Annotated in this window: 47 protein-coding genes and 1 riboswitch (2 of these 48 running past the window's edge); of the genes, 29 read left to right on the forward strand and 18 right to left on the reverse strand. The window is 47.7% G+C overall.

Going from position 1 to position 57,671, the window contains the following annotated elements; translation table 11 throughout:
* Positions 1-2,550, reverse strand: partial view of a TonB-dependent receptor gene (locus ACXAGC_RS07380; RefSeq protein WP_474843709.1) — the 5' portion only. 54 nt of this gene lie to the left of the window's left edge; the window shows 2,550 of its 2,604 coding nt (coding positions 1-2,550); it begins with the start codon at positions 2,548-2,550; its stop codon lies beyond the left edge, outside the window.
* Between the two features lie 221 nt (positions 2,551-2,771).
* Between ACXAGC_RS07380 and ACXAGC_RS07385 the strand changes: the two genes are divergently transcribed.
* Positions 2,772-3,314, forward strand: coding sequence for an RNA polymerase sigma factor (locus ACXAGC_RS07385; protein ID WP_119499754.1), 543 nt, complete (start codon positions 2,772-2,774; stop codon positions 3,312-3,314).
* Positions 3,311-4,450 (forward strand): FecR family protein, encoded by a 1,140-nt coding sequence (locus ACXAGC_RS07390; RefSeq protein ID WP_474843712.1) that lies wholly within the window; start codon positions 3,311-3,313, stop codon positions 4,448-4,450. Before ACXAGC_RS07385 ends, ACXAGC_RS07390 begins: the two co-directional genes overlap by 4 nt.
* A 77-nt stretch (positions 4,451-4,527) precedes the next feature.
* Here ACXAGC_RS07390 and feoB read toward each other — a convergent pair whose 3' ends face one another.
* Positions 4,528-6,342, reverse strand: coding sequence for a ferrous iron transporter B (gene feoB / locus ACXAGC_RS07395; RefSeq protein WP_474843714.1), 1,815 nt, complete (start codon positions 6,340-6,342; stop codon positions 4,528-4,530).
* 44 nt (positions 6,343-6,386) lie between these two features.
* On the reverse strand, positions 6,387-6,620 hold the full coding sequence (locus ACXAGC_RS07400; RefSeq protein ID WP_474843716.1) for a FeoA family protein: 234 nt from the start codon (positions 6,618-6,620) through the stop codon (positions 6,387-6,389).
* A 201-nt stretch (positions 6,621-6,821) separates the two neighbouring features.
* A riboswitch (TPP riboswitch) is annotated at positions 6,822-6,935 on the forward strand.
* A 95-nt stretch (positions 6,936-7,030) separates the two neighbouring features.
* Between ACXAGC_RS07400 and thiC the strand changes: the two genes are divergently transcribed.
* Genes thiC through thiH form a run of 6 tightly spaced genes read left to right on the forward strand, consistent with a single transcriptional unit; the run spans position 7,031 to position 13,279 of the window.
* Positions 7,031-8,914, forward strand: a complete 1,884-nt coding sequence (gene thiC / locus ACXAGC_RS07405) for a phosphomethylpyrimidine synthase ThiC (RefSeq protein ID WP_474843718.1) — start codon at positions 7,031-7,033, stop codon at positions 8,912-8,914.
* Entirely contained in the window at positions 8,914-10,452 is a 1,539-nt protein-coding gene (gene thiE, locus ACXAGC_RS07410; protein WP_474843720.1) for a thiamine phosphate synthase, read from the forward strand. The genes thiC and thiE overlap by 1 nt, the downstream gene beginning before the upstream one ends.
* A complete protein-coding gene (locus ACXAGC_RS07415) occupies positions 10,439-11,197 on the forward strand; it encodes a HesA/MoeB/ThiF family protein (RefSeq protein ID WP_474843722.1) in 759 nt (252 codons plus the stop codon). The genes thiE and ACXAGC_RS07415 overlap by 14 nt, the downstream gene beginning before the upstream one ends.
* Positions 11,194-11,394 carry a sulfur carrier protein ThiS gene (gene thiS / locus ACXAGC_RS07420; protein WP_474843724.1) on the forward strand — a complete coding sequence of 67 codons (201 nt, stop codon included), beginning with the start codon at positions 11,194-11,196 and terminating at the stop codon, positions 11,392-11,394. Before ACXAGC_RS07415 ends, thiS begins: the two co-directional genes overlap by 4 nt.
* Before the next feature lie 2 nt (positions 11,395-11,396).
* A complete protein-coding gene (locus tag ACXAGC_RS07425) occupies positions 11,397-12,167 on the forward strand; it encodes a thiazole synthase (protein ID WP_474844148.1) in 771 nt (256 codons plus the stop codon).
* Positions 12,164-13,279: a 2-iminoacetate synthase ThiH gene (gene thiH, locus ACXAGC_RS07430; protein WP_474843726.1), complete on the forward strand. Its 1,116-nt coding sequence runs from the start codon at positions 12,164-12,166 to the stop codon at positions 13,277-13,279. Before ACXAGC_RS07425 ends, thiH begins: the two co-directional genes overlap by 4 nt.
* Positions 13,280-13,428: 149 nt before the next feature.
* On the opposite strand, the gene ACXAGC_RS07435 is transcribed toward thiH, so the two are convergent.
* Positions 13,429-14,673 carry a DUF4861 family protein gene (locus ACXAGC_RS07435; protein ID WP_474843728.1) on the reverse strand — a complete coding sequence of 415 codons (1,245 nt, stop codon included), beginning with the start codon at positions 14,671-14,673 and terminating at the stop codon, positions 13,429-13,431.
* Between the two features lie 210 nt (positions 14,674-14,883).
* Between ACXAGC_RS07435 and ACXAGC_RS07440 the strand changes: the two genes are divergently transcribed.
* From ACXAGC_RS07440 to ACXAGC_RS07490, 11 genes are all read left to right on the forward strand, one after another.
* Positions 14,884-15,645: an SDR family oxidoreductase gene (locus tag ACXAGC_RS07440; protein WP_474843730.1), complete on the forward strand. Its 762-nt coding sequence runs from the start codon at positions 14,884-14,886 to the stop codon at positions 15,643-15,645.
* Between the two features lie 30 nt (positions 15,646-15,675).
* Positions 15,676-16,521 carry a 5-dehydro-4-deoxy-D-glucuronate isomerase gene (kduI, locus tag ACXAGC_RS07445; protein ID WP_303573511.1) on the forward strand — a complete coding sequence of 282 codons (846 nt, stop codon included), beginning with the start codon at positions 15,676-15,678 and terminating at the stop codon, positions 16,519-16,521.
* Between the two features lie 14 nt (positions 16,522-16,535).
* Positions 16,536-17,522, forward strand: coding sequence for a TRAP transporter substrate-binding protein (locus ACXAGC_RS07450; RefSeq protein ID WP_119499743.1), 987 nt, complete (start codon positions 16,536-16,538; stop codon positions 17,520-17,522).
* Positions 17,523-17,524: 2 nt separating this feature from the next.
* A complete protein-coding gene (locus tag ACXAGC_RS07455; RefSeq protein ID WP_474843733.1) occupies positions 17,525-18,013 on the forward strand; it encodes a TRAP transporter small permease in 489 nt (162 codons plus the stop codon).
* Positions 18,013-19,308, forward strand: a complete 1,296-nt coding sequence (locus ACXAGC_RS07460) for a TRAP transporter large permease (protein ID WP_474843735.1) — start codon at positions 18,013-18,015, stop codon at positions 19,306-19,308. The genes ACXAGC_RS07455 and ACXAGC_RS07460 overlap by 1 nt, the downstream gene beginning before the upstream one ends.
* A 201-nt stretch (positions 19,309-19,509) precedes the next feature.
* On the forward strand, positions 19,510-20,532 hold the full coding sequence (locus ACXAGC_RS07465; protein WP_474843737.1) for a LacI family DNA-binding transcriptional regulator: 1,023 nt from the start codon (positions 19,510-19,512) through the stop codon (positions 20,530-20,532).
* Positions 20,533-20,664: 132 nt separating this feature from the next.
* Positions 20,665-22,152 (forward strand): UxaA family hydrolase, encoded by a 1,488-nt coding sequence (locus tag ACXAGC_RS07470; protein ID WP_474843739.1) that lies wholly within the window; start codon positions 20,665-20,667, stop codon positions 22,150-22,152.
* Between the two features lie 13 nt (positions 22,153-22,165).
* On the forward strand, positions 22,166-23,581 hold the full coding sequence (uxaC, locus tag ACXAGC_RS07475) for a glucuronate isomerase (protein WP_474843741.1): 1,416 nt from the start codon (positions 22,166-22,168) through the stop codon (positions 23,579-23,581).
* A 4-nt stretch (positions 23,582-23,585) separates the two neighbouring features.
* Positions 23,586-25,046, forward strand: coding sequence for a mannitol dehydrogenase family protein (locus ACXAGC_RS07480; RefSeq protein ID WP_474843743.1), 1,461 nt, complete (start codon positions 23,586-23,588; stop codon positions 25,044-25,046).
* Entirely contained in the window at positions 25,046-25,684 is a 639-nt protein-coding gene (eda, locus tag ACXAGC_RS07485; protein WP_474843745.1) for a bifunctional 4-hydroxy-2-oxoglutarate aldolase/2-dehydro-3-deoxy-phosphogluconate aldolase, read from the forward strand. Before ACXAGC_RS07480 ends, eda begins: the two co-directional genes overlap by 1 nt.
* Complete coding sequence (locus tag ACXAGC_RS07490) at positions 25,681-26,598, forward strand: sugar kinase (RefSeq protein WP_474843747.1); 918 nt, start codon at positions 25,681-25,683, stop codon at positions 26,596-26,598. Before eda ends, ACXAGC_RS07490 begins: the two co-directional genes overlap by 4 nt.
* A gap of 30 nt (positions 26,599-26,628) precedes the next feature.
* Here the strand turns inward: ACXAGC_RS07490 and ACXAGC_RS07495 are convergent, their stop codons facing one another.
* The 8 genes from ACXAGC_RS07495 to ACXAGC_RS07530 all read right to left on the reverse strand — a co-directional run bounded on the left by ACXAGC_RS07495 (position 26,629) and on the right by ACXAGC_RS07530 (position 39,250).
* On the reverse strand, positions 26,629-29,571 hold the full coding sequence (locus tag ACXAGC_RS07495; protein ID WP_474843749.1) for a TonB-dependent receptor: 2,943 nt from the start codon (positions 29,569-29,571) through the stop codon (positions 26,629-26,631).
* Positions 29,572-29,613: 42 nt separating this feature from the next.
* A complete protein-coding gene (locus tag ACXAGC_RS07500) occupies positions 29,614-30,552 on the reverse strand; it encodes a FecR family protein (protein ID WP_474843751.1) in 939 nt (312 codons plus the stop codon).
* Complete coding sequence (locus ACXAGC_RS07505) at positions 30,552-31,082, reverse strand: RNA polymerase sigma factor (protein ID WP_474843753.1); 531 nt, start codon at positions 31,080-31,082, stop codon at positions 30,552-30,554. Before ACXAGC_RS07505 ends, ACXAGC_RS07500 begins: the two co-directional genes overlap by 1 nt.
* Positions 31,072-32,583, reverse strand: coding sequence for a CehA/McbA family metallohydrolase domain-containing protein (locus tag ACXAGC_RS07510; protein ID WP_474843755.1), 1,512 nt, complete (start codon positions 32,581-32,583; stop codon positions 31,072-31,074). The genes ACXAGC_RS07505 and ACXAGC_RS07510 overlap by 11 nt, the downstream gene beginning before the upstream one ends.
* 54 nt (positions 32,584-32,637) lie before the next feature.
* Positions 32,638-35,319, reverse strand: a complete 2,682-nt coding sequence (locus ACXAGC_RS07515) for a TonB-dependent receptor (RefSeq protein ID WP_474843757.1) — start codon at positions 35,317-35,319, stop codon at positions 32,638-32,640.
* Between the two features lie 201 nt (positions 35,320-35,520).
* Complete coding sequence (locus ACXAGC_RS07520) at positions 35,521-35,670, reverse strand: hypothetical protein (RefSeq protein WP_474843759.1); 150 nt, start codon at positions 35,668-35,670, stop codon at positions 35,521-35,523.
* A gap of 13 nt (positions 35,671-35,683) precedes the next feature.
* Complete coding sequence (locus tag ACXAGC_RS07525; RefSeq protein WP_474843761.1) at positions 35,684-36,439, reverse strand: rhamnogalacturonan acetylesterase; 756 nt, start codon at positions 36,437-36,439, stop codon at positions 35,684-35,686.
* Between the two features lie 69 nt (positions 36,440-36,508).
* On the reverse strand, positions 36,509-39,250 hold the full coding sequence (locus ACXAGC_RS07530) for a TonB-dependent receptor (RefSeq protein WP_119499728.1): 2,742 nt from the start codon (positions 39,248-39,250) through the stop codon (positions 36,509-36,511).
* A 459-nt stretch (positions 39,251-39,709) separates the two neighbouring features.
* Here ACXAGC_RS07530 and ACXAGC_RS07535 point away from each other — a divergent pair, with 459 nt between their 5' ends.
* From ACXAGC_RS07535 to ACXAGC_RS07565, 7 genes are all read left to right on the forward strand, one after another.
* Positions 39,710-40,909, forward strand: coding sequence for a glycoside hydrolase family 88/105 protein (locus ACXAGC_RS07535; protein ID WP_474843763.1), 1,200 nt, complete (start codon positions 39,710-39,712; stop codon positions 40,907-40,909).
* Positions 40,910-40,911: 2 nt separating this feature from the next.
* Positions 40,912-42,744 carry a glycoside hydrolase family 43 protein gene (locus ACXAGC_RS07540; protein WP_474843765.1) on the forward strand — a complete coding sequence of 611 codons (1,833 nt, stop codon included), beginning with the start codon at positions 40,912-40,914 and terminating at the stop codon, positions 42,742-42,744.
* A 2-nt stretch (positions 42,745-42,746) separates the two neighbouring features.
* A complete protein-coding gene (locus tag ACXAGC_RS07545; RefSeq protein WP_474843767.1) occupies positions 42,747-43,766 on the forward strand; it encodes an alpha/beta hydrolase fold domain-containing protein in 1,020 nt (339 codons plus the stop codon).
* Positions 43,766-45,235: a glycoside hydrolase family 28 protein gene (locus tag ACXAGC_RS07550; RefSeq protein ID WP_474843769.1), complete on the forward strand. Its 1,470-nt coding sequence runs from the start codon at positions 43,766-43,768 to the stop codon at positions 45,233-45,235. Before ACXAGC_RS07545 ends, ACXAGC_RS07550 begins: the two co-directional genes overlap by 1 nt.
* The gene (locus ACXAGC_RS07555; RefSeq protein ID WP_474843771.1) at positions 45,228-46,352 is read left to right on the forward strand and encodes a pectinesterase family protein; all 1,125 of its coding nucleotides are present in this window, start codon (positions 45,228-45,230) and stop codon (positions 46,350-46,352) included. Before ACXAGC_RS07550 ends, ACXAGC_RS07555 begins: the two co-directional genes overlap by 8 nt.
* 147 nt (positions 46,353-46,499) lie before the next feature.
* Entirely contained in the window at positions 46,500-46,784 is a 285-nt protein-coding gene (gene ppnP, locus ACXAGC_RS07560; protein ID WP_303573489.1) for a pyrimidine/purine nucleoside phosphorylase, read from the forward strand.
* A 141-nt stretch (positions 46,785-46,925) separates the two neighbouring features.
* The gene (locus ACXAGC_RS07565; protein WP_474843773.1) at positions 46,926-47,615 is read left to right on the forward strand and encodes a metallophosphoesterase; all 690 of its coding nucleotides are present in this window, start codon (positions 46,926-46,928) and stop codon (positions 47,613-47,615) included.
* Positions 47,616-47,622: 7 nt separating this feature from the next.
* On the opposite strand, the gene ACXAGC_RS07570 is transcribed toward ACXAGC_RS07565, so the two are convergent.
* Positions 47,623-49,359: a hypothetical protein gene (locus tag ACXAGC_RS07570; RefSeq protein ID WP_474843775.1), complete on the reverse strand. Its 1,737-nt coding sequence runs from the start codon at positions 49,357-49,359 to the stop codon at positions 47,623-47,625.
* Positions 49,360-49,471: 112 nt separating this feature from the next.
* Between ACXAGC_RS07570 and ACXAGC_RS07575 the strand changes: the two genes are divergently transcribed.
* The 3 genes from ACXAGC_RS07575 to ACXAGC_RS07585 are packed head-to-tail and all read left to right on the forward strand — an operon-like array spanning position 49,472 to position 52,392.
* Positions 49,472-49,951, forward strand: a complete 480-nt coding sequence (locus ACXAGC_RS07575) for a hypothetical protein (protein ID WP_474843777.1) — start codon at positions 49,472-49,474, stop codon at positions 49,949-49,951.
* Position 49,952: 1 nt separating this feature from the next.
* Positions 49,953-51,239: an O-antigen ligase family protein gene (locus ACXAGC_RS07580; protein ID WP_474843779.1), complete on the forward strand. Its 1,287-nt coding sequence runs from the start codon at positions 49,953-49,955 to the stop codon at positions 51,237-51,239.
* On the forward strand, positions 51,232-52,392 hold the full coding sequence (locus ACXAGC_RS07585; protein ID WP_474843781.1) for an outer membrane beta-barrel protein: 1,161 nt from the start codon (positions 51,232-51,234) through the stop codon (positions 52,390-52,392). The genes ACXAGC_RS07580 and ACXAGC_RS07585 overlap by 8 nt, the downstream gene beginning before the upstream one ends.
* On the opposite strand, the gene ACXAGC_RS07590 is transcribed toward ACXAGC_RS07585, so the two are convergent.
* The 5 genes in view from ACXAGC_RS07590 to ACXAGC_RS07610 are tightly spaced (at most 9 nt apart) and all read right to left on the reverse strand, a layout consistent with a single transcriptional unit that may run on beyond the window.
* Positions 52,366-53,424 (reverse strand): nucleotidyltransferase family protein, encoded by a 1,059-nt coding sequence (locus tag ACXAGC_RS07590; protein WP_474843783.1) that lies wholly within the window; start codon positions 53,422-53,424, stop codon positions 52,366-52,368. The two genes, ACXAGC_RS07585 and ACXAGC_RS07590, sit on opposite strands and share 27 nt — an antisense overlap.
* Positions 53,384-55,522, reverse strand: a complete 2,139-nt coding sequence (locus tag ACXAGC_RS07595) for a GumC family protein (RefSeq protein ID WP_474843785.1) — start codon at positions 55,520-55,522, stop codon at positions 53,384-53,386. The genes ACXAGC_RS07590 and ACXAGC_RS07595 overlap by 41 nt, the downstream gene beginning before the upstream one ends.
* Positions 55,523-55,531: 9 nt before the next feature.
* A complete protein-coding gene (locus ACXAGC_RS07600; RefSeq protein ID WP_474843787.1) occupies positions 55,532-56,083 on the reverse strand; it encodes a polysaccharide biosynthesis/export family protein in 552 nt (183 codons plus the stop codon).
* A 4-nt stretch (positions 56,084-56,087) separates the two neighbouring features.
* A complete protein-coding gene (locus ACXAGC_RS07605) occupies positions 56,088-57,110 on the reverse strand; it encodes a glycosyltransferase (protein ID WP_474843789.1) in 1,023 nt (340 codons plus the stop codon).
* Positions 57,103-57,671, reverse strand: the final stretch of a protein-coding gene (locus tag ACXAGC_RS07610) for a lipopolysaccharide biosynthesis protein (RefSeq protein WP_474843791.1). 679 nt of this gene lie beyond the right edge of the window; 569 of the gene's 1,248 nt are visible here — the last part of the coding sequence; its start codon lies beyond the right edge, outside the window; it ends in the stop codon at positions 57,103-57,105. Before ACXAGC_RS07610 ends, ACXAGC_RS07605 begins: the two co-directional genes overlap by 8 nt.

Genomic DNA, 57,671 nt, shown 5'->3' on the forward strand with positions numbered 1-57,671 from the left:
GGCAAGGTTATTTATCGTCACGCCACCAATTAACGCTGTTTCATCTGTGATGTTACGGCCGTAACCTGCAACTTCCACATCATAATTGTCGACCATGAACAGGTAGCCAACCCGCACGCCGCCTTCAAGGTAAGGGTCCTGTCTCATTTCCAGTGCATCAATAAGTGAGAACCGCACTTCACTGGCATAGGACCAGTCGGTGTAGAGGTATAACTCACCATCGCCAAGTTCGGTGCTGTAGCGCATAGTGAAATTACCAATCCACTCAGGTGCCCGCGGAAGAGAAAGACCGTCAACGCTAATCAGCCCATTTTCATCCACCGGGTTCAACACTGTACAGAAACTACAGGTTGAGATAGCTACGTTCTCATCCTTAATTTCAGTGTTGTTGTAGCTGACCCCTAACGTTGTAAGCAGGTCAGAAGTGATAGCGTATTCGCCCTCAAATTCAAACCCGTAGCCTACTGTCTTATCAACATTAACTAACTCTTTGGCAGCCCCTTCATCAAAAGATGATTGAGCCGTTAACTGTTGATCGTTCATCTGGAAGTAAAACAGATTGAAGTTTACCCGTGCTGCATTGTCCAGCAGGTCTGATTTAGCACCCACTTCTACCGAGTGAATAACTTCTGAGTCTGCAACACTGAGTTTAGGGTCGCTGCCACTGACAACACGGCCCTGAATACTTGGTGCTCTGAACCCCTTTGCCAGCCTGGTATACAGATTAGTGTCATCCGAATACTGATACATTGCGCTCAAGTCCCAGCTGATAGCAGAATCTTTCGTGTCAGCATACATAGGGTCAAAAAACTCACCGTCGCTGGCGGTCGAGATGATTCGCTGAGAGAAATAGTCTTTCTTATCTTTAGAATACCGGATACCCGCAGTCACACTGGTTTTGTCATTGACTTCGTAATCACCGGAGGCGAACACAGCCCATGCATCAGTTTTCTGGTTCTGGGTCAGATACCGCTTTAAGCTGCCGTCTTCGTTGTAGTGGAAGGTGTCGATATCCAGATCTTCTGTGAAGAAGAACACACCAGCCTGATAATCAAACGCACCCAACTCGTTTGAAGCCATTCTCAACTCCTGAGTGAACTGGCTGTGGTCAGGAATACCGTCGGCACTTTCAACTGAGAAAGAAGGAACAGTGCCCAATTCGCCGGTGTAGCCGGAAGGATCAGCAAAACTACTTACCCGGTAACCACCATCGACATCGGCCTGTGAGTACATTTCCACAGTTTCATAGCCCGTTACAGAGGTAAACGTGTAATCAGTCGTGAAATATTCCAATTTCATACTTCCGCCCTCGGTTTTCACCGTTTGCGTAGCACGTTGCGCGGCATCGTGATAAACCACATTGCGGTCGAAACCATCAACGAAGTCGTTGGTTCCGGGCTTTATTGCACTGGCTCTGAACACCGTGGGCGTACCATCCAAATCACGGGTGTGGTAGTTAAATAACGCCGAGAACTGACTGTTTGGCTCGTAGAGCACCTGCACTTTGGCAGCTCGATCGTCATAACCGCCCAGAATATCGTTTTGTTCAAAACCCGGCGCACGGGTATCAATATAGTCTGAACGCGTCTGGTTAAGTAAAGACACACGCACAGACACAGTGTCTGTCAGGCCACCGCTAATAGCACCATGGGTAGACAATGTGTCCAGAGACGAATAAGACGCGCTGATATAACCTTCGAAATTCTGCGTAGGACGGTTCGAAGTGAACTTTACCAGTCCTGCAGGTGTGTTACGGCCAAACAACGTACCCTGAGGACCCCGTAACACTTCAACACTCTCCACATCAAAGACGGGGAAACCTTTTAAAAGCGGGTTCTCCTGAACCACATCATCAGTGATCAATGATACCGGCTGAGAGGCATTTACATCATAATCCTGATTGCCCAGACCGCGAATATAAAAGCGGGGGAAAGAACGGCCAAACGAAGATTCAATTTTCAGACTTGGAATGCGGGCTGACATGAAACGGATATCGTCACCGGCGGTCGACGCACTTTCAATCAGGTCACGCTTCATGACAGAAACGGAAACCGGTACTTCCTGTAAATTTTGAGTACGGCGTTGTGCGGTAACGGTAATGTTCTCAACCTTTCCCTTACTTGTTTTGCTAACGGCCCCGCTATTCGCTTCGGCTGACTGCGCAGAGGCGTCAGTAGACGCTGCGGGCTTTTTTCCCTCAACGGTTTCATCCACATTTTTCTTTTCAATAGCGATGGTTTTCTTATTGATATAGCGATAACTAAGCGCAGTCCCTTCCAGGAGCTTATTAAAAGCAGCTTCTTCGCTATACGTTCCGGAAAACGCTTCAGTTGTCAGGCCGTCTGCAACATTGGAGAAGAAAACAATCTGCTTTCCATATTGTTTTGCGATGCTCTGCAAAGCCCGGTCCAGCGGAACCTGCCCCACCGTAACCTGTAACTGCTCCTGATTTTCAATATTCTCTGCAGCAACGCCAAAGCTGCCGGCCAGTGACAGCATCACTGACAAGACGACTGGCTTCTTCTTAAATTTGGGGACACGAGTTCTCATGCTTGTATTTCCTATATCCGTACTACATATAATTATCATTGGCTTCGTTGCGAAGCCTTTATTTATGCGGGCAGAAAACCCACTAATAAATAAAGAGTGTGAAAGTGCTGGATTTAGGTACTTATTTTTTTTATCTTGAAACTTCCGCGAAGTTTTAATCTGATTTTGATAAGTATTAATTCATCTTCCCCTCTGAATTCCGGCACAAGACATCTTTCTCTATGGGCAACCACACTGCGACGAATAAAAAGAGTAAATGCAGCAGCTTTGTAAAAGGGCTCTACGACAGTTCTTATAAGGAACTGTTTGCCTTCTTCATGCGTCGTTCGAATAACAATCAGCAGGCTCAGGATTTTTCGCAGGAGACTTACCTGCGGCTGATGAATGTAGAAAGAAAAGATCTCATAGAACAACCCAAAGCCTACTTGTTTCGTATTGCCGCAAATCTTGTGCATGAAATGCGTTCAAAGAATGAGCGGATTGCTCAAAATGAAACACCTCTTACTGATGGTCTGGAAAATTTTCCCGGCAATGAAGACCCTCACCTGCAACTTGAGCGGCAGAAAGCTATACAAGAACTGGAGAAAATACTAGTTACACTTCCACCTGTTTATCAGTCAGTATTACTGCTGAGGAAGCGCGATGGCCTTAATCATGCGGAAATTGCAGAAAAACTGGGAATTTCTATTCACACCGTCAGAAAATACTTAACCCGTGCTATGACAGAATGTCGCAAAGCGCAAATTGCGAGTGATGCATCATGAATATGGTTAAACAATCTAATTCTCTGATCATTGAACAAGCTAGCTACTGGGCGGTATTGCTGGACGATGGAGAACTGAGCGAAAAAGATCGCCGTGAACTGACGCACTGGTTGCTGATGGGACCTGCTCACGTGGAGGAATTTATCCACGCATGCGTGTTGCTGGATCTGATGTCAGATGTTGATCAGGGTAAAAAGTTATCCGTCGACAAATTACTCGCTCAGGTAGAATCAGCAGCGGGCAGTAAGGTGACTCCTATCACTCAACATCAGAACCTGACCAGTAATAATTCGGATCACGAAACGTCCGGACGCCCCCGGAAAACCCGCTGGCTTCCGGTTGCTGCCTGTCTGCTGGCTGGTGCTATTTTCGCTTATCAGATGCTGCCGGTTGAAAGCGCCGGCGAAACGCCTGTCGCGCAAAATCAGCCTGTACAATACAAAACATCACTGGGCGAGCAAAGAAGCATCACGCTGGAAGATGGCTCGATTATCTACCTGAACACGCTGACTGCTGTAGATATTAACTATACGCAGAAATACAGAAACATCGTCCTGCATCAGGGAGAAGCAATTTTCAAAGTTGCACATAATCCTCAAAAGCCCTTCAGGGTCTGGGTTAACGACACAATGTTTCAGGCGCTGGGCACCGAATTTAACGTCCGCAGTGAACCCGGAAGTGTTGCATTGACAGTGCTTACCGGAGAAGTCGCACTGGCAAGAGAAGCGAAAAAAGAACAACTGATTCCGTTTCGCTCCACCGGCATCAAGCTGACTGACTTTACTGCACCGGACTTAACTAAAGACAGGCCTCTGCTGGTGACTGTGGGACAAAAAGCTGTGCTTCAGGACAATGGTAATATTCATACAGAAGCATCGGTGGATGTAGCCAGAGAGACGTCCTGGAAATCCAGAGAAATGATTTTCCGGAACGACCGTTTAGATAACGTAGTTCGCGAATTTAATCGCTATAATGCATTGCAGGTCACCATCGCCTCTGCGGACTTATCAGGTATGTCTGTAACCGGTGTATTTGAAACCAATGACCCGATGTCTCTGCTGAATTTTTTAGAAAGTTCAGGCAAAGCAAGAATCGAAAAAACAGATATAAACAAAGTTACGGTGTATGACCGTTAACGGTTGGTGTAAACAGCACCTCATCAAGTTCCCCGCTCTTTGGTTAGCACACTTAATAACGTGCTGTTTACCCGTTATCAGTACAACATATTCACCAGTACGGCGATAACATAGGCCAGGATACCGTATCCGACGTACAGGCCCCATGCGAGCTTATTACTGCCGGTTTCACCTTTCAGCATGGCAACGGTTGCCACACATTGCAGCGCCACAACGTAGAACAGCACCAGGCCAAGGCCGGCGCCGGTTGTCAGTCCGTCAGCCTGAATACGTTCGGCCAGACCATTCACATTGTCTTCAGCGTCATCCATACCGAACAATGTACCCAGCGCACCGACGAATACTTCACGGGCGAGAAACGACATCAGTATTGCCACGCCGTAACGCCAGTCCAGACCCATCGGCTCGAATACAGGCTGGATAACATGGCCGATTTGCCCGAGCCAGCTGTTTTCAAGAGTAGAACCCATTGGGAAATAACCCAGGATCCAGATCCCCACCGACACCACGAAAATAATCGGTGCAGCGCGGCGGACAAACTGCAACCCGCTGTCGATAACACGGAAGGTTAATGGCTTCCAGTGTGGTAAACGGTAAGTGGGTAATTCAAGAATGAACGGCATGTCTGACTCTTCCAGATCTCCCGGTAAGAAGCGCGACAGAAACTGGCTGACAATCAGGGCCGTAATAATACCGAAGAAATACAGGCCGAAGAAGGCAGCCCCCTGAAGACCAAAAATGCCCAGGAAAGTACCGTCTTCCGGCACCAGTACCGCAACCAGCAAGGCATAAACCGGCAAACGGGCTGAACAGGACATCAGCGGGATGGTCAGCATGGTGATAAGGCGCTTGTGCGGCGACTCGATAGTACGGGCCGCCATGATGGCAGGAATGGCGCAGGCATGACCCGAAAGATAAGGAATAAAACTTCTGCCTGATAAACCCACTGCGCTCAACGGGCGGTGACACATCAGCGCCGCGCGGGCAAGATAACCGCTGTCTTCCAGCAAGCCGATAATGAAGGTCAGTACCATAATTTGCGGTACGAACACCAGGAAAGAGCCTAAGCCGCCGAATATGGCGTCGTTAAAAAAGTCGGTAACAATACCTTCTGGCGTAATGGCACTGACACCTTCAGCAACGCTGCCGATCAGCGTTTCCACGCCGTCCATCAGGGGGGCTGCGAGGGTAAAAATACTCTGGAAGAGTACGAACATGACGCCGAGGAATACCAGAGAGCCGGTCCAGCTGTTTAACAGGAAGCGGTCGAAGCTGTTCTGATTTTTCAGCACAACATCCAGTTGCAGGCCGTACTTTGAAGCCAGTGCCTGACTCTGGTTTACCGCGGACTCCCCTTCTGCCAGGGATGTCGTCGGGACATGACCTGACGGCGCTCTGGCAACAGACAGCATGGTCTGCTTAAATTCGTGTAACCCGTCCAGGGTTCTTGCCGACAGTGCCATTACCGGACTACCCAATTCTTTACTCAGCGTCTCTGTGTCGATATCTTCGCCGATCCTGCGGACTTCGTCGATGAAGTTGAGGGCAAAGAGTACAGCTTTATTGTTGGCTTTTGCCAGTTTCTGCACCTGCAGCCCCAGCACTAAACTGCGCTCTAAACGGGTGGCATCAAGTACACAAACCACAAGAGAGGTATCGTCACGTTCTACCGATGCGGTGATTTCTTTAATTGCGATTTCTTCATCACGGCTCAGGCCACGAAGCGTATAAGTGCCGGGCAAGTCCACCACTTCAAAATCCTGACATTGACCCCGTTTAACTTCCACGGTAACACCGGGATAATTAGCGACTTTTTGTCGCAGACCGGTTAATTGATTGAATAAAAGACTCTTACCGGAATTGGGCTTTCCGACCATTAAAATGCGTTGCATGAAAAAGAGGTATCCTGTTACTGGCGACAGCGGAAAAGTGAGCGTTAGTTACGCACTTCAACTTCGATTTGTGCGGCGAGATTTTCTTCGATAGCAAACACACTGCCACCCAGTTGCATCACGATTGGCCCACCCAGCGGGCCTTTTCTGACACACTGAATATCTCTGCCAACTTGAATGCCCATTTCAGAAAGCCGCTCTTTCACATTCTCAGCCAGGTCTGAATTAACCGAGCTGATTAACGCCTGCTGTTTGGTAGTAAGTTCCCACAACGTCATAGGATGTCTCTGTAGTAAGTGCTGTTTGCCTATTCTTTACCGAACAGCAAAATCCGGTGCTCCGGACCTGAAAATCTGTTGGAAGAGTACAAGAAAGTGGAGATATGAACCAGATACTTTCTGCGTTGCAACGTTGAAAGCCCCAACTCTGTCGTTAAGACAAAGCTTGTTTTCTTTTCTAATCCATGATTATAGTAAAAACAGAACTTGTCGGAGTGCTTCGTCTTTCACATGAAAGCAAGCTGAGACCGCATTGCGGGATCCGTAGAACCTGATCAGGCTAATACCTGCGAAGGGAACAAGCAGCAACACCGTTCCACCATCACAACAGACGACCGTCTGTTTGCCGGTGTTGCCCCTTGTGTACTCACTCCTGACAAGCATTTATCACCCGAAAAGGAACAAATGCTATGTCAACACGACGCGAGAAACGCCAGCAGGCACAAACATTTATACAATCACTGAAAGGTGAAGCTTTTCCTAATTCTTTCCGCCAGTACGAGGAAGGATCTGTCCCGTCCATTCGTGTGCCCATGCGGATGATTGCCCAGTCTCCTACCCGCATCAGCGAACAGGAAGAAGAAATCAATCCGGATATTCCCGTATACGACGCCTCCGGTGTATTTGGCGACCCGGCCTGTGAAGTCGATGTGACCAGAGGCATTCCGCATTGCCGCGCTGAGTGGATTAACGCACGAAGCGATACGCAAGCCATTGCCGCATCTGAATCATCCTATACGCAGGCGCGGGATGCAGACATCACCTCAGAATCTATTCGTTTTCAGGCGAAAAATACCATCCGTAAAGCCGCTGCCGGCAAGGTAGTAACGCAATTGCACTATGCCCGCCTGGGCATAGTGACGCCGGAGATGGAATACATCGCGATCCGCGAAAATATGGGTCGCGCTGCGATCAAAAATGAACTGTTGAACCAGCAGCACAAAGGAGAAGCCTTCGGCGCAAACATACCACCGGAAATCACCGGCGAGTTCGTGCGCCGTGAAGTCGCAGAAGGCCGGGCGATTATTCCGGCCAACATCAACCACCCTGAAGCTGAGCCGATGATTATCGGACGAAACTTCCTGGTCAAAGTGAATGCCAACATCGGTAATTCCGCGGTGACCTCGTCCATTGAAGAGGAAGTGGAAAAGCTGGTCTGGGCCACACGCTGGGGCGCAGACACCATCATGGACTTATCCACCGGCCGCAATATTCACGAAACCCGTGAATGGCTGCTGCGTAACAGCCCGGTGCCCATTGGCACAGTGCCCATTTATCAGGCGCTGGAAAAGGTCAATGGCGTCGCTGAAGATCTCGACTGGCCGGTTTTTCGTGACACCCTGATTGAACAGGCAGAGCAAGGGGTGGATTATTTTACTATCCATGCCGGCGTGCGCTTACCCTTTGTACCGTTAACCGCTAAGCGCGTTACGGGTATCGTGTCCCGTGGTGGTGCCATTATGGCGAAATGGTGTTTGTATCATCATCAGGAAAGTTTTCTGTATGAACATTTCCGCGAAATCTGTGAAATCTGCGCTCAATATGACGTAAGCCTGTCACTGGGTGACGGTCTGCGCCCCGGTTCCGTTGCAGACGCCAACGATGAAGCACAATTTGCCGAGCTGCGCACCTTAGGCGAACTCACAGCTATCGCGTGGGAATATGACGTTCAGGTGATGATAGAAGGTCCGGGCCACGTGCCTATGCACCTGATCAAAGAGAACATGGATGAGCAGTTATCTCATTGTCATGGCGCACCGTTTTACACCCTTGGTCCGCTGACAACGGATATCGCCCCGGGGTATGACCATTTCACGTCCGGGATCGGCGCAGCACTGATTGGCTGGTATGGCTGTGCCATGCTTTGCTACGTCACCCCCAAAGAGCATCTTGGCCTGCCGGATAAAGAAGATGTGAAGCAGGGCCTGATTACTTACAAAATTGCCGCCCACGCAGCAGACCTGGCAAAAGGTCACCCCGGCGCACAAATACGCGACAATGCCATGTCGAAAGCCCGCTTTGAGTTTCGCTGGGAAGACCAGTTTAATCTGGCACTGGATCCGTTTACCGCCCGCGCCTATCACGACGAAACCCTGCCGCAAGCTTCAAGCAAGGTGGCGCACTTCTGCTCCATGTGCGGTCCGAAATTCTGCTCCATGAAGATTTCTCAGGAAGTCCGTGACCATGCACAGGCGGAAGAAGCGAAGCAACAGGGCATGGCCGATATGGCGAAGAAGTTTTCTGCCTCCGGCCGCGCTCTCTACGTTGATGCTGCCGTTGCTGAGGGCGAATAATGTTACCCCGTGTTTTAACCATTGGCGGCACCGACAGCTCCGGCGCCGCCGGTTTACAGCAGGACCAGCGTGCGCTGCAATGTTTTGCTGTCCACCAGCTCAATGTGGTGTCGCTGGTCAGCGCGCAAACTCATGACAGCGTGCTGCACGTTTCTCCGGTATCGCCGGCGTCATTTTCGGCACAACTGCAAGTCGCTTTTCAGCCGCAGATCCCTGCGGTGATAAAGGTGGGTGCGCTGGCGAATGATGAACAGATCCGTGTGCTTATTAAGAAACTGTCTGAATATCCGCAAATTCCCGTAATTTGGGACCCTGTATTACAGACATCATCAAAGAGTAAGCTCGGTGAATTATCGTTTGATGCTATCGCCGGACTATTGCCCTACGTCACGCTCATCACGCCGAACTATGGTGAACTGGCCTGGCTGACAGGCTTTACGTTACGGCAAGCCAAAGATGAGCTGGCAGCAGCCCATCAGCTTATCGCTTCCGGCTGCGATCAGGTACTGGTAAAAGGCGGTCACAGACCAGAGTCATCGCTCCGGCCCGACTCCGGGAACGCGGCGGAAATCTGTGATGTGCTGTACAGCAAAGAAAACGTCCGGCGTTTTGTGCACAAAGCACGGCAGCCTTTTGATTTAAGGGGTTCCGGTTGCCTGCTTGCATCGGCTATCGCCGGTGCATTGGCTGAGCAATACTTTACCGAAGATGCGGTTTCGCTGGCCGCAGCTGTGGTTGCCGCAGCCTGGCAACAGGCTGAGCTTGTTCTGACTGAAACGGCTGTCCTTCATCGCCCACCGTCTGAACGTGGGATGCTCGTTGAACAACAGGCCCCGTCGCTTCCCGCCTCACTGCTTCCCTACTTCCCGGCAGTTTTTGAAGGCTTGATACCGGCAAAGAATAACTATTCTTTCCCTAACTTGCTGGATTCTGCGCCCGGGCTTTACCCGGTGGTCGACAGCCTTGAATGGCTGCAGCGCCTTCTCCCTTTAAATCTTAAGATTATCCAGTTGCGGATAAAATCCGCCGGTACAGCGCTGAGTGAAACCATCCGCGAAGCAGTAACTATGGCTGCCGGTTACAACACCCAGCTTTTCATCAACGACCACTGGCAACTGGCTATTGAACACGGGGCATATGGTGTGCATCTCGGGCAGGAAGATCTCGCCACTGCCGATTTGAGTGCCATTGCCCGTGCCGGGTTGCGGCTGGGCATTTCGACTCACGGATATGCAGAGCTGTGCCGCGCCATTCAAATCCGGCCTTCTTACATAGCGCTGGGTCATATTTTTCCTACCAGAACGAAAGATATGCCCTCTGCACCACAAGGGCCGGCGCGGTTGGCTGACTACGTGTCACTTTGCAAATATCACGGCATTCCTACTGTGGCCATCGGCGGTATTAAGTTGAGTAATATCGACACCGTGGCTGCCACAGGCACAGATGCCATTGCCGTCGTAACGGCTATTACAGAAAGCGATAACCCGGAAGACGCCGTCAACGCATTGCGCGGGAGGTGCCGCCGTGCTGACCACTGAACTGTATTCCCGCTACAGCCGTCATTTACTGCTGGATAATTTTGATGAGGAAGCCCAGCTGCAACTCATGCAATCAAAAGTCATGCTGTTCGGCTGCGGAGGACTGGGTTGTCAGGTAGCCATGGCACTGGTGTCTGCCGGTGTGGGCGAAATTGTGCTGATCGACCATGACATGGTGGAAATCAGTAATTTACCCCGCCAGTGGCTGTTTACCGAAGCCGATGCGGGACAAAAGAAAGTCTATGCTGCACGGTCGCGACTGACAGCCATGCATGGCAGGTGTCAGATAAGATGTATCTACGACCCTGCCGATCCCGTCAGACTTGCCACTCACCTGCCGTACTGTTCGTTACTGCTGGATTGCACAGACAGCGTGTCCAGCAGAAAATTTGTCAATAGACTGTCCCTTGAACATAAGCTGCCGCTCATTTCCGCCAGTGCCGCAGGCTTTTCCGCCACGGCGCTGGCGCAGAATCCGGTATCCGGTTCGGCCTGTTATGAATGCATGGAACAGATTAGTGAGCACCCACAAACGTGCATAGAGCAGGGAATATTTAGTCCTGTAGTTGCCATTGCCGGTCAGTTCCAGGCCAGCCTTGCACTCAGTTACCTGTGCGGCATTCAGCCTGTGGATTTCGGACAACTTCACGTCTACGACGGCCGCGCCCTCACCCTGCGGCATTTCAGAATCAATAAAAATCCGGCGTGTCCGGCATGCTCAAATCATATCGGGGGAAAACCATGAACATATTGTGTAACGGTGACAAGCTTACTCTGCCAGAAGGCAGCCTGCTCGCCGATGCGATCAGTGACTATCTGCAGCAAACCCCGTCAGTGGCTGTAGCGGTAAACCAGACAATCATTCCGGCCAGCCAGTGGCAACATCATAAGCTGCAACCTGACGATGCCGTAGAACTCTTTACTCTGGTAGCGGGAGGTTAATGATGCTGACAATTGCCGGCACTACTTTTACATCCAGATTATTCACCGGTACAGGGAAATTCAGTCACCCTGACATCATGAAAGATGCCCTGGTCGCCAGCCAGACCCGGCTTGTTACGCTGGCACTTAAACGGCTTTCAAAAGGCGACGTGCCCGACCCTACCCTCAGCGTTCTACGTTCGCTGCCGGTTACATTACTGCCGAACACTTCCGGTGCGGCGACAGCGGAAGAAGCGGTTTATGCGGCCCGTCTGGCCAGAGAGCTGTTAGGTACCAGCTGGCTGAAACTGGAAATTCATCCCGATCAGCGTTTTTTGCTGCCAGACCCGGTGGAAACACTCAAAGCCGCTGAAGTGTTGTGTAAAGAAGGCTTTAACGTGCTGCCTTATTGTCATGCGGATCCTATTTTGTGCAAGCGCTTAGAAGAAGCCGGATGCGCAGCAGTGATGCCACTTGGCGCACCTATCGGTTCCAATAAAGGCCTGCAAACCCGCGAGTTCCTGCATATCATCATTGAACAGGCCGGAATCCCGGTGGTGGTTGATGCAGGGATCGGCGCTCCCTCTCATGCCTGCGAAGCCATGGAAATGGGCGCTGATGCAGTACTGGTAAATACCGCCATTTCTGCCTCTACCCAACCGGTTGCCATGGCCAGTGCGTTTGCAAAAGCCGTGGATGCCGGCCGCGAGGCCTGGCTGGCCGGTGCCGCACCGGTTAACTCCCGAGCTTCTGCCACCAGCCCGTTCACACAGTTTCTGGCAGGGTTATCATGACAGTGGCAGAAGAGCTGTCCCGCACAGACTGGGACGATGTGAGGCTTGCGCTTTACAGCAAAAGCGCGGCAGATGTGATGTCAGCACTACAACGCCCCGTCCGGCACTGGCAGGATTTTCTTGCGCTGATATCCCCTGCCGCAGAAGCATTTCTGCCGGATATGGCTGTTAAGGCACAGGCCCTCACGCGCCAGCGTTTCGGGCATACCGTGTCTTTGTTCGTGCCCTTGTATCTGTCAAACCTGTGCGCCAACGAATGCACCTATTGCGGCTTTACTATGAGCAATAAAATTAAACGCACGAAACTGACCATGGCTGAAATATCAGAGGAAGTTTATGCCATCAAGAAAATGGGCTTTGATTCTGTTTTGCTGGTTACCGGCGAGCACGAAACGAAAGCGGGTATGGATTACTTTCTTCAAGCAGTGGAGTTAGTAAAGGCTCACTTCAGCCATGTTGCCATGGAGGTGCAACCGCTTTCTACAGATGAATACCGTGCCCTTGCTGCAGCCGGAACTGACAGTGTGCTGGTTTATCAGGAAACTTATCATCGCACCCATTATGCGGAGTATCACCTGCGGGGCAAAAAGCAGGATTTCGACTGGCGGTTAGCAACACCGGACAGGCTTGGCGAAGCTGGTATGAACAAAGTCGGTCTCGGCGCATTACTCGGGTTATCCGAATGGCGGACAGACAGCGCATTTACCGCGTTACATCTAACTCTGTTACAACAGCGCTACTGGAAAAGCCGCTACTCTGTTGCGTTCCCCCGCATCAAGCCCTGCGCCGGTGACCAGGCAACGCAGAAAAGTCAGGTATCAGATAAACAGCTCATACAACTGATTTGTGCTTACCGGCTGTGTTTTCCGGAAGTGGAACTAAGCCTTTCCACAAGGGAATCCCCGGCATTTCGCGACAACGTAGTACCACTGGCCATTAATCAATTGTCTGCCGCATCGCAAACTCAACCTGGTGGATACAGCGCTCCCACAACAGCACTGGAGCAATTCTCAACCGAAGACACCCGCTCAGCCAGTGCAGTGGCAAACAGCCTCACCGCCCGAGGACTCGACCCCGTATGGACAGACTGGCTGAATGCATTCGGCCGTTAAGCAGCCCGGGCAAAAGGGAAGCTTTGAATGCGTTTCAAACCCTCAGCCGCAGGGATGCGGCTGTGGAGCTCCCATGGATGGGTTCACAGCGTGTTTGAAACGCATCAAGGTTTCCCAGCTCATGCGTCCGGCTTGCTTCCCGGATCAACCTACCCCGCTGTTACAGGGCTGGCTAATGCTTTGAGTTTGGTTTTCAGTAGTTCTGTAAAACCGCTTTCGTCGTCAGGGCTGTCAGGGTGAGAAGGCCATACTGCCATGAACTGATATTCCATGGTTGTTGCAGGTTTGAACTGAATCAAATAGTCATATTCCGCTTCAAACTTGCGGGAGATATCGTCCACTTTGTAGAACAGTGCCATGCCCAGCTCGTCATCTGCGCCCAGCAAGCTTTGCTTACCGTAGGTGGCAATGACGCCCCAGCCATTCATTTCCAGTTCGATGTATTGGGTGTTGTCATGCTTAACAATCCCAGTTACCAGGTCATCTGCTGTCCCGCTTAACGACACAGTTACCGTGGTTGACGGGTCACCGGCGTGAATTTCGTAATCTGCACTGGCATCGAGCTTCTTACCATTCACATCCCAGCCATTGTAATTAACAGTGAACCCGGCAGACAGCCTGTCGTCATGGCCCAGTGCCCAGGACATCTCGTCCACGTTCTGCATATGCATTACCGTGTCGCCTTCTATACGGCCAAAAGAGCCAAGACCCAGCGCTTTACCCACTTTCAGCACATCGCCGCCCCAGTCAGACAAATCATGATAGCTGTCGTAGCCATCCTGCCCAACCTGATGCAGCACGGGTTCGTTACCGGTTTTCACGAAGATATCCGTGCCGTTACGCCAGTCCAGATATAAGCGGTACCCCACCAGGTCATTTTCCCAGCCCGGTCCTTCATAACGTAAATAGTATGAATGATCAGTCAGTTGCGGAGGCGCAGTAAAAGAATCCACATTCTCAAAGCTGAAACCGTCTGCTTTGTACTCTTTACCATCCCATTCACCGCCCTGACGAACCGACAATTCAGTGTAAGCAACATCCGGTGCATCCGGGGCTGAATCTGACAGAGCAATTGTGGCTTTTTCACCGGCATCCAATGTGACTAAAACGTTAAGAACATCATTTCCCTGCTGATCTTTTGTCCACTCAGAAGGAAAGTTTGTCACTTTTTTTGTCACTGCATTGTCGTCATCAAAAGCGCTTGCCGGAAAACGCAGAAGTTGCGGAAGCGCTGCGCCGCTGGCCGGATTACTCACGCTGACCTTACTCACAACAGATTCTGCAGATGATTGTTTTTCCTGACTTTCCTGACTAGAAGACGGGTTTTTATCAGGGCTGCATGCGGCAGCGGATAACGCCAGAATGATACTCAGTGGCAGGGTTGATTTCTTCATATTGCGCTCCGTGATTTCGTCGTTTAGAGGTCGTTATTCGGGGAAATACTTTGCACTAATATATTGACAATTGCCACCGGTGGCAATTATTTTAAATGTTGTTAACATTGTAAACTGTGTGTGGTGTTTCATCGCTTATCCGGAAAATGCGTTTCCGGTTCATTTACAACACCCGCAAAATTCATCGTTTTTACGCAAAAAGGAAATGTCATGCCTAACTTCAGTTTGACGGGAAAACGTGCGCTGGTCACCGGTGCCAGCCGCGGTATCGGACAAGCCATGGCCGTCGCTCTGGCCGAATCCGGCGCCAGTGTTATTTGCGCCAGTTCCCGTGAAGGCGGATGTGAAGAAACCCTCGCCAAAATCCGCGCCGTCAGCAACGTGGAAGTTACCTCCCTGCATGCCGATCTGTCAGACATGGCAGCGGTTCAGAAGCTGGCTGATGACGCACAGGCTGTTTGGGGAGGTATCGATATTCTGGTGAATAACGGCGGTACAATTTTCCGCAGCCCGGCCGTGGATTTCCCACTGGAGGAATGGCAGAACGTGTTGCGCGTAAATACAGACTCAGCGTTTCTGCTCAGCCAGAAAATCGGCTGCAACATGATTGAGCAGGGTTACGGCAAAATCATTAATACCGCCTCTATGCTCAGTTACAGCGGCGGCATCACAGTGCCTGCCTACACTGCCAGCAAGCACGCTATAGCCGGCTTAACCAAAGCACTGGCTAATGAATGGGGCAAGCACAACGTTCAGGTGAACGCTATTGCGCCCGGCTATATCCGTACCGACAACACGCAGGCTCTGCAGGACGATGCAGGCCGCAGCAAGGAAATTATTTCAAGGATCCCGGCCGGACGCTGGGGCGAAACGGAAGACTTAAAAGGCGCACTGGTGTTTCTGGCCAGTGATGCAAGCAATTACGTGAACGGCCATGTGTTAGCCGTCGACGGCGGCTTCCTTGCCCGCTGATCCTCACAAACCCTACAAGAGACAGGCACCATGACTACTGAACACGAAATCCGTTACGCCGTAGGACAACGGGAAGTTAAGTCTTACGACACCAATGAACTGCGTGAAGCCTTTCTGGCTGACAAACTCATGCAGCACGGCAAAATCTACTGGGTCTACAGCCACTATGAGCGTTTCATGGTGGGCAGCGCAGTACCAACTTCTGCGCCACTGAAACTGGAGACGCTGGATGACCAGCTGAAAATGAGTTACTTCACCGCCCGTCGTGAAGTGGGTGTTATTAACATCGGCGGCACCGGGACAGTCACTGTAGGCGACACTGTCTACACGCTGGAAAAAGAAGAAGCTCTGTATATCGGTAAAGATAACGAATCCGTTGTGTTTGCTTCAGACGATGCGGCTAATCCGGCGAAGTTTTACCTGAATTCAGCACCGGCGCACCATGTTTACCCATGCAAAAAAGTGGGTAAAGGCGACGCCAATGTGCTGCATCTTGGCAGTCAGGAAACCAGTAACGAACGTGATATTAATCAGTTGCTTATCAACACCGTGGTTGATACCTGTCAATTACAAATGGGGTTAACCCGTCTGGCACCGGGCAGTGTGTGGAATACCATGCCGGCCCACCAGCACGACCGTCGTAACGAAGTGTACTTCTACTTCGACTTAGCCGACGGACAGGCAGTCTGCCACTTTATGGGTGAGCCACAGGAAACCCGTCATATTTTTGTTTCCAATGAGCAGGCCGTGCTGTCACCGCCCTGGTCAATTCACTGCGGTGTGGGTACTGCGAACTATGCGTTCATCTGGGGCATGGCCGGGGAAAACCTCGACTATGACGATATGGACAAGTTCCCGCCAGACCAGCTCAGATAAGTATTGAGGTAAGTATGTTGCGCCTTAAAGTTGTACCGGTACTGCTGCTTGTATTCATCACAAGCCTGATTGCCGGCTGTGGCAGTAAGCAGGACAGTGACGTGGTGGTACTCAGATTGGGGCATTCTCTGGATCCCCAGCATTCTGTGCACAAAGCCATGGTCTTTTTAGGTGAACGCCTGGACGAATATTCCGGCGGCACCATGCAGGTAGCGATTTATCCCGGCAGCCAGTTAGGCACCGAACGGGAAATGATTGAGCTGCTGCAAATCGGTTCGCTGGACATGACCAAAGTGTCTGCCAGTCCGCTGGAAGGCTTTGCGCCGGAAATGCAGATTTTTAGTATTCCCTATGTGTTCCGTGACAATGAGCACTACTGGAACGTGCTTAACAGTAACGTGGGCAAAGATTTGCTCTCTGGTGTGGAAGCGTTCAAGCTGAAGGGCCTGGGTTACTACGACGCCGGCAGCCGCAGCTTCTATACTACTGACCGCCCTATCCGCACGCCGGAAGATCTAAAAGGATTAAAGATCCGTGTACTGAACAGCCCTACAGCGGTGAAAACCGTACGTGCGCTGGGCGGAGCAGCCACACCGGTCTCCTGGGGCGAACTGTACACAGCTTTGCAGCAGGGTGTTGTTGACGGTGCGGAAAACAATCCGCCCAGCTATTACCTGTCCCGCCACTACGAAATCGCCCGTTACTATTCGCTGGATGAGCACACCTCTGTACCTGACGTCATGCTGATGTCGCTGCGTACCTGGAACAATCTTACACCTCAGCAGCAGGGCTGGCTCAATCAGGCCATGGCCGACTCCGTGGTGTATCAGCGTAAATTGTGGCAGGCGTCTACAGAAGAGTCTCTGGAAAAAGTGATTGCTGATGGTGTGGAAGTGATTTATCCCGACAAGCAACCCTTTGTGGATGCAGTAAAACCTTTCCACGACAGCTATGCCGGCTCTGAAGTGGGTAATCTGCTAGATAAAATTAAGGCGATGTAATCATGCGACAGTTAGTAAAGTTAATTGATAAGAGTCTTGCAGCGTCGCTGATTGCTGCCATGGCCGCTATCCTTCTGGTGGTGGTGTGGCAGGTTATTTCCCGCTACCTGCTGAAAGATCCCGCTTCGGTAACTGAAGAGTTATCCCGCTTCCTGCTTATCTGGATTGGCATTTTAGGTTCTGCTTACGCATACCGTCAGAAAGTCCATCTGGGCTTTAATCTCATCGTAAACCGTCAGTCAGAAACTGTGCGCAGACTTATTATGACCTTCGTTGAAGTGCTGGTTGTTACCTTTTGTGTGCTGGTACTCATTGTCGGCGGTAACGCACTGGTCAGCCTGACCCTGGATCTTAATCAGATTTCTGCAGCACTTGGCGTAAAAATGGGCTGGATTTACACCGTTCTTCCGATTTCCGGCGTCATTATGGTGTTCTACAGCATCATCAATATTTATAACCTCTGGATAGACGAGTCACAGGAGCCGCTGTAATGGAAATGACTGCAATAATCCTCATCGTTGGCTTCTTTTTCTTTTTACTGATTAATGTGCCTGTTTCTATCAGCATTGGTCTCGCAACCATGGTAGCCATGCTGATAAATATCGAGTTTGAACCGGCAGTGACTACGATGGCTCAGCGTATGGCCGGCGGACTGGACAGCTTTGCGCTGCTTGCAATACCTTTTTTCGTAATGTCAGGTCTGATCATGGGGCGCGGTGGTATTGCCAAGCGATTGATTGAATGTGCCATGGCACTTATCGGTGCGCTGCCGGGTGGTCTCGCCCTAGTGAACGTGGTGTCCTGCATGCTGTTTGGTGCCATCTCGGGCTCTGCGGTAGCGGCCTGTTCAGCTATCGGCAGTTTCATGCTGCCGGAAATGAAGAAAAAAGGCTATGACCCTAATTTTTCAGCGGCGGTTACCGCGGCGGCGGCAACGACCGGCATGCTTATCCCGCCAAGTAATATCCTGATTGTTTATGCTATTGCCAGTGGCGGTGTATCTATTGCAGCACTGTTCATGGCGGGCTACATTCCGGGCATCATGGTGGGTCTGGCACTCATGGTGGTGTGCTACATCTGGGCAAAAATAAAAGGCTACCCGCTGTCAGACCGCTTACCCATGAAAGTGGTCGCCGAAAAACTACTGGCCGCTATTCCCAGTCTGTTTCTTATCGTGCTGGTGATCGGCGGTATCGTCGGCGGCGTATTTACCGCAACAGAAGCCGGCGCCATTGCTGTGGTGTATTCACTCATTCTGTCTGTGGGTGTTTACGGCGAGGTAAAAACCAGAGAACTGCCCGGCATTCTGCTTAAGTCTGCAGAGACCACCGCTATCGTTATGTTGCTGATTGCAGCGTCTACAGCGATGTCATGGTTACTGTCGTTTGAGAATATTCCGCAAACGCTCAGCGCCGCATTACTGGAACTCAGTGACAACCCTATTGTCATCTTACTGCTTATCAACCTGTTGTTGATTGTGGTGGGTGCATTTTTGGATATGACACCGGCCGTTCTTATTTTTACGCCAATCTTTCTGCCGGTTGCCATGCAGCTGGGTATGTCCCCGTTGCAGTTCGGCATTATGATTGTGCTTAATTTGTCTATTGGTTTGTGTTCACCGCCGGTAGGTGCAGTACTGTTTATCACCTGTGCCATCGCAAAAACCAAACTGGAAAATATAATCCGGCCATTGTTGCCACTTTATGCCGCGATGTTTGTGGTGCTGATGTTAGTCACCTATGTGGCGTGGTTCTCAGAAGCACTGCCCGCAGCACTGGGGTTCTGATATGCGCATTAACAAGCCCTGCCACTGGTAGGGCTTGTACGTATTAAGATTGTGAATCCGCAGTGTAAAAGGCTAAACTTACCCGACCTGACCGTTCCGCAGGATACCCTAAAGGGGGAACAGCAGGTGTCAGAGGTGCAAAGAGCAACAATGATTAAATAAAACGAGCAGCGTTAACGCTAATAATAATAAGTGAAAAACATGGATAAACGTCCGACTATCAATGATGTAGCCCGCCTTTCAGGGGTGTCTAAACGTACGGTTTCCCGCGTGATCAACGGCGCCACCAATGTGGGTGCGGCCACCCGGGAAAAAATCCAGAAAGTCATTGATGAGTTAGGCTTTTCTCCGGATAAGCAGGCCCGTGGCCTCGCTGCCTCCCGCTCATTTCTGCTCGGTATGATTTACGATAACCCGGATGCCCTGTATATCGACCAGGTGCAACGGGGCGTTCTGAACGTCTGTTCAGAAAAAGGCTATGAACTGGTTGTTCATCCCTGCCACTACAACTCACCGGATTTCATCGACAACTGTATAAAGTTCGTCAAACGCTCGAATATCGACGGCGTGGTGATCCTGCCGCCGGTGTCTGAAGCCAAAGAACTGGCTGCCGCCCTGCGCGATCAGGCTATCAATTATGTACGTATGGCGTCAGTGGATTTAGACGACCACGCGAACATTGTGGTGTCTGACGACCGTGCTGCCATCAGCGATCTCGCCCGCTATCTGGTGTCTCTGGGACACCGCGACATTGCCATCATCAGTGGTCCGCAGGCTTACTACTCTTCCATTGAACGTCTTGAAGGTTTCCTCGATACCCTGCGCGAGCTGGGCATCGATTTACCCGATAACCGCGTTATCGAAGGTAAAAACAGTTATGAAAGCGGTATCGAATGTGCCCGCAGTCTGCTTATTCAGTCATCCCGCCCTGCAGTCATTTTTGCCAACAACGACGAAATGGCCGCCGGCGTACTGAAAGTCGCTCATGAAATGGGTATTCGCGTGCCGGAAGAACTTTCTATTGCCGGATTCGATGATAACTTGCTGGCTGCCAGAGTGATCCCGTCACTGACCACAGTGAAGCGCCCGGTAACGGCCATGGCATCACTGGCTGCGAAGAAAATTATTGCGATGATCGAAAACAAACCGACGGACGACATGGAAAGTTATCTGGTGAAACCTCACCTGATCATTCGTGAGTCCACCCGCAAAGCAGAAAAGTAAAAGAATTTCACTGATGAAGATTGATCCGCTGTTTATTCTGACCTACAATGCCACCGGTGGCATTCATGTTAAGAAACTGTTCCCATTGTCTTAACAGAATTAACGGTGCCTTTCGCCAGCAGGAGTGTAAGTATGCAAGACCAAACCCAATTGATTCAGGTTCATCCGCAGGACAATGTTGCCGTAGCAACAATGGACTTAGAGGCGGGTATCCAAAACAATGATCTTGGGCTTACCCTGGCTGATGCTATCCCCGCGGGACATAAGGTTGCCCTGAAGGCCATGAAGGCCGGTGAAAACATTGTTAAATATGGCTTTCCCATTGGTCATTTAACAGAAGATGTTGCCGCCGGTGCCCATATTCACAGCCACAACCTGAAAACCAATCTCAGCGGTCAGGAAGCATACACGTGGAAAGACCTGAAGAAAAGTGCTACCGGGAGCAATGCCACAGATGGCACGTTCATGGGCTATCGCAGAGAAAATGGCAAGGTTGGGATCCGCAACGAAATATGGATTATCAATACCGTTGGCTGCGTAAACCGCACTGCAGAGCGCATTGCTTCAGAGTGTGAGCGCCGTTTTGCCAACGAATGTGACGGATTCCGCGCTTTCACCCACCCCTTTGGTTGCTCGCAGTTGGGCGACGATTTAACAGATACCCGCGCAATTCTGGCTGCACTGGCTTCCCACCCTAATGCCGGTGCTGTTTTAATCGTTGGTCTTGGCTGCGAGAACAACCAGCTTTCAGCCATGCTGGAGCTGGTAGATAAACCTGAAGACCGCCTGCGTTATTACAACTCACAGCAAGTAGGCGACGAAATTGAAGAAGGGATCCGCCTGGTTTACGAAATGCTGAAACCGGTGGGTGCTGACAAACGGGAACTGATCCCCGCCTCGGAACTGGTTCTGGGCGTAAAATGCGGCGGCAGTGATGCGTTCAGCGGTATTACCGCTAACCCGCTGGTTGGCCGCATGACAGACATTTTAACCGGCATCGGCGGTACTGTACTGCAAACAGAAACCCCTGAGATGTTCGGTGCAGAACAGTTGCTGATGGACCGCGCCGTGTCTGAGCCCGTGTTCAACGACATTGTTTCACTGGTCAACGAATTCAAACAATACTTCCTCGACCATAACCAGCCTGTATACGAAAACCCGTCCCCGGGTAACAAAGCCGGCGGTTTAACGACACTGGAAGAAAAATCCCTCGGTGCGGTGCAGAAAGGCGGTCAGGCGGCTGTCGGCGGCGTACTGAAATACGGTGAACCTGTTCACCAGAAAGGTTTGTCACTGCTGCAGGCGCCGGGTAACGACGCTGTCAGCTCAACGGCCCTGGCCGCCAGTGGCGCTCATATTGTTTTATTCACCACCGGGCGCGGTACACCGCTCGGGTTCCCTGTACCCACAATAAAAATATCGTCAAATTCCAGAATAGCAGAACAAAAACCACACTGGATTGACTTCAATGCGGGACAAGTGCTGCAAGGCGTCAGTATTGACGACTGCGCAGCACAGTTGTACCAACTTTGTCTCACTACAGCGTCAGGACAACTGACCTGTAATGAGAAGAATGGCAGTCATGAAATTGCTATTTGGAAACGAGGCGTAACCCTTTAAAAAAGAGAATGTTATGAAACCGATTTTACTTCATGAAGACAGGCTTTTTCCGGTTGATGAAAAGACCCGCGGCATCGCCCGTGAGTTGTATCAGTCTGTCAGGGACCTGCCTATTATCAGCCCTCATGGACATACTGATCCGCGCTGGTTTGCCTACGACGAAAACTTCGGTAACGCTACCGAACTGTTTATTCTGCCTGATCACTACGTTTTTCGTATGTTGTATTCTCAGGGTATCACCCTTGAGCAGTTAGGCATCCGCCGCTGGGATGGCGGTGAGTCTGAAGCAGACCCGCGTAAAATCTGGCAGCTGTTCGCTGACCACTACTACCTGTTTCCCGGTACACCGTCGCGCATGTGGCTCGACACTGTATTTAAAAACGTGTTCGGCCTTACCGACATGCTGTGTTCAGACAACGCCATGGACTACTACGAGTTCATCACCAAAGAGCTGGCGAAACCTGAATACAAGCCCCGTGCACTGATGGACCGCTTTAACATTGAGTTAATTGCCACCACTGAAGGCGCACTGGATCCGCTGGCTCATCACGGCGCGATTAAAGGCACCGGCTGGGACAAGCGCGTTATCACCACCTTCCGTCCTGACGACGTGGTAGATGCTTCCCGCGAAGATTTCGTAGATAACATCGCTAAACTGGGTGATATCACCGGTGAAGACACCACCAGCTGGCAGGGCTATCTGGCCGCATTGCGTCAGCGCCGTCAGGTATTCCGTGAACACGGTGCTACCGCTACAGACCACGGCCACCCGACTGCCGCCACCGCAGACTTATCTGCCGCTGAATGCGAAAGCCTGTTTGCGAAAGTGCTGTCAGGGGATTCCTCAGCAGCAGAGCAGGAACTGTTCCGTGCACAGATGCTTACCGAACTGGCCGGCATGAGTGTGGAAGATGGTATGGTCATGCAAATCCACCCGGGATCATTCCGTAACCATAACGAAAGCCTGTTTAAGAAATTCGGCCGCGATAAAGGCCACGATATTCCTATGCAGACTGACTACGTTAACGCACTGAAGCCATTGCTGAACAAGTACGGTAACGAAGCGAATCTGAATATCATCCTGTTTACCCTGGATGAAACCGTGTATGCCCGTGAACTTGCACCACTGGCCGGTCACTATCCGTGTCTGAAGCTGGGTCCGGCGTGGTGGTTCCACGACAGCCCGGAAGGCATGCTGCGTTTCCGTCACAACGTTACTGAAACTGCCGGTTTCTATAACACTGTTGGCTTTAATGACGATACCCGCGCGTTCCTGTCTATTCCGGCCCGTCACGACGTGGCCCGTCGTATCGACTGCCGTTTCCTGGCGCAATTGGTGGTTGAACACCGCGTTGCCGACTGGGAAGCCGCCGAACTGGCGCAGCAGCTGTCTTATAATCTGGCAAAAAACGCTTACAAACTGGGGTAACCGCATGGCACGTCTGAATTTCTCTACGCTGGCGGACTTGCCGTCAGAGGTAAAACAGCCTCAATACGATGTGAATGCCACCACCAGCGGCATTGTGCATATTGGCCCGGGCGCATTTCACCGCGCCCACCAGGCGGTGTATACCGATCTGGCAATGGCCCACGGCGGAAACTGGCGTATTGACGGCGTGTCTATGCGCAGTAAAAGCCTGAAAGAAAAATTGTCCGGCCAGGATAATCTGTATTCACTGGTTGTACTGGATAACGAGCCATATACCCAGATCATCGGCGCAATGAATAACGTGTACGTGTTAGGTGAAGACCGTGATGCCATTATGGCGTCGCTGACCGCGCCCACCACACACATCGTTACGCTGACCATTACTGAGAAAGGCTATTGCCTGGACAATCAGGGCAAACTTGATGCCGCCCACCCGGACATCCTGCACGATAAAGATTTTCCGGAAGAGCCGGTATCGGCTATCGGATTACTGGTTGCTGCCCTTAAAGTACGCAAGGATAGCGGTGCCAGCGAAATCACCATCGTCAGTTGCGACAACCTGTCTGATAACGGCAGCAAACTGGGCGCGGCCGTTGTGGTATTCGCACAATTACTCGACAGCGAACTGGCAGCGTGGATCAGCAAGAACATTTGTTTCCCTAACACCATGGTAGACAGCATTACGCCGGCTACCGACGAGGCGCTGGTGAGCCAGACGGCTGCTGCACTGGGTGTGAACGACGAATGGCCGATTCAACGCGAAGCCTTTACCCAGTGGGTTGTGGAAGATAAATTCAGCGGTCCCCGCCCTGCCTGGGACAAAGTAGGCGTGACCTTCACCGACGATGTGCATCTGTTTGAAAAAGCCAAACTGCGTGTGCTTAACGGCACCCACTCCACGCTGGCCTACACCGGCACATTATGTGGTATCGACACGGTATTTGAAGCCATCAGCAGGCCTGATATGGAAGCCTTCATCCGCCGCCTGCTGAAAGAAGAAATTCTGCCAACCATTGATGCCGGTGACAAAATGGATTTATCAGCCTACGCCGGTGACATTCTGAATCGCTATCACAACAAACATATCCGTCATTTACTGGCGCAGATTGCCTGGGACGGCTCACAAAAGCTGCCTTTCCGCATTCTGAATACCGTACGTGACCGCATTAAAGCCAAAGCCAGCTTTAATCTGCTGAGCGTGCCTGTTGCTGCGTGGATTCTGTTTATCGCTAAGCGTCAGGCGGCGGGTGAAACCATTACCGACCCGATGGCTGAGCGTTTATTGTCGCTGGCTGAAAAACACAGCGGCGATACGAAAGCACTGACGGATGCAGTACTGAATGAACGTGATGTTTTTGCTGAATTGTCTGACAACCAGGCATTCCGCGACACTGTGCACGGTCAGGTTGAAAAACTCAGCAACATTACACCTGAAACAATGGCTGCATGCCTGGGAGAGCTATAATGAAAGGCATTAAACACATTGTGAAAGGCGCTCCGATTTTACCAATTTTGCAGGCAGATTCGGTAGAACAAGCCCTGAATATTGCAAAAGCAGTGGAAGCCAGCGGACTTAAAAACCTGGAAGTGGTGCGCCGTACAGACGCAGCGGCGGCTTCTATGACTGCTATCCGTGAAGCATTTCCGGATATGGTTGTAGGCATGGGTACTGTGCTCAGTCCTGAGCACGCAAAAGAAGCGGTAGATGCCGGCAGCCAGTTTCTGGTGACGCCCACCGTCAGCCCCCGTTTACTGGACGGACTAATGAGTTCAGGCGTGCCGTTTATTCCAGGCACCAGTAATCCTGCAGACATTCTGATGGCCAGCGAATACGGCCTTACTGAACTCAAATTCTTCCCGGCCCACTTAAGCGGCGGCGCACCAATGTTAAAAGCACTGGGCGGCATCTTTCAGAATATTTCGTTCTGCCCCACCGGCGGTATTTCCGGCAGTAACCTGAACGACTATCTGAGCCTGAAAAATGTATTTGCCGTAGGCGGGTCGTGGATGATCCCGTCTGACATGGTAAAAGCAGAAAACTGGCAAGGCATCACAGACACCTGCAAGCAGGCGCTGGAGGCATTTGAAGGGTTACGACCATGAGCCGCATTGTCATTTTCGGCGAGTGCATGGTTGAGCTGGTTAACCGTGGTGCCGACACGCTGTCTAAAGGCTACGCCGGCGACACCTACAACACCGCTGTGTACCTGAAGCGCTGCGCCCGTGATATTTCAGTAAGCTACTTAACCGCTATCGGCGCGGATTTCTTAAGTGACGAGTTGCTGTTTAAAATGGGCGACGAGGAAATCAATACCGACCAGGTATACCGCAGCGAAGACCGTAATCTCGGCCTGTACATGGTGCGCACGGATAAGCACGGCGAACGTACTTTCGCCTACTGGCGGGCAAACTCAGCGGCTACCCAAACACTGAACCTCATGCGCGGGGATTTAAGCAACGCGGATGTGTTTTATTTCAGCGGCATTTCGCTAGCCATTCTGGATGAAGTACAGCGCCTGAAGCTGTTCGATTTAATTGATGGTTTTCGTGCGAAAGGCGGCAAGGTGGTCTTTGACCCTAATTATCGCCCCCGCCTCTGGCCAAGCCCTGAACATGCTCAGTTATGGACAGATAAAGCCTATTCTCATTCAGATATCGCTTTTCCGGGCGGTGATGATCATCTGGCGTTATATGGCCACACTGACGTGGATGCTATCCACCAGCATGTTGCTGACCTCGGCGTTAAAGAGATCATCGTGAAGAACGGCGCTGTTGGCGTGCACATCTACGAACAGGACAGCCATTGCATCGTACCGGTAGAGCGTGTAGAGAGCGTTGTCGATACCACCGCAGCCGGTGATGCGTTTAATGGCGGCTACCTGTCAGCACGTCTGTCTGGTAAAGATGTGACCGACTCCGCCAGCTTCGGCGCAAAAGTCGCCGCCACAGTCATCAGCTACCCCGGCGCGATTGTGGAAAAAGACGCGTTTCATAAGCATATAGCAGCGCTCTCCTGATTGGAGGGCGTTAGTTTTCAGCACAAGAAGCTATAGCTCCGCAGTAATCCCTACCAGAAATGTCCGTCCACTCGTTGTGGTATTGTAGGCCCGGTCGTTCGAATCACTATACAGTTCTTCTCTTACGTTAGTCAGATTTAACCCTTCAATGGTCATTTTCAATGACCCGGACAACTGAATACTGGCTGAGGCATCAATGTAAGTAGTCGCATGGTAGCCGGATTCATCCTGATCGGTGTTTCCGGGCTGAACGGATAAAATATAGGGGCTGCGGTAAGCTGCAGAAACACGGGCAGACCAGTGTTGCTGATCGTAATAAAGGGTGAAGTTGTAGCTACGCCTTGATAAACCGGCAAAGGTTTTAACCTGATTCCCGCCAGTTCCCTGCACGTTCCTGTACAGTGTTTTGCCTTCAGCGTAGGTAAAGTTTGCGTTAACGCCCAGACTATCAAGGGGAGATGGCAGAAAGGTCAAATCGCGGGAATATGCTAATTCGAAACCCTTAAACGTAGTGGTATCGGTATTTTGAGGCGTACTGACATAAAAGATATCATCTTCGCTGTCTCCTTCCTGCAACAAACTCGCCGGCAGACCGAGCGCCCGGTATGGCATAGCTTTAACTTCCTCAACCACGAAGTTGTCTATTTTTTTGAAAAAGCCGGAAATCGCCAGTATGCCCCCTTCATCAAAATACCACTCAATGCCCGTTTCAGCATTCACTGACTTCAGTGGCTTCAAATAAGGATTGCCAATAAAAATCCGGCCAATATCACCCTCATTTCTGGATGCCTGAGAGACTTCGGCAGTAATCGCTACATCGTGGATGGAAGGACGCGTGATGTTTTCATCCACACTGGCGCGCCAAAGCCAGCCGTCGCTTAATTCCAGAACGGCGTTCATACTGAAAAGTATATCGTCGTAAGTTTTCGAAACGGTCGCGGGCTCGCCTTTTTGCAGGCCTGAGGTAGAAAAGCGGGTAGAAAAATACCGGACTCCGCTTTGCGTGTAGAACGGTTTTCCAAGCCAGCTTCCGGTACTGTCGTACATGCCATATAACGCGTAAGTATCTTCTTTCACATCAAAGTTAGTACTTTCAACAATGTCGTCGTCCGTCAGCTTGATATCTGCCAAACCATAGTAAGATTGAATAGCCGCCAAATCTCCCTGTACCCAGGCTTTGTCCGGGTGTCGGTTAAACAGCGAAAACTGTGCGGCAGATATCTGCTCATCACCTTGTGCAGGGTATACGCTGCGGGCGCGGTCAACGCCGGTATTTTTAAATGATTTAACCTGAATACCCGCCGACAGCGCATCGCCACTTTCCAGCAAATAACGCAACGATGCTTTTGCGTTATGAAATGACGAGCGCATGGCATTTTCCTGAAAATAGAGATCTTTTACCGTTAAACCGCTTAGCGATGCCGTATCCATGTTGGTAGAATAGCTCTCGCCGTAAAAGCGGTCTTCGCGAAAATCTGTAATAATATCAACACCCGTTTTGCGAATATTTACTTTGTTTACTTTAGGTTGCGAGTAATCACTGGCACTGGTACCCACAAGAAAATCGACACGAAGTGCCGGTGATACCTGCCATTCACTGTCCAGGCTCAGCTGATAGAATGTCGATGTGTTTTCATCTTCGCGGGTTTCTATCCGCCATGTTGCGTCGGTGTATTTGGCGAATAATACTTCCTTGTCAGTCCGGTTCTGCTCCCATACCACAACACTCACGTCGTCGTTGTCCTTCACCGCAATATGATGTTCATCGAGGGAATTGTGTAACCGGCTGGCCATGCCATTCAACGTCAGTTGCCAGTTATCATCCGGCGCGTATTGCAAGGATGTCGTCACACCAATTCTGCGTTGATTATTATTCCAGAGCGAATAACGGTGTCCTCTGGGGAACCAGAATTCCCCCTGCTCCAGTGCTTGCTGTAATTCACTGTCCGTCTCTCCGCTATAGCTTTTTTTCTCCTGCCGCCATCGCGTTGTATTGGTGCCAAATTCAGTGGTATGCCGCTGGCTGTAAGCAACGGAAATAAGTCCACCAAATGTGTCATTCCGGCGGCTGAATAAGCCAAGAATGCCGGGGTCAGATTCCTTGCTGTTTCCGTTGTAGCTTTGCTTATAAGCAACAGTATTGATGCTGTCTGCAAAATCGAATGGTTTCGGCGTATGCAGCATCACCGTGCCGCCGATACCGCCTTCGTCCTGCTCAACCGAGTAAGACTTACTCACATCGATACGGTTGAAAAGCTCTGATGCAAAAAGTGTAAAATCAAAGGCACGGGTCCGACTTACGCTTCCCCGGGCATCCATGGCAGAAGACGTCATAGCCATCGCTTCCATGCCATTCACCTTTACGCGGGTAAAGTCAGGTCCCAATCCTCGTAAGGATATTTGCCGCCCCTCTCCACCTTCACGGGTAATAGTGATTCCGGGAATACGCTGCAAAGAATCGGCGAGGTTCAAATCAGGAAAATCAGCGATATCTTCAGACAAAATCGTTTCCTGCGTCACCATCGCAAGACGCTTAATCTCTCTGGCACGGATCAACGACTGGCGAAATCCGGTAACTTCAATTTCTACAGTAGGATGAGTGCGGGTTACGGCGTTATTTTCTGTGGGCGTGGCGCCGGAGCTGCCAGTATTATCGCTGAGCGGAGAATCGCACTGGCGGATAATCCGGCCATTTTGCACTGGCTCCAGACAAAGGGAAAATGGTCGAAGCAAGGCAGAGATCTCTTGCGTACTCAATGTATGTCGCAACGGCGGCGTAGCCGTTAACCCTTTCAGTAACGCAGGATCAAATGCGACAGTTTCCCCGGCGTCACGGCTGAACTCAGTAACAATCTGAGCCAACGTGACCGGAGGGATGTTCCCGGCGGGCAGGGATTCACCAGCAGCCACACAGCCCTGCGAAAAACTGAAGATAAAGCAACCGGAGACAAAACACCCTGAAACCCATGACACCGTGGTTCCAAACGTTTTAAAACTCCGGTTCTTCATAGCGAATTAATCAGCTTGCCGGCTTATTTCATAACCCGAGCGTGTGTCAGTAATATCCAGGTTATACAATGAACCCAACATAGCTAACGTCTGTGCCGTTTCTTCCAATTTAAATCGCCCTGCAACACGTCGATTTCCTACAGCACTGTCCACCGGCAATATGGGTTTTTCCGCATACCGGTTTAGCCGTTCAAATAAATAATTCAGAGACTCATCTTCGACTTCAATCCATCCGGTGCGCCAGTCTACCCGCTGTGCCAGATCAACCTTCTCCACAGGCCCCGCCACCCCGTTTTCTATAGTCAGTTGCTCGCCCGCCTTGAGTAAAAGCGGAGCACTGTCTGCATTACCGCGCACTTCAACAATACCTTCGTGTACAACTACATCCACCCGTTGATCCTGCCGGTCAATGTTAAACGCTGTACCCACCGCTGTTACTGAAGATAAACCGACTTTCACAACAAAAGGCCGGCTGCGGTCTTTAGCTACATCAAAATACCCCTGGCCCTTTTTCAGGTTTAAATAACGCGTATCATCTGAAAATAATACGGCTAATTCACTGGTGGGCTGCAATTGCACCTCACTGCCGTCACTTAACGCTTCATGCGCGGCGGTCAGCAATTGTGGTGAAGGTGCAACTGTTTCCCCCCGATAACCAGGCCAGATAATCGCTATAGCCAACAATGACGCTGCAACGGCACTCCCCCATGTTACTAGAGTACCTTTTCGTGATGGGTGTGACGCTTTTTTCGCGGAAAGAAAGGCGGCTTGCAGGGTCGGGTCTTCCCATGTAGCGATCATTTTTTCAAGCGTCGCGCGGTGTAACTCACTTTTTTCTAACCAGCGCACGAACCGGTGCCGGTTTAATGCATCCAGTTCACCGTCGGCAAGGCGGTCAATCCATTCCCCGGCTTCCAGGTAGACTTGTTCCTGTTGATTTGCCATTACTTAACCGCCTTATCCAGTTGCAGTTGGATGTCTGCCATTGCCCGTGAAATATGCTTTGTCACAGCTTCAGCGGAGATATTCAGACGCGCAGCAATGTCTTGCCGGCTTTGACCCTCAATACGCCGCATCTCGAAAACCCGCCGGCGTTGTTCTGGCATGGCATTAATCACTTCAGCAATAAGCTCTATCCGCTGCTGCGTTTCAAGATAGAGTTCGGGGTTCTGCCGGTAACAGTGCTGCTCTTCAATGTCACAAGTTTCGTGTGTCCGGCGCTTCGCCAGCAGATTACGGGCAACACGGAATGCATAAGCAAGAGGATTATCAATGACCGATGCACGGGACTGCTCTAACACGCGGGCAATGGACTCCTGATAAACGTCCGCCGCTTCTTCGCTGTTTACGGAATGCCTGTGCAAGTATTGCTTAAGTACTTTGGAATTGATCAGTGCTTGCAACGAAGGACTGGAGGCTTTATCTGACATATGCAGCGACGGTACGACTAAATGAATTTGTTGATCACTTATCATCGCATGCGCCGGTGACAGATTCATTGCAGCGGAACGCCAGGCCATTATCATTATGCTGTATATAAACCGGATTACTGTAAAACCACAGGTCATCCCAGGGATTTTCTCCCGCAGGATCAACTTCCGGTTCCAGTTCATCTTTTACATTTGTGCCCCGCACACGCACATAGGCGCTGCCTTTGGGGGCGGGTATCTGAAATTGCACAACCTTATACGCACCCTGCTGTTCCCAGTCTTGCGGGTAAAAACGCCGGATCACGCGGGTTGGTGCCCTGTCTGTTTCAGGGTACGTGCCCACCACCTCACCAAATATAACATCGAGGCGCGCGACGGCAGGAAACTGGTGATTAAAGTTAGCGCTTTGCGGATCGTGAAACGCAACCGTAACGGTAACAGGTTCCCCGCCGTGCAGATTCAGCACCTCTCCCATGTCTGCCCGCTGCTTCCCCTGCCGGATACTGACGTAAAGTTCGTCAATTAAATCACCTGTGGTAATAAATACATTGCCTTCACGTATGCCCGCTAACACGCTGTCGTAGTCACGGGTGGCCCGTACATAGGTTTTGGCGTATTCGCCTGGCCAGAAATCAGTGCGGCCTTCGGTGTAATGCGCATGACTATCAGACACCGCTGTTACCGTCCACCGGCGGCCCTCTGCCAACAGCTTATCCCAAACACCGCCAACGATAGCCGACATTTGGTCGGTGCCACCATGTGTGGGGTAGCCGAAATATTCTGCACGTGGCGCGTCCGGATCATTCGAGCCGTCAGGGTTTATGGTGGCGGCCTGATGGCCGGGAATAGCCGTCATGCCGGTTACCACATCCGGCGCCGTGTCCTGCCACTCGCGCATTCTCTGAGGAGTTATCTTTTGATATTCATTCAATCCGGTAGCTTTCCGGGCAGGGTGATTCACTGTCAGCACCGGCCGTGGCGACATGTTCTGCATAGCAGATAACGCCTCTAACATGAACGCCTGTGTATCTCTGGGAGATTCGTCCGGGTAAATTTCTCTGCGGTTATACCGGCTTTCCAGCGTAAACAGTTGATCTGCTTCCTGCTCACTTTTCGGGATAATCAACGTGCTGTGCCGCGCGCCGGGAGTGTCAAATTCCATCCCGTAAAACTGCATGATGTCCGGCACTGCTGCTCGTGAGGCAACGAGTTCCGGATAAGCCAGATTGCGGTTAATAACACTGTGATTAGGGCCGCCGTGATCGGTGGTCACCATCCAGTCCAGCTGATGAAATGCCGCCATCCTGGCGTTTAACGCAGTAAAGTAATGTGCATCACCAAAGAAAATGGGGGACGGGGGATCATCATTCCAATTCCATTGTGCGCTAAACTTGCCATGAATATGGTGATCGCCGGCTAGCCAGGTCTTTCCGTCATCAGGTAAAAAGTCATTGCCGGAGGAATCATCCGGCGCAACTGACACGCAGGCTGACAATACGAATAATCCACCAGCCAATACTGCCACCGGAAAAGGCTTTAGTACCATGTAAATCTCCTTTGTAAAAACGCATACCGGGACCAGCCCGGTATGCGGCCTGGTTTAAAACTGCATAGTAGCGCCAAGCATATAAGTGCGGCCGCTGGTCGTGCTGTTGTAAGCACGATCATGAGAGTCGCTGTATAACTCCTGACGTTCGTCGGTCAGGTTTATGCCTTCAAAGCTCAGCTTAATCGTGTCGGTCAGCTGATAGAATGAAGAGAAGTCGATGAATGTCGTACCATGATAGCCTGACTCATCCTGATCACCGCTCGATGATGCGCCCGTGAGGTACGCACTACGATAGGCAGCTGACACGCGCGCGCCCCACCCTTCCTGCTCGTAGTATATCGTGAAGTTGTAGCTGTTTTTCGATAAGCCGGTAAATGCTTTTTCCTGATCGTTACCTGTTTCACCGTAGATATTGCGGTACAGCGCATCACCATCTGCGTAAGTATAGTTTGCGATAACACCTAAGTGGTCAAACGGCGCCGGCAGAAAATCCAGGTCACGGGAGAAGGTTAACTCGACACCTTTTATTTTCGATGCATCCATATTTTCCGGGCGCTGCAAGTAAAAGAGGCTGTCAACGGTTTTGTCTGCCGGTAGTAATGCGGCAGGTAACCCTAATGAGGAATACACCACCTCACTGGTAGTATCGACAATAAAGTTGTCGATGTCTTTATAGAAGACAGCTGCGGCGGCATAACCCACCTCATCAAAATACCATTCAAGTGCCGTATCCAGGTTCAAAGATTCGAACGGCTCCAGCATGGGATTTCCCATGGTTACGCTGGTAATGGCCTCGCCTGAAGTTTGTGACACTGACGCGTTGTAACTGAGTGAGCCTAAAGACGGCCGGGTAATGTTCTTACTAGCCGCTGCACGCCAGAGAATGTTGTCTTGCAGTTCATACACAACGTTTAAGGTTGGCAGCACGTCAGAATAAGAACGGGTGGTTTCGATAGCGACCCCGGAAGAAATACCGGCTGCGGTAATATCGGTTTCGAAATAACGAAGGCCCGCGCTGACTAACAGGGGCTTACCCGCCAGTTCCGTTTCCCAACCGTATTGCACGTACATGGCCAGCGTTTCTTCGGTAACGGGAGATTTATCGTTTTGCGTTAACCCGCTGTCATCAATCTGGTAGCCTGTCAGGCCATAGAAATTAAGTAACGCGTCCAGATCGCCTTGCAACCAGTTAGTGTCAGGATGCTCGTTGTATACATTAACAAGTGCATCATTTAAGGCCGTGATACCTGTATTTTGTGGCGCGATGTTTTGCGCATTACTCTGGGTTAACTGCCAGGCAGAGTTTTCGAATTTCTTGTAATTCACACCAAACTGCAATTCGCCGGTATCACCAAGGAGGTAAGTAAAGTCTACTTTTGCGGTATCAAAATCGTTGGTGATGTAGTCTTCCTGCAGGTAGATGTCTTTCATCTCATAGCCGTCGATTTGCGTCGTATCGAAATCAGGCGACGAGCTAATGCCGTAAAAGCGGTCTTGTCTGAAATCGGTTGCTATATCGACAATACGTTTCGCATGGATATTCGACTTAATCACTTCGGGCTGGTCAAAATCAGAAGAACTTGTGCCTATCACCGCAGTGGCATACAACGCCGGGGTAATCGTCCAGTCCATGGTTAATGTATACTGGTCAAACACCGATTCGTTGTAGCGTCGTGAGTTTTCATTACGCCAGGTTGCATCCTCGTACATGGCATACACCACTTCTTTCTGGCCATTGTTTTCTTCCCAGATGAGGTCAGAAACTACGCTATTGTCCTTCACGGCCGAGTGATGTTCATCAGTATTGTTTTCCAGTTCTGCGTGCATAATATCAAGCGTGAAGGAAAGCGAGTCGGAGGGTTTGTACTGAAAAGCCGCGGTTATGCCCAGCCGGTCCTGCGTGTTGTTCCAACGGGAAAAACGGTGCCCGCGGGGAAACCACAACTCTCCTGAATCTAAATCGGCTTGCAGATCTGTATTTGCCGGGTCGGCCGCTGTTTTGCCACCTTCGCGACGCCAACGGGTGGTGTTGGTACCGTATTCAGCGGTATGTCGCTGACTGTAAGCTACCGATACCAGAGCACCAAATTTGTCCCACGTATTAGAAATCAAACCTGCCATGCGCGGGTCGGTTTCTTCGCTGTTACTGTTGTAGCCGCCCCGCACAGACAAAGCGCTTTTAAAGCCATCGTAGTCAAACGGTTTGGCGGTAAACAAACCTACCGTACCACCAATACCGCCTTCTTCCTGATCCGCTGAGTAGGTTTTGCTGATATCGATACGGTTAAACAATTCGGAAGCAAAAACGTTGAAATCAAAGCCCCGGGTCCGGCTTACGCCACCACGGGCATCCATGGGTGAAGCTGACGTCCCCATGGCTTCCATACCGTTTACCTGCACCCGGGTAAAATCAGGTCCCAGCCCGCGAAGAGAGATTTGACGGCCTTCGCCGCCTTCACGGGTAATAGTCACCCCCGGTACCCGCTGTAGCGAATCAGCGAGGTTAAGATCAGGAAAGTCTGCAATATCCTCGGCTAAAATGGTATCGCGGGAGATAATTGCATCTTTCTTCAGGTCTTTTGCCTGAATCAACGAGCGACGAAATGAGGTCACTTCGATCACCTCAAGAGAATCGTCTGCGGCGGGGGCCTGCTGCGCCATGGCTGGCGTCATGCCCGTTAAACCCGACAGTACACTTAACGCAAGTGTGGTTTTCGTAAATCGGTTTTTCATGTGTGTTCCTAAATGTGCAAAATAAAAGGTAAACGTACCGGTGCGCGCGGGTAACACATGTAATGAGTCAACAGACGAAAAAAGCAGACAGTTTTTTTGATGAAGGTTTTGTGACGGTGAGAATTTATCGGGTCAGGGTTATTTAATCAGCTCCCCGCTTGACTTCCCTCCGGGCTCTACTACTTTTCTAATATAACGTTGTCAAAGTAACAGACCATGGATAAAGATAAGTTGTACAAGATCGGCAGCAGTCAGTTTGTGCGCCTGCCTGAGGATTTCAGATTTGAAAGCATGCTGGAATTCGATATCAATGAAACCGGCAGCACGGTATCCATTCGCCCTGCCATTCATGATCAGCGCACGTTTACAGCGTTTCCCGGTACACGTATTTTGCCAGCGGGTGTTGCTGCGCTTTTAAATCCTTAATAAAGAACTGAGCTACCAGCGCGGCACCAAGCGTGTTCAGGTGAGTGTTGTCTTCGTTGCCGTCAGGGTAACGGGTGTACAGGCCTGGCGGAATGCGCAGGAAGTATCTCACCGAGGCGGCATCTCCTTCCTGTTCGAAGAAATCACAGGTGTGTTTATTCATGTCGAAGAACGCAACGTCTTCTTCCTGTGCCACTTTGCGGGCCGCATTCACATAGTCATCCAGCGTGTGCTTAAGGTTGCCCTGCTCATCAAAGTGACGGCGGCAAATAGAGCTGGCAATCAGCGGTGTGGCCTTTTTATCGCGGATATCTTTGATGTAACGGTGCAGATACGCCGGATAGTCTTTCTCTGCAGAGGCATAACGGGCAGGGTCACTTTTCTTCTGATCGTTGTGGCCGAACTGGATCAGCACGTAATCCCCTTCTTTCATTTCAGATAACGCCTTTCCCCAGCGCCCTTCATCAATAAAACGTTTGGTGCTGCGGCCATTGGCTGCATGATTCAGAATCTCCAGCTCAGGTGAAATAAACGCCGGTAATAACATGCCCCAGCCGCGCTCCGGGTAAGCCAGGTTTGGTTTGATGGACATGGTGGAATCGCCGATGAGGTGCAACGTTGTGCGGGTGGGATCCTGCGCTGCAGCGCTGAAGGCCGTTGCTGCAAAGAAGAGAGAAAGAATCAGCTTTTTCATGAAAAATCCTTATGTTAAACGAAAAAAGGCCATCATTGCTGATGGCCCAAGGGACACACTACCACTGTGTTACATTCTGTAGCTCACGCCCAGAAAGAATTGTCGCCCGGTAGACTGACTGTTGATGATGCGCATGGCATCCGCATCGATGTACTCATCAATGGTTTCATCGGTCAGGTTAATACCTTCAAGGGAAACTTTTAAGTTCTCAGAAATCTTATAGCTGGTTGAGAAATCAACGTATGTAGTCGAATCCATAATGCGCCATTTGCGCTCGTCTGTGCTGCTGAGGTTAGTGTAGAACTCACCACGGTAAGCAGCCGACAGGCGTGCACTGAATACATCATCTTCCCAGTACAGCGTGAAGTTAGCTGATTCATCAGACTGACCGGTCAGCGGGCCGGTGCGGTCTGCGCCGTAAGTCACTTCAGAATCAACCAGTGTCAGGTTAGCCAGCACACCAAACTTCTGCATCCACTCAGGACCGGGCAGGAAGGTCAGCGGCTGCTGATACTGAATTTCAAAACCGCTCAGGTCGCCACCGGTACCGTTTACAGTACGGCGAACCTCAAAGGTCTCATCAATCAGGTTGTCGCGCTCTGCGCCCAGTAATGACTCAGGTAAGCCGGTTTCTGCCCAGCTCAGGAACTGCGTTTCTGAAGTCGGGAACGACTCGATATCTTTGACGAAATACGCCAGTGATAACAATGCGCCTTCGTCGAAGTACCATTCAACAGCGAAATCAGTGGCATCAGCACGGAACGGCTCAATGTAAGGGTTACCGTAAGACACGCGGTAATCACCGAAAATCGACACGCTGCCGCCCGGGCTTAGCGTACCCAGATTCGGACGGGACATTACTTTCGCCCAGCTTGCACGCAGAATTAACTCGTCGGTCATTTCCAGCGCCAGGTTCACAGACGGTAATGTGTCTGTGTAATCATGCTCAACCGTCACTTCCTCAGTACCGTTGATGATACCGGTAGATTCCAGGTTCGTTTTCACATGACGCACACCGGCGTTACCGCGCAGTACTTTGTCACCCACTTCCGTATTGAAATCGGCCTGAGCGTAAATACCTGTGCTGTCTTCTGTTACGGCACGGGTATCACCCGGACGCACGTTGTAAGGCCAGCAACCGCTGTCTACAAAGTTGTTGATCTTGTCGCCGTCAGCCATAAAGAAGCTCTGGCCGCCGAAAGAGACCACTTCACCGTCGGCGTCTGTGACTACGTTACTGATCCCACAGGCGTTGCCGTCAACTGTACCGTCTGCTTCATCACGGGAAGCAAAAGACGCATCGGCACGTACACCGGCAATTTCATAGCCGTATTCACGCCAGGTGACACCACCGCTCAGCGTCACTTCATCATTCAGCAGATAGTTCAAATCCAGACGGGCTGTGTCTGTAGATGCTTCGGCATCATAAATACGGTCACGGAATTCAGACACTTCCCAGTTCGCCGGATTCGCCGTATCGAAGCTGTAGCCGATAGACGGAGACAGCATATCTGAGAAGTCATAGCTTACTGCTGAGCTGGCTTCTGCGTACTCCAGCATCTTACGTTCATCGTTATCGCTGAAGTGCTCATAAATAACCGTAGATTCGCGGTTGTCCAGCGTCGACTGAGACGTACCGGCCAGGAAGCTCATGCTCAGTTCATCAGTAAAGTGATGGTCGATGTTCACACTGAACTGGGTAAATTCAGATTCCCACTCAGCCACAAAGAATTCAGAACGCACATCAACATCGGCAATGGTCGCGGCGTACATAGTGTTGTTGCCGTCAATCTGATACGCGGTCACGTCTGATTGCTGGACACCGGTGGCACCGGTACGCGCAAGAGAAATCGCTTCCATGAACGGCTCGTCACGGCGTGAATCGATGTTTGCATACAGGGCATCAATTGAAATCAGTGTGTCGTCAGAAGGTACAAACTGTACAGCTGCAGTTAAACCAACGCGGTCCTGATCGTGCGTTTTATCAGCAAAGCGCGGGAAACGGGGGTGCCATGCACTGCTGACGGCAGCCACATCGGCTTCTGAATCACAGGCTGAACACGCACCGAAGGTGTCATCTTCCCAGCGGCCTGTGTCTGAACCGGCGTTATTGACGATACGTTGCGACAAGGAAGCCGAGAACAGTACCCCAAATGAATCGTCTTCGTTGGTCCATGATGCCAGACCGGATAAGCGGGGAGTCAGTTCTGAAGACTGATCGTTGTACGAACCCTGTGCATTTACCGCCACAACATCTTCATTAAAATCAAAAGGACGACCGGTACGCAGAGATACCGTGGCCCCTAAGGAACCCTCATCTAATTTTGCCGAGGTAGTTTTATGCACACTTAACTGGTTAAACAGTTCAGAGGCAAATACGTTAAAGTCGAAACCACGGCTGGTTCTTACCCCACCGGTACCGGCAGCCAGCGACTGGGCCTGCATACCGTTTAACTGCACACGGGTGAACGTCGAGTTCAGGCCGCGTACGGTGATTTCCCGGCCTTCACCGGCTTCACGGGTAATCGCTACGCCCGGCAAACGCTGCAGCGCTTCTGCCAGGTTCTGATCAGGGAAGTCAGCAATGTCTTCTGCAAGAATGGTATCTACGGCACCGGCTGATGACTGCTTCAGAGACAGGGCTTTCGCCAGGCTGTCTGCGTAACTGGTGGCACGAACCGAAATAACTTCAATGTCGTCATCTGCCGGTGTGGCGGGAGCTGTTTGTCCCCAGGCAGATACGGAAGTTACAATTGCGGTGGTAACGGCTAAGCTGAGTGGCGCTTTTTTAAAACCTTTGGCAAATTTCATGAGTATTCCTCACGGGTCTTTCTACGTTTTTATTTCGCTACACTTACATGTCATGTTCCGTGCAGCCCGGATCCTCTCTGCCACGTTCACAGGATTTTACCCGTCGTGGCTATTATTTTTCCATGTAAGGCTGTGGTAGATACAGAGGCCTGCCTTACATTTGTTTTACATCCTAGATCCAATTGCTACCGGTGGCAACACTTTTTGTGTATTTTTTGTAAACAACAGTTTAACTAATACTAAAGACTAAGAAACCGCCTGATGCGCCGCTGGATAATTGGCTAGACCAATTGATACGTATGGAGATGGAAGCCACGTGGCGCCCTGTTTATATAGATCACAGGGGATGAATGTTAACCCTTACGCACTACCTATAACAACTTGACAACATACATCTCACCCCTCATTATGCTACCGGTAGCACGTTAAGTATTTAAATTGTTAATTTTGGAGATCTCCATGCGTAAGCTCTTTAGTTCCGTACTGCTTATCGCGGCGGCCTGCACCGCCCCGGCCAGTGTTATGGCAGCGGATTCATCAAGTTACTTAGACAACACCCAACCCTGGTCTGTACGTATGGCCGAATCGGAAATGGTACGCTTTCCTGAAGCGTGGATGATCGACTGGGATGAAGATCCTCAATGGGACTATGTGCATGGTCTGAACCTGCTGGCGTTCTCCAAACTGTATGAAAAAACCGGTGATCAGAAGTATTTCACCTACATCAAAAACTACTACGACCGTTTTGTGAATGAAGACGGCACCATCAATACCTACGTCCGCAGCAAGTTTAATATCGACATGATCAATCCGGGCAAAGTACTGTTCTTCCTGTACGACGAAACCGGTGATGAAAAATATAAACTGGCTGCCGACACCCTGCGCGACCAGTTGAACGACCATCCCCGCACCAGCGAAGGCGGTTTCTGGCACAAGAAGCGTTATCCGTCACAAATGTGGCTGGACGGCCTGTACATGGGCGCACCTTTCTACGCCGAATACATCATGCGTTACGGCGACCCTGAAGAACTTAATGATGTATACATGCAGTTTGAGCTGATTGAAAAACACCTGTACAGCGACAATACCGGTCTGCCCCGTCACGGCTGGGATGAGTCGCGGGATCAGAAATGGTCAGACAAAGGCACCGGTCTTTCTGCTAATCACTGGTCACGTGCATTAGGCTGGTATGCCATGGCCATTGTGGATGTACTGGAAATTGTGCCTTCACAGGATGAAAAACGTGAGTGGCTGGTATCCCGCCTGCAGAACTTTGTGGACCAGGCCGTGAAATATCAGGATGAAACCGGCGCGTGGTATCAGGTAACGGATCTTGGCGATAAGAAAGGTAACTACCTGGAAGGTTCAGGTACTGCCATGCTGACTTACGCCATTGCCAAAGCTGTGAACATGAACGTATTACCCGAAAGCTACATGGCGTATGCGAAAAAAGGCTTCGCCGGTATGGAAGATCAGATGATTTCTGTCGACCCGGCGAACAATGTAATCAGCCTGAACAACATCTGTGCCGTAGCCGGTCTTGGCGGCAACCCGTACCGCGACGGTTCTTTCGATTACTACCTCAGCGAACCGGTACGTGCTAACGACGCCAAAGGCGTGGGCCCGTTCATTCTGGCAGCACTGGAACTGGAAAAATAATCATGGGCATTCTGCATACTCTGAAATCTCTGCCCTGCGCACCTGCGCTGGCCGTTATGGCAGCGACTGCCGCACTGGGAGGCTGTGCAGATGCACAGTCTTCCGCAGCAAAATCGCCGGCGGTAGCCGCAAGCAGCGCTGAAGATAACGCAAACGATCCGCGGCTGTGGATTTCAGATTTGCAGAACGGTGAATACCGTAACCCCATCCTGCATATCGATTATTCCGACCCTGACGTAGTGGCGGTTAACGGCCACTACTACATGACAGCATCGAGCTTTAACGCCGCCCCCGGCCTGCCGGTGCTGCACTCTACCGATCTGGTTAACTGGGAACTTATCAACTACGCCCTGCCACAGCAGGTACCACTGGATGTGTTTGCCACACCGCAGCACGGTAACGGCGTATGGGCACCGAATATCCGTTATCACGACGGCAAGTTCTGGATTTTTTACCCTGACCCCGATTTTGGCATTTATGTGACCACTGCTGCCGATCCCGCCGGTAAATGGAGCGAACCTGAATTAATTCTCGCCGGCAAAGGCCTTATCGACCCTACCCCGCTGTGGGATGACGACGGCAAAGCATGGTTACTGCACGGCTGGGCAAAAAGCCGCGCCGGCTTTAACAATGTGCTCAGCTTACGGGAAATGTCCGGTGATGCCTCACAGGTCAGCGACACGTATACCCATGTGGTCGATGGCAATGTCATTGACGGCTACCGCACACTGGAAGGCCCCAAGTTCTATAAACGTAACGGCTACTATTACATTTTCGCCCCGGCCGGCGGCGTGGAGACCGGCTGGCAGTCGGTGTTCCGTTCTGACAACATCGCCGGCCCTTATACACCCCGAACCGTGATGGACCAGGGCGACACGCTCATTAACGGTCCCCATCAGGGTTCATGGATCCACACCAATAAAAACGAAGACTGGTTTATTCACTTTCAGTCCCGCAAGGCATACGGCCGCATTGTGCATTTACAGCCCATGCACTGGGAAAACGACTGGCCTGTTATCGGTGAAGATAAAAACGGTGACGGCACCGGCGAACCGGTGTACCGCTGGAAAAAACCACTGACTGATATCCCGGGCGAAGTGAAACCTCAGCCCGCGACGGATGAATTCAATGACGAATTAGGCATTCAGTGGCAGTGGAATGCCAACTGGGAACGTGACTGGTACAGCATCGACAAGCAGTCCGGCGTGCTTACCTTACCGGCACAACCCAAAATCACTACCACCGGCGATAATCTCTGGTCTACACCGTCATTATTACTGCAAAAGCTGCCGGCGCTGACCTACGACGTGCGCGCTGAAATCATTCTGCAGGAAAACGGCGCACAGGCCGAAGGCGGATTGCTGCTGTTCGGTGAAGATTATGCCTGGATTGGAGTAAAACCCGTAGATGGCGAAACCCACCTGGTTTACGTGCAGTGTAAAAACGCCCGCACCGGTTGCGATGAGTCGGTACACGACTATGGCCCGGTAAATGCACTGTTCAGTGAAAATGGAACAGCAGATGACAATGCCACCGTCAGAACCATCGAACTGCGCTACGTGATGGCCGGTGATGCCACTGCCATATTCAGCTACCGCGTTAACGCAGAAGCCGCCGGAAGCAGCGCGCAGAGCGGTAACGCAACCCGTTTTACGGTGGTGGGCGAACAGTTTAAAGCCAGACGCGGCCGCTGGGTCGGCGCAAAAACCGGCCTGTTCAGTGTGTCTGCGGATGCAGACGCCGCAATGTCTGATGAACTGTCTGATGCAAAACAAAGCGCCCCGGCATCGCTGAAGGTGAATTACTTCAGATTTCTGCCGCGACGGAGACCTTAATCATGTTACAGGCTTTTAGGCCACAATCTGATGTCAGCGCACGGCTTCGCCGCCTCACAGCCGCAGCCCTGTGCGCGCTTTGTGCCGCCGGTAGCGTGCCGGTGAGCGCCAAAGATTATCCCGTGGACGACAGCTACAGCATTTCCCAGCGCTTCTATGCCTATCGTGATGAACATCCTGAGCTTAAAGAGCCGGTACTCTCCTTCACTGAAGGTCAGCAGGTGTTATTCGACCGCCGTTATAAAGTGGCAGATGACCGTGAACTGCATCTGGATGTATTTTTGCCCGCCGCCGGAAAAGCCAATGGTCAGGCAATTATGTTCATTCACGGTGGCGGCTGGCGTTCAGGCAATAAAAGCCATTTCTACCCGCTGGCGAATTTACTGGCTCAGCAGGGGTACGTGGTGATCACGCCGGAATACCGGTTATCCATGGAAGCGCAATACCCTGCCGGGCTTGAAGACATCAACGACGCACTGGCGTTTGCAAAAGAGCATGCTGCTGCCTGGGGATTCAACCCGACCAGAATTGCCCTGGGCGGCGGCTCTTCCGGCGGTCATATGGCCGCACTGGTTGGTAATACCGCCAACACCACCCTGTTTAAGGGTGAACATTCAGCAGACGCCGTGCGCGTAAACGCTGTCGTCGACCTTGACGGCGTGCTGGATTTCACCCACCCCTCAGCCCTTGCCAGTGAAAACAAACGCAAGGACAAATCTGCTGCCGGCATGTGGTTCGGCGGCGCGTATGAAACGCTGCCGGAACGCTGGGCAGAGGCATCCACCGCCAAACATATCGATGCAGACTCGCCGCCCATGCTTATCATCAGCAGCGGCCAGATGCGCTTTACCGCCGGCAAAGACGAAGTGCTCGACAAACTCAGCAGCCACGGCATTGCCAGCAAGTTTTATCAGTACGACAACAATATCCACACATTCTGGCTGTTTGAACCGTATCTCACAGAAACCGCAGAGCGGATCCACACCTTCTTAAGCCAGATAGCATCCGGAGTTAATCAATAATGGGTTTTCAAGCATCCCGACGCAATTTACTAAAATTAGCCGGCAGCAGCGCCGCCACCGCAGGTTTTCTGGGGTTATCAGGCTGCAGAAGTGTTACGCAAACCTTCACGCAACCTGTGGCCACCGGCGATTTCGACTGGAACGACGATGCCCGCCGCATCCGTCAACGTATCCGAGCACCAGAATTTCCGCCGCTGCATGTCAGCATTACTGAATATGGCGCAAAGCCAGCCGGTGAGAGCAGCAGTCAGGCAGATGCCACACAGGCTATCCGCGATGCCATCAGCGATGTGGCTGCGCAGGGCGGCGGTACCGTTGAAGTGCCGGCAGGCGAATTCTATACCGGTCCGGTACATTTAAAATCCAATATCAATTTTTATCTTGCCAAAGGCGCGGTACTGCATTTCATTCCCGAGCCTGAGCTTTACAAGCCTTATGTGTTCACCCGCTGGGAAGGCACTGAACTGATGGGCTATTCCCCGCTGATCTACGCCTTTGAAGAAACCAACGTGGCGATTACCGGCGAAGGGACACTGGAAGGCGGCGGCAGCCCGGAAAACTGGTGGCCGTGGAAAGGCAAATGGAAAGAAGCCAAATGGGGCGATCATCCCGTGGCAAACCAGAAATACACCCGCGATGTGCTGCGTCAGATGGCCGAAGACGGTGTGCCGGTGGCAGAGCGTGTGTTTGAAGAGAATTATCTGCGCCCGCCTTTCATTCAGCCTTACCGCTGTAAGAACGTGCTGATCTCCGGCGTGACTATCCGTAACTCCCCGTTCTGGCTGGTCAACCCGGTGCTGTGTACTAATGTGACCGTGCGGGATATTTACTGTCACAGCTATGGCCCCAATTCTGACGGCTGCGATCCGGAAAGCTGTACCGATGTACTTATCGAGAACTGTACGTTCGATACAGGGGATGACTGTATTGCCATTAAGTCAGGCCGTAATGCCGATGGCCGCCGCGTGGCACAGCCCTGTGAAAATATCCTCATTAACGACTGCACCATGAAAGCCGGTCATGGCGGTGTGGTAATTGGCAGTGAAATTTCCGGTGGCGTACGTAACCTGTATGCACAGAACTGCGAAATGAGCAGCCCGGATCTCGATCGTGCCGTACGCATTAAAACCAACTCTATCCGAGGGGGTCATCTGCAGAACCTGAACTACCGTCAGTTCCGTGTGGGTCAGGTAAAAGATGCCGTAGTGATTAACTTCTTCTATGAAGAAGGCGATGTGGGTGAGTTCACACCCAAGCTGGAAGATATCACCATCGAGAACCTGTATGTGCAACATGCCGAACGGGCTTTTGTGCTGCGCGGGTACGATCACACGCCCATTACCGGCGTGTCGCTGAAAAATCTGATATTCACGAAGGTTGATAAAAAATCCATAATTGAGAATATAGATAATATCTCTCAGCAAAATATCCGTGTGAACGGAAAAACCGTGGAACTCCCTGATGTCTAGAATATGTTGTTTGTTGTTGGTCGTACTGTTAGCAGGATGCAGCAGCGAGAAGCCGGAACGCTTTTTACCTGAATCTGTCACTGCTGATGCCATTGTGGCCAGTACCGCCATCGACGAAACACATTATTCATCCATACAGGAAGCCGTTAACGCCGCCCCGCAGGAGGGCGGCTGGACCATCGCCGTCGCGCCCGGGGAATATTACGAGCGCGTGGTGATAGATAAACCCGGCATCACCCTTATCGGTGCCGGTATGGATCAGACCAAAATTGTATTCGACCGCTACGCAGGCAAAGCCGTTACACGCGGCAGTGAAGAACACTGGGGCACCTCACGCAGTGCCACTGTGGAAATTATCCGTCCCGGCGTGCACATTGCTAACCTCACCATCGAAAACGGCTTCGACTTTTTAACCGAAGATGCCAGAGAAAGCAGCGACCCGGCCAGAGTGTCAGGTATGCAGGCAGTGGCCCTTAAAATTTCAGAATACACCGACAAAACCTTTATCGAGAATGTTGCCCTGCTCGGCTATCAGGACACCCTGTACGTGCGTGGCGGCCGCAGCTACTTCAAAGGCGGTGAAATACGCGGCAATGTGGATTTCATTTTCGGTGACGGCAATGCCTATTTCGATACTGTCAGTATCTATTCCCGTCCCAGAGGGAAAGACATGGACATCACCGGCTACATCACCGCCCCCAGCACGCTGATTTCAGATACCTTCGGCCTGACCTTCGTAAACTGCAAACTGCTGCGTGAAGAAGGCGTACCGGACAACTCCGTGCCACTGGGAAGACCCTGGCACCCCACCACCACCTTCGACGATGGCCGCTATGCCAACCCCTTCGCCATCGGTAAAGCCGTGTTTATCAACACCTGGATGGATGCCCACATCACCACAACCGGCTGGGCCTCCATGGGCGGTTCAACCAAAGAAGGCGGCAGAAAAGAATTCGACCCTATCAACGATGCCCGCTTTGCGGAATATGGCAGCAGCGGACCTGGCTACGCCATTAACGAACAACGCCCCCAGCTAGGCGTAGAAAAAATGGATATTTATAAGCGGTTTAATATTTTGAATGGTTGGGAGCCGGAACTTACCGCTACGCCCAAATAATCCACATCAACAAACAAGTTCCGCTGAGCAATTAGTGCTTAGCGGTCTATCTCATGCCATTTCTGTTAGTTGAAAAACAAAATGGCGGTAGAAGAAACTTGCTCCTTACGGCACACTGTGTGACCCTAATTTTTATCAGGAACACTCATGTCATTAAGCGTAAACAGTTATTTCGACGACAACGTAAAATCCATCGCCTTTGAATCTGCAAACGGCCCGTGCACCTCAGGTGTTATGTTGCCAGGGGAATACGTTTTCAGCACCTCTAAAGATGAACTGATGAAAGTGGTAGAAGGTGAGCTGATTGTGAAACTGCCCGGCTCAGACGAATTCCAGTCTTATAAAACAGGCACAGAGTTTAACGTAGCCGCGAACCAGTCTTTTGATGTAAAAGTGGAAGTGACTACAGCTTATCTTTGTTTTTATAGCTAAAAGTAAAAATCACAGGCGTAACGCCCGTTGCGCCTATACTCAATTCTCTCCGGACATACCCGACCTTCAAAGTTATTCTTTGAAACCACGACTCGAAAAACATACACTATGCCTAATAAGGAAGTTAGCGTAGTCAGTTCAATGCAAGTCAAAACCAACGTCATTAGCAAAGTACGCCTGCATAAACACATTACTATCGAGGATGATAAACGTGTGTTTGTTGTTGGCGATCTCGACGGTAATTTCACAAAGCTGAAATCAGAATTAGATAAAGTTGATTTCAACCCACAAGACGATGTATTAATAAGCTTAGGCGATATCATTGATCGCGGAAACGACAGCGCCAGACTCGTCGAATATATGCAGGAAATTAACGCCCATGTGGTGCTAGGCAATCATGAACACATGATGCTGGAAGCTTTAATGGGCAGGGACAGTTACGCCATGCGCCTTTGGGTGCAAAATGGTGGAAAGTGGCATTTCGACATAACAGACTTGAAAATTCTGATAAACATTTGTAACTGGCTTAAAAATCAGCAGTTGAGTATAACTTTAGAATACAGAGGAAAGCGGATAGGAATCTCACATACCCTGCCTACATCATGGGATTGGAACTGTTTCCCAAAGAAAACAGAAGAAGTTGTACACGCTTTACTATGGGATAGAAAACGATTCGTCAATAGAAAAAATGTAAAAAATGCGAACATCGATTACTCAATACACGGCCACAACTCGACAAAAAATATAGTATGGATTGATAATTCAGTGCATATAGATACCTCCAGCTTTGGAAAAATAACTTTACTAGGCCTTCATGAACTTCAAGTCTAACTCGCTTCTATTCTACAAACCCCTTGGTGTTTTCGTTGTATGATATCGTTGGAATAGTATCTAAAACTGTATTCGAAGAAATTTGAACATTTTCAACTTTACCAGCTACATTTCCGAATAATGTGACATGGATAATTGCTTTATCTTCAATTTCTGTGCAAACATTTGTTAGGAAACAATTCGTCATTTTGAAGTCCCTAGGCTTGAGATCACCATCAAATGAATCAGAATTTTGTAGCCAAACGACATAGTTAGAGGTTCCGATAACATTATTACTTGAAAAGTCACAGAGGCCATTTGTTCGAAGAGCATGATTCAGAAAGCTTTCATTTCTACTATTATCATTCCCCATTATGTCATTTCCTGTTACCCGTGAATAAAATTTGCCACGCATCGGGAAAAGTCTAGTCGCATCACCTACGAGTGAAGTGACGCGGATAGCATCAGGCTTCATGCAACAATCATAGACAACATCTTGACAAATTCGATTATTCATGACTAGGTAACCGCCACTTTCAAGCCAAATATGAGCCGGAAAATATCTTCTATCGGCATTTAATCTTTTAAAACCACAATTTTTAGAAAAATTATTTTTGACTAATGTTTGGAAACCAGCCCTGACGTAAATTGACTCAACTCCACAAGAATCGAAGTCACTATTAGCAATAGTGATATTTGTATTAACTTTACCCGCTTTTATGAAGGCATCATCACCCTCTGGAAAACCTTCCATACTAAAAACAAGGTCTTGAGGTAGCTCACGAAGTTGAATACCGGCTCTATCACCTTGTTTTTCGTTTGTATTATAGATGTCGGAAGCACCACATCTGATGAAACAACAAGAATCTACCTGGAAATTAGTAAGGGAGGTTCCAGATATGCCATTCCAAGTAGTGTCAATAAATGAGACATTACTAACCTTTGCATTCGTGCAGTTCCACAAAACTAAAGAATTGAGGTAGGAATTTAAATAACAATAATTCTCAATTCTAATGTTAACGGAAGGCTCATAATTTATAATTTCAACGTCGCCATTATGTCTGAAACAGTAACTCCCCCTAAAAATCGAGACTGAATACTCTTGGTTATCTCTATTTCCGTCAACAGACCATTGACCATGAAAAAAAACATTTCTTATATCATGTATTCTTATTAATGGCCAAAATCGCGAACCAGAAGATATCGCCAGACCGAAATCTATCCTTTTTATAACACCGCTGCCTAGAATTTCCAAGCAATTCAACTCATGAAAATAAATTGTTTCTGATACAATAAAACAAGCTTCAGAATTTTCACCTAGATTAATAGTTAGGCTATTGTTGGAGCGCATATGAAGAACATAAGATTTAATATAGATAGTGTCATCAGTTATACCATCTCCTCTAGCTCCAAATTGAAAAACATTCAAATCGCTAGACAAAGAGCGAAGATAGTAATGAGAACCAGATTTCGTTCCAACATATATCTTTTTTCCAAAATCAGTTACTTTGTGACTTTCTAAAGATGTCGAAATAATTAATTCATAAATATTACCACCAATATTGCTACCGCTATGGTAAGAATAAGTCAATACGAGCGAAAATTCAGAAAAATCTGAACCTTCTAGACGCAATATAAAATCAGAAATTGAATTGAAAAGAAAAACATTCTGGCTGGCATTTTCAATCGATTGTCTTGAAGAAGCTGGAATACTGTAGTATAAGGACATGAGTCCCGATATTTTAAATAAATGACGACGATCCATAACGTACTCCGTCTTGCTAAATTAAATGTATATTTCTCAGAAAATAATAGTACTATATATCGCGTTAATCATATTAGTTGTTACTTCGATTTTTAACTTGAGTTTATTTCAAGTGGAAAAATACAGTGCACTGATAGACAGGCATTACCTCGCGTACACTGTTAATGGCCACATAAAAAAACGACCTAAGTTTATCGAAAATAAAATTGAAGATTTTTTCTTAATGGACAAAGGTGTTTTTTCACTTGATATATATGCAAAATTAATAGTCATTGACTCAAATATAGAAAAAAATCTATCCTTATACGCAATTCTAGAGCACAAAAAAAATTACATCCTAGTAACACATAGAGTATTTATTAATAACAAATACAGAATTGACCAAGAAGAATTAGAAAAAAATATAAACTATGTTTTTGAAGAAGCTCCTTTTGAGGTAGAGACTCTAAAAATCGTACTACCAATATATCTGAAGAACAGAAAAAGAATTAATATTAGAAACAAAAAAAACCTGAATAAAATCTTAACTCTTGCAATGAGTCAAAAAAGGACGAGAGAAATAATTCAAGACTACATAGCCCCAAAAAATTAATATGAGATATGTAAACCAAGCCCAAGAAACTAAGGCAAACAAAAATTTTAAATTGTATCTTTCATTTGTCTTTATAATAAGTCCATGGCTTCATGGACTAGAATTATTAAGTGAAAAAATATTAATACTTTTAGTAATATTATTATCATTCTTACACTACATTATAAACTCGAAAAGATCAATTCTAAATAACTTCATTTTTACGAAAACACAGGTTGTATTTTTAGCTTACCTAATAAGTTCATCCATTTCCATCTACTTATATTCTGAATATGAAGTTACCAATAGTCGAAGAGTTTTTTCCCTAACACATAATATTGTAGAGATTGCTAGTGTTTTAGGATTGATTTTATTTTACTTGCTAATCAAGAATTATTGCGTTACGAAAAGAGAAATTAATAACATCCTGTTTCTTATCATTACAGGTATTTTTATTACAGAGATTTACTCAGCTTTTAATTATTATTTAGGGGGTAAACTCGCAATAGTTTCAGCAATTCCTCCTTGGACATATCAATGGAGTAAAGGCATTAGAGGAACCTTTAGTTATAAAAATCATTATGCTTTTTACATCTCTATATCAATACCCCTAGCATTATATTTGTATGAAAACGTATTTAAAAGCTATAAATACGGTCTAACTATAACTGCAACTTATGTTATCTTTTCTTTTTATATAATTTCTAACACAAGCAGTAGAGGAATTTTCTTCACACTAACAGTGACTTTATTATATATTTTTATTAGGACAAGAACGCTTAGTATTAAAAATAACTGTAAGAGAATAATAATAGTACTTCCTATATTGATCGCGATAATATCTTACTCTTCATTTATTGCAAGATTGTCAAATGACGGAATAAACGATAAAGGTAGAATTGCACTAATAGAAAACGGTTTTAATGTAGCTTCCAACAACCTATTGTTAGGGGTGGGAATCGGTAATTATCAATTTAACTATCAGTCGTTAAAATCATCTAATCTGAAAATTACAAAGATGTCCAAACGAGTACATAATGAATACATAGAATTTTTAGCTGAAATTGGTTTAATTGGGTTTTGTATTTTAGTATTTTCTGTATACAAATTTTTTAGCAATCATTTTAAGATAAACGAAAAAAGCAAATCAAAAATTTACTTAGAATCCCTACTTTTGATGATTTTCATACAAGCAATATTTGATGATGTATTTAGTTTATTGCTATTAGCAATCATCTTCTTTACAATACTTGCAGTCTATTCAAAAATTGATAGTGTAAATTACAACGGACTACATAGTAATGAATAAATTAACCCGAAGATACATAATTGTGTCATTTCCTATATACACTATTTGTGCCAATGTTAATGGAGAAACAATAAGCCATTTGTCTGTTGAATCGGCATATAATTACGACGATAACTTGTTCAGAAGTTCATCTGGTCTTAGTAAGTCGGATGATTCGATCTCTATCAAACCATTATTTGATGTAGAAACATTATATAGAAAACAACAAGTCAATTTCTCATATACGGGCGATTACAACAAGAACTCTTCGGTGTCTAGTGCAGATTATTATGATCATGATCTTGAGGGCGCACTTCGCTCATCTTTTACCGAAAAATTAAGTACTTTAACTAAAATTTCTTACAAGAATCTCCATGAAGAACCGGCTGAGATTACTCGAATTCAACAAGGTATTGAAGAGTATAATAGATATGAGCAAAAGGAAGCTAATATAGTAACCTACTACGGACGCAATGATGCTATCGGCAAGTTTACGTTTGACTATAGATACATTCAAAAAGATTATGAAAATGATAGATTTGCATATCTAAATTATGATTCAAATCATTACCGCATTAATTTCTCTTATCGGCTAGCTACAAATACACGAACTTATATCGAAGCGATAATAAACAAGAATGATTTTCAAAATGCAGATAGTATCGAATTAGATAACTCTAATTACATATATCGTGTAGGTGTTGACTGGCAATACTCAGAAAAACTAAACATAGCAGGAAATTTCGGATATCAAGAACGAGATTATGAACAAGAAAACCTAAACGATACAAGTGGTGTTTCTTATAATTTATCAGCAAATCTTGCTGTAAATAGCTATTCTAAGGTAAACATCTTGGCATCAAGAGAAAGTCTTGACTCATCAATCGAGAATGCTGGGGCCCTTATTCGAGATAAATATACTGCTGAATTCACGCACAAATTTACAAACAGATTGACTGCATCAATAAATTTTGGTTTCGTAAATGACGAATTAGCTTATACCACCTTAAGAAAAGATAAATTCTACGCTTTTGAGACTCAGTTAAATTACAATTTATTTACTGAAATGGATTTATTTATCAATGCTGTATCACAAAATAGAAATTCAAATTTTGCTTTAGCAAATTTTGATAATACTAGAGTATCTTTAGGATTTATCTATTCCATCTTTTAATTTAGCCAGAAAATAACTTTTCCATGAATAGTTTTCATGTCGCTCTATCTCTAGATATTGCTTACTAATTTGAAGTTTAGTAAGCCAATATCTAAGATTTTGAACTAAAGATTGCGAATATATTTCTCTTAAATAAAGAGAATATTTAGAATTCGGCTTTGTCAAAGGCATGTACATCCAACTTTTCTTTCCTTCTTCACTTGCTTTAATTATTTGTTTACCAAAATAAAATTCAACATCATTCAAAACAGAGTTAAAGACAGTTAATACTTTATTTGTAGTCACAAAATTGATTATCCAAGTTTTCTCTTCATCTGTCATTGCTGAAACAATAAGGTGGATGTCATAAAGCCAAATTATTTTCAACAAGTCACCTTTAGAGCGATGTAATGCATAATGGAAAATTGCATGTAGCAACTTATATTTATTATTGAATATAACAAAATCTAAACGACAAGTTTCTGTATTATCAAAATATGATAATTGCTTGGATAGCTTAGATAGAATGGGGGTGTTAAAAAGTTCAACATGTATGTCAAAATCGAAAAAATGACGCCCAACTCTCTTTCTAATAAGAATCTGACGAGAACCTTCATATGTAAAATATATTGAGTATCCCAATTTACTAAATAAATAAATGGTTTTTAACAAGTCTTCTTTCTGTACAAGTATGTCAATATCTGTTATTGGCCTTAAGTCAGGTTTACTATATAAACTATTTGCCATAGCAAAGCCTTTTAAGACGATATACTTTATTTTTGAATTATCTAAAGCATCTTTAAAAATTTTAAACTCAAAAGCATATAGTTTATTATAATTTGAGACATTTTTAAGACATAATAAATTGGGGTTATTGTGGTATAGCAAATTTACTAAACCATTCTGTCCAATGTTAGCAACTTCTGAGGGAGAGAGACTATAACCCAATCTTCTCCCTTCAGAAATGCTACGTGTGATTTCCACATCGATCATATTATTAACTAAGTTCTTTCTACTCTCCATAATATGAATCTTGGTAATAGTGATCCCCATAGTTACTCATCTTCTTGGTAGACGCATGTGTAAGTACCAATCCGGTGATATTCGCGTTCACACGCTCTAAACGCTTAATTGTCTCTTTGATAAAATTATTTTTGGTTTCAGAAGCTTTTACAGCTATAAGTGTCGCATCACTTAATTCTGAGAGTATCGCGCTATCTGTCACGGGCAATAAAGGTGGACTATCTATAACAATAAATTCAAATTGTGTTCTAAGGCTATCAATGAGCATTCTAAATTCATTAGTACTTAAGAACTTAGTTGGATTTTCAGGTATCGCTCCACATGTAAGAATAGACAATGAATCTTGATACCTTATAGCATCAAGTTTTTCTATTGGATTCTTCAGAGTAATAAGATCTGACACTCCGAAATTACTATTAAGGCTTAATCGCTTTGCAATACTTGGTTTTCTTAAATCTAATTCTAGTAATAATGTTGGCCCTATTTGGCTTAGGGATGCGGCCAAGTTTATAGCAAGTGTAGATTTTCCTTCTGCCGCTCGCGATGATGTTACAAGAATCGTTTTTGGTGGGCTGTCAAGGTTTTGAAGCAATATACCAGTTCTAATTGAATTAATACTTTCTGAAAAGAGACTCTTTTTATCTTTTAGATATTGAATTACAGTCTCTCTTTGCTCAGTTTTTCCTAGTAATGGCGTAATACCTACTACAGCTTTAGAGAAAGCATTTTCTAATTGGTCTGGTGTTGTGAATGTCTTAATTGTTGATTCATACACAAATATAATCAATATAGACAAGAAGATACCGACAAATGTAAATCCGATAAGTACTAGGATTGCTCTTGGCTTAACCGGTGTTAGAGGGACCGTAGCTCTATCTATAATTCTAATATTGGATGCGTCATAGTCTGATGTAATATCGGTCTCCATCAATCTGTTTAAGAATGATTCATATATCCTACGATTATTCTCGACTTCCCGCTCTAATCTAGTTAGCTCAAAAGTGTCAGATTGAAATGATTGTAGACTAGATTTTGTATCTTCTATTAGATTTTTTATATTTGAGACCTGTGACTGATCTAACCTGTACTGTTTTTCAATACTATCTTTGATCTTTTCTAGTTCTGCACTAAATGTCTTTTCGACAGAAGCAAAATCACTTCTAGCAGCGATCATCGCAGGATGTTTCTCGCCATACCGCTCACTTAATTCATTTATTTTTCTCTGAGAATCAGCCAACTCTTTTGAGATATCTTGCAAACCTCTATTTGAAAGTATTGTGCTAATAGAACCAACTTTACGACCGTCAGCAGATACTTTTCTCAACTCTTGGTAGATTTCAGTAGATTCCGATAGCTTTGTCTGAGCACGAATTAATTCTAAATTTAAATTTTGAAGTTGCGTATTCGCAATTCTGGATTGCTGCTCTGTATCAATCAGATCTTGTGCCAATCTATAATTTTTTAACTCTAACTCTGACTTCTGTAAGTTTACACGAAGATCTTCAGCTTGGTTGTTTAACCAAGTGGAAGTTGATTTTAAACGTTCCAATCTAGACTTTAATCCAAATGAAATATACGAATCAGCTATAGAATTAACAATTTCAGCAGTTTCCTCTGGGTATTTTGACTCATAGCTAATATTGATAATTTGTGATTGCTTCCCGCCTTCCACATCAAGTCCAGATTGAATACTCTGCGCAAGAGAAAGCCTTAATTCTTCGTCTGTCGGAAGAGAAAAGTTTTCATCTTTACCCAGAATTAACTTTATCTGTTGTAGTAATCCGTTATTATCACTTGTTGATATTGTTCTTTCTTTTTGACGTTCCACAAGTTCCAATTTATCTACAACATCTTCTGCCACTGTTCTAGATTTAATAATGTCATATTGTGTTTCATAAAAAAGAAACACCATTGAGTTCATTATATATTGATCACTCGCAGAAGAATTTGGCTGAATTGGATCAGCTTGAATAACTGCTGTTGCTTTATAGATGGGTGTCGCTTCTTTTAAATATAGTACGCTGAATGCTAACGCTAGCAGAACGGAGCAAACTATGAACCACTTACGTCTTAGTAGAATAGCTATGTATTCACCGATATCAATTTTGTTGCTACTGTTATCTAACATCATCTATCCTTAGAAAAAACTTTCTTCAATTGTAACAACATCACCAGGATTAACTTTGGTGTTCAAATCAACACTTTCGCGCTTGCCATTACTACCCTCTCTTTCAATGAAAATCGAAGATTTTGAAGCACGTTCGTGAAAACCACCTGCGATTGTAATAGCACGTTGTATCGTTAGGTTTTCTCTATATGCGTAACCACCAGGTTTGTTGACATAACCATTGATGTAAAATGGTCTATATTCTTCAATTTGAACTGAAACACTTGGGTTCTTTAGATAGTCGCCTTTATATAATTTTACTATTTCATTCTCAATCTTACTTAAATTAAAACCTTTAACATATAATTTCCCTACTAATGGTAGAGTAATATTTCCTGAGGAACTTACACGATTTGATTTGGTGCTTAAGTCCGGCTCGTCATAAACGTTAATATTAAGAACATCGCCAGTGCTTACAGTATATTCACTTGATGTTCCTGTTATTTCATCAGATGCACAAGTTCCGAAACTTATTAGAAAAATTGTTAATATATATAAACATCTTATATTAATTAAATTCATAATTTTATCCATAATTGTTCAAACTATAAAGTTTAGTTAAAGCTTGTTCTAGCCGTTCCGGACTATGGTTTTCAACTATTCTTTCCTGATTGTTCTTAGCTACATGTTTAGAGTTACTATCAAAAGATACTATCATATCTTTCATCTCAAATATGTCCTTCGCTACAGTAAGTTTTTCTAATGAAAAAGGCTTTATAGCTCTTAGCAAAATAGGTTTTTTAAATTCAGCAGCTTCGAGAACAGAAATTGGGAATCCCTCCCACGCAGCTGTATGCATATATATGCTACTAATTTTAAGGTAACCTAATACATCAGTTCTTGATATCCATCCCGTTACATGAACATTTTTTGGTAATTCTGGTAGCATTCTGTCACTACCGCCTATCCATAAGAAATTAGCGGATGGACATATTTCGGCAACTTTTACAAAAAAATCAAAACCTTTTTGAGCTGATATCCTTCCTATCATACATATTATTAGATTTTTAGAATCGTTAAAAGGTGGTTCAACATCTGCTGGTGCCGGTAACTTACCCGCAATATTAACAATATGTTGAACTTGAATCTTACTATTTAAAGAGCGAGCAATAGCTCCTTCTTCTTCACTACATGCGCCTACTTTACCTGTCCTTAAACTTAACAATTTTTCAGCAGCATAAAAGATTTTTCTGGAAAGGACACTATTACTTTCGCGAAGAAAAGAGTAAGCGTGAGGCGTGTAGATTATCTTCCTGGTAGGGATCTGCGAAAAAAGTCGCACAATTGCACCAGCAAAACTGCTATGAACATGCACAAAATCAGGATTTAAATCACTATATACGTTATTTATTGTTTTAAGAAAAGATAATCCTCTATTAGAAAAAACTACCTCATCAAATAAACCGAAAGATTCCTCTCCGGTTAAATCAGCATTTCGCTTAATAGCAATCAAATAATGCGATGCAAAACTACTATTTTCAACGTAGGCGTTAAGCGCAGATACTACCCCGCCACCAAAACTTTCTGTTATATGAAGTATATTAACCATAGTTTATGAAAGAAAACACTCTAAATTTTTTAAAACAAACAATTGACATTGCTATTCTCGGCAAAATACACATTAGAGAAAAGGCAATCACTGCTCCGGTAATCCCATAAAAATATATAAGCGTGAAAAAAACTGCATTACCCAATAAGACACTATGAATCATAATATTTGCAGACATGCTTGATAGATTTGTCATTAACATTAGAAAATAAACTGGACCTAAAATCACAATCAGATACTGGGTAAGAATGCTTATATAGAACAATTCACGATATTCATAAACTAAAATATTAAAATCTTTTGAAAAATAATTTATTACTAGAACAACAAATACAATTGCTGGAAGTGTAATTACAGCAAGTCCAATAGTCACTTTTCGATAGGTACTCTTCAAAGCTTCCATTTCGTTTTTCTTATATAGCTTTGAAATTACTGGTGCAAATACACTGTTTGCAGAGATCAGCATGAATGATATTAGCCAAGATAGCTTTAATATCAGAGATAATACCCCTGTATCATCTTTATTTAGGAATATAGATGAAAGAAGTATTGGTAACCAAT

The organism is Alteromonas sp. AWJ4_197 (assembly GCF_056160285.1).

Coding starts and splice junctions, on each gene's coding strand:
- ACXAGC_RS07385 (WP_119499754.1), top strand. CDS start 2,772: ATGGGCAACCACACTGCGACGAATAAAAAGAGTAAATGCAGCAGCTTT.
- ACXAGC_RS07390 (WP_474843712.1), top strand. CDS start 3,311: ATGAATATGGTTAAACAATCTAATTCTCTGATCATTGAACAAGCTAGC.
- feoB (WP_474843714.1), bottom strand. CDS start 6,342: ATGCAACGCATTTTAATGGTCGGAAAGCCCAATTCCGGTAAGAGTCTT.
- ACXAGC_RS07400 (WP_474843716.1), bottom strand. CDS start 6,620: ATGACGTTGTGGGAACTTACTACCAAACAGCAGGCGTTAATCAGCTCG.
- thiC (WP_474843718.1), top strand. CDS start 7,031: ATGTCAACACGACGCGAGAAACGCCAGCAGGCACAAACATTTATACAA.
- thiE (WP_474843720.1), top strand. CDS start 8,914: ATGTTACCCCGTGTTTTAACCATTGGCGGCACCGACAGCTCCGGCGCC.
- thiS (WP_474843724.1), top strand. CDS start 11,194: ATGAACATATTGTGTAACGGTGACAAGCTTACTCTGCCAGAAGGCAGC.
- ACXAGC_RS07425 (WP_474844148.1), top strand. CDS start 11,397: ATGCTGACAATTGCCGGCACTACTTTTACATCCAGATTATTCACCGGT.
- thiH (WP_474843726.1), top strand. CDS start 12,164: ATGACAGTGGCAGAAGAGCTGTCCCGCACAGACTGGGACGATGTGAGG.
- ACXAGC_RS07435 (WP_474843728.1), bottom strand. CDS start 14,673: ATGAAGAAATCAACCCTGCCACTGAGTATCATTCTGGCGTTATCCGCT.
- ACXAGC_RS07440 (WP_474843730.1), top strand. CDS start 14,884: ATGCCTAACTTCAGTTTGACGGGAAAACGTGCGCTGGTCACCGGTGCC.
- kduI (WP_303573511.1), top strand. CDS start 15,676: ATGACTACTGAACACGAAATCCGTTACGCCGTAGGACAACGGGAAGTT.
- ACXAGC_RS07450 (WP_119499743.1), top strand. CDS start 16,536: ATGTTGCGCCTTAAAGTTGTACCGGTACTGCTGCTTGTATTCATCACA.
- ACXAGC_RS07455 (WP_474843733.1), top strand. CDS start 17,525: ATGCGACAGTTAGTAAAGTTAATTGATAAGAGTCTTGCAGCGTCGCTG.
- ACXAGC_RS07460 (WP_474843735.1), top strand. CDS start 18,013: ATGGAAATGACTGCAATAATCCTCATCGTTGGCTTCTTTTTCTTTTTA.
- ACXAGC_RS07465 (WP_474843737.1), top strand. CDS start 19,510: ATGGATAAACGTCCGACTATCAATGATGTAGCCCGCCTTTCAGGGGTG.
- ACXAGC_RS07470 (WP_474843739.1), top strand. CDS start 20,665: ATGCAAGACCAAACCCAATTGATTCAGGTTCATCCGCAGGACAATGTT.
- uxaC (WP_474843741.1), top strand. CDS start 22,166: ATGAAACCGATTTTACTTCATGAAGACAGGCTTTTTCCGGTTGATGAA.
- ACXAGC_RS07480 (WP_474843743.1), top strand. CDS start 23,586: ATGGCACGTCTGAATTTCTCTACGCTGGCGGACTTGCCGTCAGAGGTA.
- eda (WP_474843745.1), top strand. CDS start 25,046: ATGAAAGGCATTAAACACATTGTGAAAGGCGCTCCGATTTTACCAATT.
- ACXAGC_RS07490 (WP_474843747.1), top strand. CDS start 25,681: ATGAGCCGCATTGTCATTTTCGGCGAGTGCATGGTTGAGCTGGTTAAC.
- ACXAGC_RS07500 (WP_474843751.1), bottom strand. CDS start 30,552: ATGGCAAATCAACAGGAACAAGTCTACCTGGAAGCCGGGGAATGGATT.
- ACXAGC_RS07505 (WP_474843753.1), bottom strand. CDS start 31,082: ATGATAAGTGATCAACAAATTCATTTAGTCGTACCGTCGCTGCATATG.
- ACXAGC_RS07510 (WP_474843755.1), bottom strand. CDS start 32,583: ATGGTACTAAAGCCTTTTCCGGTGGCAGTATTGGCTGGTGGATTATTC.
- ACXAGC_RS07515 (WP_474843757.1), bottom strand. CDS start 35,319: ATGAAAAACCGATTTACGAAAACCACACTTGCGTTAAGTGTACTGTCG.
- ACXAGC_RS07520 (WP_474843759.1), bottom strand. CDS start 35,670: ATGAATGGCAGGGCGAATGGATACCGTGCTGCCGGTTTCATTGATATC.
- ACXAGC_RS07525 (WP_474843761.1), bottom strand. CDS start 36,439: ATGAAAAAGCTGATTCTTTCTCTCTTCTTTGCAGCAACGGCCTTCAGC.
- ACXAGC_RS07530 (WP_119499728.1), bottom strand. CDS start 39,250: ATGAAATTTGCCAAAGGTTTTAAAAAAGCGCCACTCAGCTTAGCCGTT.
- ACXAGC_RS07535 (WP_474843763.1), top strand. CDS start 39,710: ATGCGTAAGCTCTTTAGTTCCGTACTGCTTATCGCGGCGGCCTGCACC.
- ACXAGC_RS07540 (WP_474843765.1), top strand. CDS start 40,912: ATGGGCATTCTGCATACTCTGAAATCTCTGCCCTGCGCACCTGCGCTG.
- ACXAGC_RS07545 (WP_474843767.1), top strand. CDS start 42,747: ATGTTACAGGCTTTTAGGCCACAATCTGATGTCAGCGCACGGCTTCGC.
- ACXAGC_RS07550 (WP_474843769.1), top strand. CDS start 43,766: ATGGGTTTTCAAGCATCCCGACGCAATTTACTAAAATTAGCCGGCAGC.
- ACXAGC_RS07555 (WP_474843771.1), top strand. CDS start 45,228: ATGTCTAGAATATGTTGTTTGTTGTTGGTCGTACTGTTAGCAGGATGC.
- ppnP (WP_303573489.1), top strand. CDS start 46,500: ATGTCATTAAGCGTAAACAGTTATTTCGACGACAACGTAAAATCCATC.
- ACXAGC_RS07565 (WP_474843773.1), top strand. CDS start 46,926: ATGCAAGTCAAAACCAACGTCATTAGCAAAGTACGCCTGCATAAACAC.
- ACXAGC_RS07570 (WP_474843775.1), bottom strand. CDS start 49,359: ATGGATCGTCGTCATTTATTTAAAATATCGGGACTCATGTCCTTATAC.
- ACXAGC_RS07580 (WP_474843779.1), top strand. CDS start 49,953: ATGAGATATGTAAACCAAGCCCAAGAAACTAAGGCAAACAAAAATTTT.
- ACXAGC_RS07585 (WP_474843781.1), top strand. CDS start 51,232: ATGAATAAATTAACCCGAAGATACATAATTGTGTCATTTCCTATATAC.
- ACXAGC_RS07590 (WP_474843783.1), bottom strand. CDS start 53,424: ATGGGGATCACTATTACCAAGATTCATATTATGGAGAGTAGAAAGAAC.
- ACXAGC_RS07595 (WP_474843785.1), bottom strand. CDS start 55,522: ATGTTAGATAACAGTAGCAACAAAATTGATATCGGTGAATACATAGCT.
- ACXAGC_RS07600 (WP_474843787.1), bottom strand. CDS start 56,083: ATGAATTTAATTAATATAAGATGTTTATATATATTAACAATTTTTCTA.
- ACXAGC_RS07605 (WP_474843789.1), bottom strand. CDS start 57,110: ATGGTTAATATACTTCATATAACAGAAAGTTTTGGTGGCGGGGTAGTA.